31 protein-coding genes, 3 tRNA genes and 3 pseudogenes are annotated in these 44,622 nt (G+C 74.0%); 22 read left to right on the top strand and 15 right to left on the bottom strand.

All coding sequences use genetic code 11. From position 1 onward, the window contains the following. Window positions 1-345: 345 nt before the first annotated feature. The 3 genes from ACIRYZ_RS39705 to trpS form a co-directional block, all read right to left on the bottom strand. Window positions 346-1,020 (bottom strand): nucleoside/nucleotide kinase family protein, encoded by a 675-nt coding sequence (locus ACIRYZ_RS39705; RefSeq protein WP_402953514.1) that lies wholly within the window; start codon window positions 1,018-1,020, stop codon window positions 346-348. Window positions 1,021-1,090: 70 nt separating this feature from the next. Continuing rightward, window positions 1,091-2,041, bottom strand: a complete 951-nt coding sequence (locus ACIRYZ_RS39700) for an LD-carboxypeptidase (RefSeq protein ID WP_402953513.1) — start codon at window positions 2,039-2,041, stop codon at window positions 1,091-1,093. A 209-nt stretch (window positions 2,042-2,250) separates the two neighbouring features. Further along, complete coding sequence (gene trpS, locus ACIRYZ_RS39695; RefSeq protein WP_402953512.1) at window positions 2,251-3,297, bottom strand: tryptophan--tRNA ligase; 1,047 nt, start codon at window positions 3,295-3,297, stop codon at window positions 2,251-2,253. 362 nt (window positions 3,298-3,659) lie between these two features. Between trpS and ACIRYZ_RS39690 the strand changes: the two genes are divergently transcribed. Beyond that, window positions 3,660-4,769, top strand: coding sequence for an ABC transporter substrate-binding protein (locus tag ACIRYZ_RS39690; protein WP_402953511.1), 1,110 nt, complete (start codon window positions 3,660-3,662; stop codon window positions 4,767-4,769). 127 nt (window positions 4,770-4,896) lie between these two features. Beyond that, window positions 4,897-6,150 carry a hypothetical protein gene (locus ACIRYZ_RS39685; protein WP_402953515.1) on the top strand — a complete coding sequence of 418 codons (1,254 nt, stop codon included), beginning with the start codon at window positions 4,897-4,899 and terminating at the stop codon, window positions 6,148-6,150. Between the two features lie 164 nt (window positions 6,151-6,314). Here the strand turns inward: ACIRYZ_RS39685 and ACIRYZ_RS39680 are convergent. Further along, window positions 6,315-6,707, bottom strand: a pseudogene (locus tag ACIRYZ_RS39680) (NUDIX hydrolase); the annotation flags it as partial. Between the two features lie 153 nt (window positions 6,708-6,860). On the opposite strand from ACIRYZ_RS39680, the gene ACIRYZ_RS39675 reads away from it, so the two are divergent. After that, a complete protein-coding gene (locus ACIRYZ_RS39675; RefSeq protein ID WP_402953510.1) occupies window positions 6,861-7,817 on the top strand; it encodes an ATP-grasp domain-containing protein in 957 nt (318 codons plus the stop codon). 121 nt (window positions 7,818-7,938) lie between these two features. On the opposite strand, the gene ACIRYZ_RS39670 is transcribed toward ACIRYZ_RS39675, so the two are convergent. Both ACIRYZ_RS39670 and ACIRYZ_RS39665 read right to left on the bottom strand, forming a co-directional pair. Then, on the bottom strand, window positions 7,939-11,958 hold the full coding sequence (locus ACIRYZ_RS39670; RefSeq protein ID WP_402953509.1) for an ABC transporter ATP-binding protein: 4,020 nt from the start codon (window positions 11,956-11,958) through the stop codon (window positions 7,939-7,941). A 322-nt stretch (window positions 11,959-12,280) separates the two neighbouring features. Beyond that, window positions 12,281-12,934, bottom strand: a complete 654-nt coding sequence (locus ACIRYZ_RS39665) for a TetR/AcrR family transcriptional regulator (RefSeq protein ID WP_402953508.1) — start codon at window positions 12,932-12,934, stop codon at window positions 12,281-12,283. A 134-nt stretch (window positions 12,935-13,068) separates the two neighbouring features. Here ACIRYZ_RS39665 and ACIRYZ_RS39660 point away from each other — a divergent pair, with 134 nt between their 5' ends. From ACIRYZ_RS39660 to ACIRYZ_RS39645, 4 genes are all read left to right on the top strand, one after another. Beyond that, the gene (locus ACIRYZ_RS39660) at window positions 13,069-14,781 is read left to right on the top strand and encodes a carboxyl transferase domain-containing protein (RefSeq protein WP_387627113.1); all 1,713 of its coding nucleotides are present in this window, start codon (window positions 13,069-13,071) and stop codon (window positions 14,779-14,781) included. 171 nt (window positions 14,782-14,952) lie between these two features. Then, on the top strand, window positions 14,953-17,223 hold the full coding sequence (locus tag ACIRYZ_RS39655; protein ID WP_402953507.1) for an acetyl/propionyl/methylcrotonyl-CoA carboxylase subunit alpha: 2,271 nt from the start codon (window positions 14,953-14,955) through the stop codon (window positions 17,221-17,223). Then, the gene (locus tag ACIRYZ_RS39650; RefSeq protein WP_402953506.1) at window positions 17,220-18,212 is read left to right on the top strand and encodes a hydroxymethylglutaryl-CoA lyase; all 993 of its coding nucleotides are present in this window, start codon (window positions 17,220-17,222) and stop codon (window positions 18,210-18,212) included. The genes ACIRYZ_RS39655 and ACIRYZ_RS39650 overlap by 4 nt, the downstream gene beginning before the upstream one ends. Before the next feature lie 168 nt (window positions 18,213-18,380). Next, window positions 18,381-19,571, top strand: a complete 1,191-nt coding sequence (locus tag ACIRYZ_RS39645) for an acyl-CoA dehydrogenase family protein (RefSeq protein WP_393036843.1) — start codon at window positions 18,381-18,383, stop codon at window positions 19,569-19,571. Window positions 19,572-19,782: 211 nt separating this feature from the next. On the opposite strand, the pseudogene ACIRYZ_RS39640 reads toward ACIRYZ_RS39645, so the two are convergent. Beyond that, window positions 19,783-20,235, bottom strand: a pseudogene (locus ACIRYZ_RS39640) (universal stress protein); the annotation flags it as partial. 1,102 nt (window positions 20,236-21,337) lie between these two features. Here ACIRYZ_RS39640 and ACIRYZ_RS39635 point away from each other — a divergent pair. Then, window positions 21,338-22,579 carry an HAD family hydrolase gene (locus ACIRYZ_RS39635; RefSeq protein ID WP_402953505.1) on the top strand — a complete coding sequence of 414 codons (1,242 nt, stop codon included), beginning with the start codon at window positions 21,338-21,340 and terminating at the stop codon, window positions 22,577-22,579. Between the two features lie 155 nt (window positions 22,580-22,734). Here the strand turns inward: ACIRYZ_RS39635 and ACIRYZ_RS39630 are convergent, their stop codons facing one another. Next, a complete protein-coding gene (locus ACIRYZ_RS39630; RefSeq protein ID WP_402953504.1) occupies window positions 22,735-23,535 on the bottom strand; it encodes a GNAT family N-acetyltransferase in 801 nt (266 codons plus the stop codon). A 968-nt stretch (window positions 23,536-24,503) separates the two neighbouring features. On the opposite strand from ACIRYZ_RS39630, the pseudogene ACIRYZ_RS39625 reads away from it, so the two are divergent. From ACIRYZ_RS39625 to ACIRYZ_RS39605, 5 genes and pseudogenes are all read left to right on the top strand, one after another. Further along, window positions 24,504-25,515, top strand: a pseudogene (locus ACIRYZ_RS39625) (helix-turn-helix domain-containing protein); the annotation flags it as partial. An 856-nt stretch (window positions 25,516-26,371) separates the two neighbouring features. Continuing rightward, window positions 26,372-26,974 (top strand): oligoribonuclease, encoded by a 603-nt coding sequence (gene orn / locus ACIRYZ_RS39620; protein ID WP_393036854.1) that lies wholly within the window; start codon window positions 26,372-26,374, stop codon window positions 26,972-26,974. Between the two features lie 191 nt (window positions 26,975-27,165). Continuing rightward, window positions 27,166-27,241 (top strand) — tRNA-His (locus ACIRYZ_RS39615). Between the two features lie 145 nt (window positions 27,242-27,386). Continuing rightward, window positions 27,387-27,833 (top strand): DUF4442 domain-containing protein, encoded by a 447-nt coding sequence (locus ACIRYZ_RS39610; protein WP_402953503.1) that lies wholly within the window; start codon window positions 27,387-27,389, stop codon window positions 27,831-27,833. Between the two features lie 110 nt (window positions 27,834-27,943). Next, a complete protein-coding gene (locus tag ACIRYZ_RS39605; protein WP_402953502.1) occupies window positions 27,944-28,804 on the top strand; it encodes a hypothetical protein in 861 nt (286 codons plus the stop codon). A gap of 89 nt (window positions 28,805-28,893) precedes the next feature. Here the strand turns inward: ACIRYZ_RS39605 and ACIRYZ_RS39600 are convergent, their stop codons facing one another. The 3 genes from ACIRYZ_RS39600 to ACIRYZ_RS39590 all read right to left on the bottom strand — a co-directional run bounded on the left by ACIRYZ_RS39600 (window position 28,894) and on the right by ACIRYZ_RS39590 (window position 31,027). Further along, complete coding sequence (locus tag ACIRYZ_RS39600) at window positions 28,894-29,361, bottom strand: GNAT family N-acetyltransferase (protein ID WP_402953501.1); 468 nt, start codon at window positions 29,359-29,361, stop codon at window positions 28,894-28,896. A gap of 139 nt (window positions 29,362-29,500) precedes the next feature. Continuing rightward, on the bottom strand, window positions 29,501-30,406 hold the full coding sequence (locus ACIRYZ_RS39595) for a spermidine synthase (RefSeq protein WP_402953500.1): 906 nt from the start codon (window positions 30,404-30,406) through the stop codon (window positions 29,501-29,503). Window positions 30,407-30,511: 105 nt separating this feature from the next. Further along, complete coding sequence (locus ACIRYZ_RS39590) at window positions 30,512-31,027, bottom strand: hypothetical protein (RefSeq protein ID WP_402953499.1); 516 nt, start codon at window positions 31,025-31,027, stop codon at window positions 30,512-30,514. A gap of 262 nt (window positions 31,028-31,289) precedes the next feature. Between ACIRYZ_RS39590 and ACIRYZ_RS39585 the strand changes: the two genes are divergently transcribed. Next, window positions 31,290-32,912 (top strand): tetratricopeptide repeat protein, encoded by a 1,623-nt coding sequence (locus tag ACIRYZ_RS39585; protein WP_402953498.1) that lies wholly within the window; start codon window positions 31,290-31,292, stop codon window positions 32,910-32,912. A gap of 28 nt (window positions 32,913-32,940) precedes the next feature. Here the strand turns inward: ACIRYZ_RS39585 and ACIRYZ_RS39580 are convergent, their stop codons facing one another. Then, complete coding sequence (locus ACIRYZ_RS39580) at window positions 32,941-33,597, bottom strand: histidine phosphatase family protein (RefSeq protein ID WP_402953497.1); 657 nt, start codon at window positions 33,595-33,597, stop codon at window positions 32,941-32,943. 175 nt (window positions 33,598-33,772) lie between these two features. On the opposite strand from ACIRYZ_RS39580, the gene ACIRYZ_RS39575 reads away from it, so the two are divergent. From ACIRYZ_RS39575 to ACIRYZ_RS39565, 3 genes are all read left to right on the top strand, one after another. After that, window positions 33,773-35,002, top strand: coding sequence for a hypothetical protein (locus tag ACIRYZ_RS39575; RefSeq protein WP_402953496.1), 1,230 nt, complete (start codon window positions 33,773-33,775; stop codon window positions 35,000-35,002). Window positions 35,003-35,069: 67 nt separating this feature from the next. Then, complete coding sequence (locus ACIRYZ_RS39570) at window positions 35,070-36,668, top strand: hypothetical protein (protein ID WP_402953495.1); 1,599 nt, start codon at window positions 35,070-35,072, stop codon at window positions 36,666-36,668. Continuing rightward, on the top strand, window positions 36,668-38,077 hold the full coding sequence (locus ACIRYZ_RS39565; protein ID WP_402953494.1) for an AAA family ATPase: 1,410 nt from the start codon (window positions 36,668-36,670) through the stop codon (window positions 38,075-38,077). Before ACIRYZ_RS39570 ends, ACIRYZ_RS39565 begins: the two co-directional genes overlap by 1 nt. A 4-nt stretch (window positions 38,078-38,081) precedes the next feature. Here ACIRYZ_RS39565 and ACIRYZ_RS39560 read toward each other — a convergent pair whose 3' ends face one another. After that, window positions 38,082-38,402, bottom strand: a complete 321-nt coding sequence (locus ACIRYZ_RS39560) for a hypothetical protein (protein ID WP_402953493.1) — start codon at window positions 38,400-38,402, stop codon at window positions 38,082-38,084. A gap of 246 nt (window positions 38,403-38,648) precedes the next feature. Here ACIRYZ_RS39560 and ACIRYZ_RS39555 point away from each other — a divergent pair, with 246 nt between their 5' ends. The 3 genes from ACIRYZ_RS39555 to ACIRYZ_RS39545 all read left to right on the top strand — a co-directional run bounded on the left by ACIRYZ_RS39555 (window position 38,649) and on the right by ACIRYZ_RS39545 (window position 39,820). Then, window positions 38,649-39,005, top strand: coding sequence for a hypothetical protein (locus ACIRYZ_RS39555; RefSeq protein WP_402953492.1), 357 nt, complete (start codon window positions 38,649-38,651; stop codon window positions 39,003-39,005). Window positions 39,006-39,120: 115 nt separating this feature from the next. Further along, window positions 39,121-39,678: a bifunctional DNA primase/polymerase gene (locus ACIRYZ_RS39550; RefSeq protein ID WP_393036890.1), complete on the top strand. Its 558-nt coding sequence runs from the start codon at window positions 39,121-39,123 to the stop codon at window positions 39,676-39,678. Window positions 39,679-39,746: 68 nt separating this feature from the next. Then, window positions 39,747-39,820, top strand: a tRNA-Lys gene (locus ACIRYZ_RS39545). Window positions 39,821-39,977: 157 nt separating this feature from the next. On the opposite strand, the gene pgi is transcribed toward ACIRYZ_RS39545, so the two are convergent. Next, complete coding sequence (gene pgi / locus ACIRYZ_RS39540) at window positions 39,978-41,639, bottom strand: glucose-6-phosphate isomerase (RefSeq protein ID WP_402953491.1); 1,662 nt, start codon at window positions 41,637-41,639, stop codon at window positions 39,978-39,980. Window positions 41,640-41,815: 176 nt separating this feature from the next. Next, window positions 41,816-43,399, bottom strand: coding sequence for a Na+/H+ antiporter (locus ACIRYZ_RS39535; RefSeq protein ID WP_402953490.1), 1,584 nt, complete (start codon window positions 43,397-43,399; stop codon window positions 41,816-41,818). A gap of 162 nt (window positions 43,400-43,561) precedes the next feature. Here ACIRYZ_RS39535 and ACIRYZ_RS39530 point away from each other — a divergent pair, with 162 nt between their 5' ends. Continuing rightward, on the top strand, window positions 43,562-44,470 hold the full coding sequence (locus tag ACIRYZ_RS39530) for an NADP-dependent oxidoreductase (RefSeq protein ID WP_402953489.1): 909 nt from the start codon (window positions 43,562-43,564) through the stop codon (window positions 44,468-44,470). 70 nt (window positions 44,471-44,540) lie between these two features. Beyond that, a tRNA-Lys gene (locus tag ACIRYZ_RS39525) sits at window positions 44,541-44,614 on the top strand. Window positions 44,615-44,622 lie beyond the last annotated feature (8 nt).

Below are 44,622 nucleotides of genomic sequence, written 5' to 3'. Positions count from 1 at the left end.
AACGGACGCTTCCTTCGGACCGCCTTCCAGCGGGCCCTCCGGGCGCTTCGTTCTTTCGTGTTTCCAGCTTATCAGATGTTTTCCGCTCCGTTTCCAGGGCTTCCTTCATCCAACTCGCCGGTGTCTTCCGGGGCTTGACGCCCCGTCCGACGTTTCAAACTCTAGCCGATCCCCGCTCCGAAAAGCGAATCGACCGCAATCCAATAAAACGCGCACGCCGAATGAGCACCGAGCCGCACCACGAGAACGCGAAAACGACCGGCACGAACCGGAAAGGTGTTTCAGAGGATTGGCCGCCCCGGGACCGTCCGCGCCGATGCGTGTCCGGTGCTCCCTGCCGAGCGACTAGAGAACACTACCCCTCCCTGGCGCCTCAGGCAAACCGGTCCCGGGGACGGTCCGGGTGCAGAGCACACGGCCCGGCTTCACGTACTCGCCATTGGGATGGTCGTTGCCCGCGACCCACTGGCGGGCGGTGGCCTCGTCCCGGCCGCCGTCGCGGTGGCGGCGCAGCAGTCGCTCCTCGCGGACGGCATCGTCGGTGTGGACGTACCAGAGCTCCCGCAGCAGTCGGCGGGCGTCCGGCCAGGGGGTGTCGGCGGACGCGAGGTAGTTGCCCTCGGTGATGACCAGGCGGGTGTGCGGACGCACGAGGTGGCGGGCGGCGACCGGCTCGTCCAGGGTGCGGTCGAAGTCGGGGACGTAGATGTCCTGGAAGCGGTCGGCGGCGATGCGGTGCAACAGGGCGAGGTAACCGTGGGCGTCGAAGGTGGCCGGGGCGCCCTTGCGGTGGGTCAGGCCGAGGCGGTCGAGCTGGGCGGCGGAGAGGTGGAAGCCGTCGAGCGGGACGTACGCCGCGGTGCCGGGGCCTTCTACGCGTTCGACCTCGGCGACCAGGTGGCGCGCCAAGGTGGACTTGCCGGCGCCGGGCGGGCCGGCAAGTCCGAGGATCGTGCGGGCGTTGCTGCCCGGGCCGCGGAGGAATCCGAGGGCAAGGGCGGTGAGGCGGTCCTCGTTCATGGCCGCACCCTACTCACCCGTCCGGGCCCGATGGACGGCTGAGGAGAGGGCGGCTTGTGGGAAGGACAGTTCAGGACAGGGCCGGCAGATCCAGCGTGAGGGTGCCGGCGTCGGCATCCAGCAGTGCGGGGACGCCGAGCGGGACGGTGAGGGTGGACGGGCAGTGGCCGAAGCCCAGTTCCCAGACCACCGGCACACCGAGGCCGCCAAGGCGGTCGAGCATCACGTCCCGGACGCGTTCGGGGCGTCCGCAGCCCTCCCAGGAGCCGAGGGCTATGCCGGCCACGCCGTCGAGGGCGCCGGAGCGGAGGAACTGGGTGAGCAGGCGGTCGAGCTGGTACTGGTGCTCGTTCACGTCTTCGAGGATCAGGATGCTGCCCGCATAGGAGGGGCGGGCGGCGGGCGTGCCGCGCTCGGCGGCGAGGACGTGGACGCATCCTCCGGCGGTGACGCCGCGGGCTCGGCCGGGAACGAGCGCGGTGGCGGTGGACGAGGTGAGGACGGTGGTGGAGGCGGGGTCGAAGAGGGTCCGGCGCAGGTGTTCGGCGGTGGGGCCGTCGTCCACGAAGGAGGCGCCGGCGGCCAACGGCCCGTACAGGGTGACGAGGCCGAGGCGCTGGGCGAAGGCCTCGTGCAGGGAGCTGACGTCGCTGAAGCCGATGAAGGGCTTGGGTCGCGCCGCGCGCATCGCGGTCCAGTCGATCAGGTCGACGATGCGGTGAACACCGTAGCCGCCACGGGCGCAGATGACGGCGTCGACGGTGGGGTCGAGCCAGGCGTCCTGGAGGTCGGCGGCGCGGTCGGCGTCCGTACCGGCGAGGTAGCCGAGGGTCGGGTGGGTGTCGAGGACGTGCGGGGCGACAGTGACGCGCAGGCCCCAGGAGCGGAGGATCTCGCAGCCGGCGGTGAGTCGCGCGGGGTCGATCGGGCCGCTGGGGGCGACGACGGCGATGTGGTCGCCGGGGCGCAGGTGCGGCGGGCGGGTCAGTCCCTGACCGGGGGGGGTCGGGTTCTGGTCCATGGGCCGGGCCTTTCGGGGAAGGAGTGGGGCTGCGGGCGGCCTCGGGTGAGGTCGAGGCCGCCCGGTGACGATATGCCCCCGCCTCGACCGGCCGATGTCCACCGGTCGACGGCCCGAGGACTCCGCAGGTCGGGGACCACCCGGGTCGGGGACCCTCGGGTCGGGCAGCCCCGGGTCGGGCAGCCCCGGACCGGTCGGCTGAGGACCCTTCAGATCGCCCCCATCACCTCCCGCACCTCGGCGAGGGTGGCGTCGGCGATGGCGTTGGCCCGCGCCGCGCCGTCGCGCAGGACCTGCCGCAGGCGGCCGCGGTCGGTGGCGAGTTCGGCGCGGCGGGCACGCAGCGGGCGGAAGTACTCGTTGACCGACTCGGTGACGGTGCGCTTGAGCGCGGCGGCTCCGCCGTCGCCGATCTCCTCGGCGATCGCCTCGGGGGTTCGTTCCTGGCAGAGTGCGGCGAGCAGGACCAGGCTGGACACCTCGGGGCGGTTCGCCGGGTCGTAGCTGATGCGGCGTTCGGCGTCGGTCTTGGCGCCGCGGATGATCCGGGCGGTCTCGTCCTCGGTGGCGCCGAGGGACACAGCGTTGCCGCGGCTCTTGCTCATCTTTCCGCCGTCGGTGCCGAGCAGCATCGGGGCGTCGGAGAGCAGCGCCTTGGGCCGGGGGAAGACGGCGCTGCCGTCGGCGTGCGGGTAGCGCTCGTTGAAGCGGCGGGCGATGGTGCGGGCGACTTCGAGGTGGGGCAGCTGGTCCTGGCCGACCGGGACGAGGTCGGCTTTGCAGAACAGGATGTCGGCGGCCTGGTGGACGGGGTAGGTGAACATCAGTCCGTTGACGGCTGCCTGGCTTGAGTGGGCGATCTCGTCCTTGACGGTGGGGTTGCGGCTCAGTTCGGCGACGCTGACCAGGCTGAGGAAGGGCAGCAGCAGCTGGTTGAGGGCGGGGACGGCGCTGTGCGCGAAGATCGTGGCGCGGTCGGGGTCGAGGCCGGCCGCGAGGTAGTCGAGGACGAGGTTCTCGGTGTGCTCGGCGAGCCGGTCGGCGAGGTCTCGGTCGGTGATGACCTGGTAGTCGGCGACCAGCACGAACATCTCGACGCCCCGGTCCTGGAGGCGGACGCGGTTCTGCAGGGTGCCGAAGTAGTGGCCGAGGTGGAGCGGGCCGGTGGGGCGGTCACCGGTGAGGACGCGGTGGGCGGCCGGGTCGGCGATCGGGTCCGAGGCGGTCAGGTCGGACACGGCGGTGGCGGTGGTCATCGGGGTTCTCCCTCGGTACGGCGATGGTGTCGGCCGTCCGGGGCGAGGGGCCCGTCCCGCAGGGGAAACGCAGCAGGGCCGTCCATCCCGGACGGCCCTGGTCAGGCGAATGAGGTGGCCGTCCTAGGACGGCCACCAGCACAGGCCTGTGAAGCGCTTCATGCGTCCAACGATAGCGGCACTTCCTCGGCGGCACCGGCTTTTGCCGGTATCAGCCCCCGCCCCGACGGCACCGGCCTCTGCCGGCACGATGACTTTTGACCCCCCGACAAGCTCCGCCTACCAGGGTCACGACGAGCGGCAGGATAGGTTTGCCTCACCTAACTATGACCGACCTGTCCCGACCCGTGAAGGAGCGTCGCGTGGCCCCCGACTCCGACGGCCCGACCCTCGTCCCCCGCACCCCCACCCGCCGCCGCTTCCTCACCGCCGGGGTCACCGGCGCCGTCGCGCTCGGCCTCGGCGGGCTGCTCACCGCCTGCGGCAGCTCCGGCGAATCCGGCGGGACCGGCGGCCGCGGCACGCGCCCGGGCGGCGGCTCGTCGCCGGACCAGAAGTCGGTCAAGCAGGGCGGCGACGACTACGCCACCGTGATCGAGAAGATGACGGGCTTCGGCACCGACACCGCCCCCGGCGTCTACCCGCGAACCGTCAAGCACGCGATGGGCGAGACCGTCATCCCGGCCAAGCCCACCCGGGTCGTGGTGCTGGACACCGGCGAGCTGGACAACGTCGTCTCGCTCGGCATCCAACCGGTCGGCGTCGTCCACACCGACGCCTCCAAGTCCCTGCCGCCCTACCTCAAGGACAAGGCCGGCAACCCCGCCGCCGTCGGCACCATCAACAGCCTCAACCTGGAGGCGATCGCCGCGCTCAAGCCCGACCTGATCCTCGGCAGCCAGCTACGTGCCCAGGACCAGTACGCGCAGCTGTCCAAGATCGCGCCGACCGTCTTCTCGCTGCGCCCCGGCTACCCCTGGAAGCAGAACTTCCTGCTCAACGCCAGCCCGTTCGGCCTGGAGGCCGAGGCCAAGGCGCAGCTCGACGCGTACCGGGCGGCCGCCGCCGCGATCGGCACCGAGCTCGGCGACAAGCGGCCCACCATCACTCCGCTGCGCTTCATGCCGGGCCGCACCAGGCTCTACGCCGAGCTGTCCTTCATCGGCACCATCCTGACCGACGTTCCGCTGCCGCAGCCGAAGATCGAGCAGGTCAAGGAACTCGCGGTGGAGGTCAGCCCGGAGCAGATCGACAAGGCCGACGCCGACTGGATCGTCTACGGCGTGTACGGCAGCCCCGGCTCGACCAGCCAGGACGCGGTGCTCGGCGGCGCGCTCTGGAAGACCCTCGGCGCGGTCAAGTCCGGTCAGGCCCGGCCGGTTTCGGACGAGACCTGGTTCCTCGGGCTCGGCGTCACGGCGGCGAACGCGGTACTCGCCGACCTCAAGGGCTTCGTCGCGCCCGGCAGTTGAGCCGATACGCCCGGTAGGGGGCGGCGATGATCTCTCGGTGGTCGCGCGCACACGCCCGGGATTGACGCTTGGAGCTGGTCGCGCGGTGCGGGAGGATCGTCGAGACCGTCCCCCGAAGGGCCCGCCGATGACCTCGCACCATCCCGCCGCCACCGACCCCGCCCTGCCCGGCCCGCCCGCGGACGGCGCCGGCTCCTCACCGCCGGCCGCCGTACCGACCGGCACGGCCGTCACGACGGCCCCGGCCGCCCCGGCCGCAGCGTCCGTGCCGGACGCGTATTCCACCCTGATCTGCTCGATCGCCACGGCGGCCGAGGGCGGCGCGGCCCCGGCCGGCGCGACCCGGCAGGGCTGCACCGCCCGCCACGACTCGGTTCCGCGGCCGCGCACCGCGGAGGACACCGAGGCGTACCTCGCCGCGACCGCCGCCCCAGCCGCGGCGGAAGGCGATCCGACGACGGCGCGGCTGCGGGCCGCCTTCGCCGACCGGCTGCGGGCCGCGCGCGCCGAGGGGCGCTCGCTGGCCGAGCTGGCGGCCGCCTGCCGGCGGCCCGTCGATGAGGTGCGGGCACTGCTCGGCGAGGAGGCCGGGGACGACCCCACCGGGCAGGACGCCCCCGCGGGCGACACCGGGCCGGGGTTCGTACGGCTCCAGCAGCCGGCGACGCCTGCGGAGGCCAACCGGCCCGCGCCCGCCCCGCGTTCGGCCCGCGAGGAGGTACGGAGCTTCGGCTCCCGCCGGCCGTCGCCCTCGCGCCGACTGCGCCGGATGCACCCGCAGGCCGACCGGACCGGGCAGGAGGCGGCCGCACGGGAGACGGCCGTGACCGACCCGGCGGGCACTGAGCCGCGCGGTTCGGGGTGGGTAGGTGAACCCACCGGTGCAACGGGGGCGGTTGCCGATCACGCGCCCCCGGCGGCTGCGGTGGAGGGCGCGTTCAGAGCTCCGTCCGGGGCTTCGTCCGACGCTTCCTTCGGGACTTCCTTCGGGGATTCGTCCGGAGCCCGGACCGGTACCGGAGCGGGGGCCGGGGCCTCCCGGACCGAACCCCCGCTCGGCATCCTGATCGGCGGCAGCCCGGGCCAGCCCGACGCCGTCGGCCGCTCGGAGGAACGGACGCCGGTCCGGGCGGCGGCGGAGCCGATCCGGGTCGGACGCGGCACCAGCCTGATCGTGCTGCCCTCCTGGCGCCCCGCCATCGCCGTCTCGGTGTCGACCGAGCAGCTGCTCTCCGAGACCGGGCTCACCGTCGAACAACTGGCCGATGCCCAGCTGACGGTGATGATGAACCCCTGGGCCCTGCACGACCGGGAGCTGGACCTGCACGGCTGGGAGTCCGGCCCGGCCGCCGGGAGGGGTCGGCGCGCCGGGCGCGGGTAGCGGCGCCGGTCAGCCCGGTCGGGCCAACGGGCGACCGGGGCGTTCGGGACGTAGCCGAGGTCGACGGGTACCGGAGGGAGTCCGTCGACCGCCCAGCCCGCGCGGACCGTCTCCAGCAGCTCCGGGAGCCGGGGCGGCCAGAGCGCGTCGGCGTTCTCGTCGGCGAGGTCGGCCGGGGTCCACCAGCGCCAGCCGAGGATCCGGTCCTCGGCGTGCACCGCGCTGACGTCGCCGACCGGGCCGCGGTGCGGTCCGCTGGTGAGGTAGATGTGCTCGTGCTGGCGGACCGGGGTGCCGTGCCAGGTGAAGTCGTGCTCCCAGGTGCAGAGCAACGGGCCGGGTTCGAGGTCGGTCCAGCCGGTCTCCTCCCACAGCTCGCGCCGGGCACCGGCCAACGGGCTCTCGCCCCGCTCCAGTCCACCGCCCGGCATGGTCCAGTGGACGCCGACCTCGTCGTTGTCCGAACGGAGCAGGAACACCGAGCCGGTCTCGTCCAGCACCACCGTCCGGGCGGCCTGCCGGGGAACGCGTTTACGGGGTCGCAGCAGATTTCGCATCGGGACACTCTGACAGCGCTCGACCAGGGCGTCGAGCGGATTCATCGGCCTGGCCCCGCACTTGAACCGCTGGACCACGCCCTGCGCCGATTGGGAGCCGATCGGCGCCGAGGCGTGCTCCTGGGCGGGCCCGTCGGCCGTACTCTGGCCGCCATGTCCGTACCCGCGATCCTCTTCCCCGCCGATCCGCTCAACCCGCGCCGGCCCGACCCGCACTTCACCTGGGAGGCCAGGATGCTGCGGGAGTTGGGCGGCGAGCACCACCTGGTCGACCACGACGCGCTGCTCGCCGGGCACGCCGAGGAGGCGGTCCGGCGGGTGCCCCACGACAGCGGCCCGCTCTGGTACCGGGGTTGGATGCTCCCCTCCGCCCGGTACGCCGAGTTCGCCAGCGCACTCACCGACCGCGGCGGCAACCCGCTGACCAGCGCGCCCGGTTACGCGGCGGCACACGAACTGCCCGGCTGGTACGGCGCGTTCGAGGGGGCGACCCCGCCCAGCGTCTGGATCCCGACCGCCGGGGCGGCGGCGCCCGGACCGGCGGAACTGGCCGCGGCCGCGGCCCGGCTCGGCGGGAGCGGGCCGGCGATCGTCAAGGACTATGTGAAGTCGCGCAAGCACGAATGGCACGAGGCCTGCTACGTGCCGGAGCTGGCCGACCTGGCGGCCGTCGGCCGGGTGGTCGGGCGGTTCGTCGAACTCCAGGGCGAGTTCCTGACCGGCGGGGTGGTGCTGCGGCGGTACGAGGAGTTCGAGCGCGCGGGCGGCGGGGCGGGCCAGGCGGACGGCGGGTCGGACCGCGCGAACGGTGGACCTGACCACGCGGACGGTGCGGACCGGCGGGCCGTGGAGGCCCGGGTGTGGTGGTTGGACGGCCGGCCGATCCTGGTCGGGCCGCACCCGGACGCCCCGCACCAGGAGATCGAGCCCGACCTGACCGACGTTCCCGCGCTGGTGCGCAGACTCGGCTGCCGCTTCGTCACCACCGACCTCGCCAGCCGGGCCGACGGCTCCGGCTGGCGAGTCGTCGAGGTCGGGGACGGGCAGGTCAGCGACCTGCCGCGCGGGATCGACGCCTCGGGGCTGCTGGCCTCGCTGATCGCCGCCTGACGGCTTCGCCGTCAGGCGGCTTTCGCTTCGAACCACTTTCGCTTCGAACCACTTTCGGTTCGAACTGCTTTCGGTTCGAACCGCTTCGGGGCCGGGCGGCTTTCGGCCGGGGCCCGACGGCCTACCCGGCGGCGACCGCCTCGGCCGCCGGGTGGCCGTCCGCGATGAACGCCTGCCAGAGCCGGGCGTACGCGCCGCCCCGGGCGAGCAGTTCGGTGTGGGTGCCGTCCTCGACCACCCGGCCGTGGTCCAGCACGACCACCCGGTCGGCACGCTCGGCGGTGGTCAGGCGGTGCGCGATGACCAGGGTGGTGCGACCGCCGCTGAGCCGGTCGGCGGCCTGGTTGACCACCGCCTCGGTGGCCAGGTCGAGCGCCGCGGTGGCCTCGTCCAGCAGCAGGATGTCCGGGTCGACCAGTTCGGCCCGGGCCAGGGCGATCAGCTGGCGCTGGCCCGCCGAAAGGTTCCGCCCACGGCCCGCGACCTCATGGTCGTAACCGCCCGACAGCCGGACGATCATGTCGTGCGCGCCGACCGCCCGAGCCGCCGCCTCCACCTCGGCTGCCGAGGCGTCCGGCCGACCGTACGCGATCGCCTCGCGGACCGTGCCCGCGAACAGGTACGCCTCCTGCGGCACCACGCCCAGCCGATGGCGGTACTGCGCCAGGTCGTAGCGGGTGAGGTCGACACCGTCCACCCGGACCGTGCCGGCCGTCGCGTCGTAGAACCGGGCGACCAGCTTGACCAGCGTCGACTTGCCGGCACCGGTCTCACCGACCAGCGCCACCGTCTGACCGGCGGGCACGTGCAGGTCCACCCCGCTCAGCACCTCCGGGGCACCGTCCGCACCGCCGTTGTAGGCGAATCCGACGCCCTCGAAGGTGATCTCGCCGCGCAGCCCCTTGGGTACCGGGACCGGGTCGGCGGCCTCGGCGGTGGTGGTCGGGGTGCGCAGCAGCTCGCGGATCCGACCGAGGCCCACCGAGGCCTGCTGGTAGCCGTCGAACACCTGGGACAACTGGTTGACCGGGGCGAAGAACAGGTCGATGTAGAGCAGGTACGCGACCAGCGCGCCGACCGTCAGCGTCCCGGCGTCGACCCGGGCGGCGCCGACGATCAGCACCAGGGCGGCGGCCACGCTGGAGAGGAACTGGACGAACGGGAAGTACAGCGAGATGTAGAACTGCGCGCGGACCCTGGCCTCGCGGTAGGCGATGCCCCGGGCCACGAAACGGTCGGTGTTGGTGTCCAGCCGACGGAAGGCCTGGACGATCCGCATGCCGGCCACGTTCTCCTGCAGGTCGGCGTTGACCGTACTGATCAGGTCGCGGGAGCGCTCGTACTGGTCCTTGGACTTCTTGCGGAACACCAGGGTGGCGATCACCAGCAGCGGCAGCACGGCGAAGACCACCAGGGCGAGGCCGGCGTCGATGATCAGCAGGGCGACGAAGATCCCGGCGAAGGTCAGCAGGCTGACCACGGCGGTGACCATGCCGGTCTGCAGGAAGGACATCAGCGAGTCCAGGTCGGTGGTCATCCGGGTCATGATCCGGCCGGTCAGCTCACGCTCGTAGTAGTCCAGGCCGAGCCGGTTGAGGTGGGCGAAGATCTTGAGCCGAAGGGTGTAGAGCACGCGCTCGCCGGTGCGGCCGCTGACCCGGTTCTCGGCGCTCTGCACCACCCAGTCCAGCAGGACCACGACCAGCGCGGTGATCGAGGCCACCGCGACGCCGGCCATCAGGCCCTTGCGGACGCCCTCGTCGATACCGTGCCGGATCAGCACCGGCAGCACCAGACCGGCGGCCGCGTCCAGGGCGACCAGCAGGAAGGCCAGGGCCAGCGGGGTGCGGAAGGGGCGCAGCATGCGGCCGAGGGTGAAGTCGGGGTCGCCGGCCTCTGCCTCGGCGCGGGGGACGGCGGGGGTGTCGGCGGCCGGCGGGAGGGCGGCGACCTTGGCCATCAGGTCGGGGTCGGCAGTGCGGGCCGCCTTGGCCAGGGCGGGGGTGGCGGCCACAGGAGCGGGGCTCTGCTCGGCCGGGCCGCTCTGGCCGTCCTGCGCGTTCCGGCCGTCCTGTTCGGCATGGTCGGCATGGTCGGCGTGGTCAGGCTGGTCGGGCCGGGGCGCGGGCTGGGGGGTGCGGCCGGCCTCGGGGTCGGTGATCAGGGCCCGGTACCGGGGACATCGGGCTTCGAGTTCCTCGTGGGTGCCGATGTCCAGCAGCCGGCCGCGGTCCAGAACGGCGATCCGGTCGGCGAGCTGGAGGGTCGAGCGGCGGTGGGCGATCAGCAGGGTGGTGCGGCCGGTCATCACCGAGCGCAGCGCATCGTGGATCTCGGCCTCGACCTGCGGGTCCACCGCCGAGGTGGCGTCGTCCAGCAGCAGGATCCGGGGGTCGGTGAGGATCGCCCGGGCCAGGGCGATGCGCTGGCGCTGGCCGCCGGAGAGGGTCAGGCCCTGCTCGCCGACCTTGGTCTCGTAGCCGTCCGGCAGCGCGCGCACGAACTCGTCGGCCTGGGCGGCGCGGGCGGCGGCGACGATCTGCTCGTCGGTGGCGTCCGGGCGGCCGTACGCGATGTTGGTGCGGACCGACTCCGAGAAGAGGAAGCTCTCCTCGGGGACGATGCCGACCGCCGCGCGGACCGAGTCCAGGGTGAGGTCGCGCAGGTCGTGGCCGTAGAGGCGGACGGCGCCCGCGGCCGGGTCGTAGAAGCGGGGCACCAGCTGGGCCACCGTCGACTTGCCGGAGCCGGAGGCGCCGACCAGGGCGAGGGTCTCGCCGGGGGCCAGCTGCAGGCTGAGGCCGTGCAGCACGGGGGCGGGGTGTTCGGGGTCGTAACGGAATTCGACCTGGTCGAACTCCAGGGCGACCTCGGGGGTGCGCGGGCCGACGGTGGTGCCGGTCGGGGTTCCGGCCTCCCGGCCTCCGGTCTCCTGATTGCCGGCCTTCCGCGTCCCGGCCTTTCGCATCCCGGCCTTCCGAGCCCCGTCCTTCCAGGTCCGGTCGGGGCTGCTGTCCGGAGTGCTGTCGCGGGTGAGGTCCAGGGTGAGAGCGTCCGGGCGCTCCTGGACCAGCGGGCGCTCGTCGATCAGCTGCAGGACGCGCTCGACGCCCGCCCGGGCCTGCTGGCCGACCGTGATGACCATGGTCAGCATCCGCACCGGGCCGGTCATCTGCGCGACGTAGGTGGAGAAGGCGACGAAGGTTCCGAGCGAGACCTGTCCGTCGACGGCCAGCCAACCGCCGAAGGCCAGCACCGCGACCTGGGCGAGGGCCGGGATCGCCTGCATCGCCGGGTTGTAGCGGGCGTTGAGGCGTATCGACCGGAGCCGGGCGGCGAACAGGTTGTGGGAGGCCTGCTCCAGCTTGTCCCGCTCCTGCGCCTCCTGACCGAAGCCCTTGACCACCCGGACGCCGCCTATCGCGCCGTCCACCACGCCCGCTACGGCGGCCGCCTCCTGCTGGGCGGCCCAGGTGGCGGGGAACAGGCGCTTGCGGCCGAGCACACTGACCCACCACAGCGCGGGAGCCATGACCAGGGCGATCAGGGTGAGCGGCGCTGACAGCCAGAGCATCACGGCCAGCGACATGACGAACATCACCAGGTAGCCGGTCATCATCGGCAGCATCGAGAGCAGGCCGTTGATCAGCTGGAGGTCGGAGGTCGCGCGCCCGACCACCTGGCCGGTGTCCAGGCGGTCCTGGCGGTGGCCGTCGAGCCGACCGAGTGAGCGGAACAGGTCGCTGCGCATGTCGTGCTGGACATCGAGGGCGAGCTGACCGCCGTAGTAGCGACGGACCTGGGTGCAGCCGAAGACCACGACGGCGGCGAGCAGCAGCACCACCGCCCACGGGGTCAGTGATCGGGTGTGGGCGACGATCACGTCATCGATGATCAGCTTGGTGACCAGCGGCACCAGCGCGGTGACGGCCATGCCGACGAGCGAGGCGCCGAAGGCGAGCAGCAGGCTGCGCCGGGACCGCCAGCTGTAGCCGATCAGTCGGCGCAGCCAGCCGCTCGTCTCGGCGGGCGCGTCGGGGTGCGGCTCGGGCTGCTGCTCGACGAGCGTGTCCGCGGGCGGCTCGGGGGCCGCCGGGCCGCTCGGGGATTGCTCCACCGTGGATCCGTGAGTCTCGGGCATATTTAGGGATGCTAACCATTTCGTCGGGTGGCCGCCATGGCATTTCCGGCCGCGCGGGGCGGCCGGAGTGGGCGCCGGGGCGGCCCGGATCGTCCGGTCCGGCGGACTGGGCAACAGCCTGCAGCCTGCGCTGATTCCCGATCGAACACAGTTGCTGTTCGTAAGTCCGTCGCCCCTCCAGGGTCGCCGACGGCCCGACGGGCGCCCAGCGACCAGGGGGCGGGCGGGCGCCGTCCTTTGGACCTAGGGCTGGGGGCGGGCGGTGCGCTTCGGCCTCTGGGCCCCGGAGTCCGGAGCGCTTGGACGCCGAAGCACTCGGGCGTCAGGCCCGCCCGGACGCGCCGGCAGTCGCCGAGTCGGCGGCGGCCGCGAAGGCTCCATGGGCGAGGGTGTGCAGCAGCGCGGCCATGCCGTCGCGCTGCAGGCCGGCGCGCTCACCCTGGGCCGGGTTCGGGCCGAGGCTGTGCGGGGTCGAGTTGATCAGGCCGAAGACCGCGTGCACGGCGGCCCGCGCCACCGGCTCGGCGCTGGGGCCGGCGAGCGGCGGGTAGGCCTGTCGGACCACGTCCACCCACAGCTCGACGTAGCCGCGCTGCAGCCGCCGAACGGTGCGGCGGTCCTCCTCCTTGAGGTTCAGCAGCTCGCGGTCGTGCAGGGTGATCAGGTCGCGGTCGTTCAGGGCGAAGTCGACGTGGCCGCTGATCAGCGCGTCCAGCGCGGCGGACGGGCCGTCGCCGCCGCCCGCCCGTCGCCGCCCCTCCTCCAGCAGGCGCTCACTGATGCCGATCAGCAGATCGGCGAGCATCGCGTCCTTGCCGGCGAAGTGGCGGTAGAGCCCGGGGCCGCTGATGCCGACGGCCTTGCCGATCTCGTCCACGCCCACGCCGAGGAAGCCACGGGCGGCGAACAGTCGCGCGGCCTCCCGGCGGATCTGATCGCGGCGTGGGAGCGCGGAGGTTGCGGGGACGTTCGGCATGCTGCCCATCGTAGACAGTCGGGTTATCGACCGTTAACCTGGGCGCGTAAGTTAACGTTAATTAACGTGGGAACCACGGGCGCACCGGCATCCGGCCCGCCCACCTGCTGCCGAGGGCAAGGGAGCTCTTGGGAATGGTCATCTCAACCACCGGCGCCCCCTCCGGCGTCCGGCTCAGCGCGGCGAACGGCACGTCGGCGGCACCGGGTGCCGTATCGCCGGGAGCCGCCGCTCCGGCTCCCCGGCTCGGCACCTCCGTCGACCCGGGCTCCGCGGCCTACCGAGCCAACACCGAGGCGCACCAGGCACTGGTCGCCGAACTGCGCGCCAAGCTCGACGCGGCGGCCCTGGGCGGCGGCGCCAAGGCCCGCGCCCGGCACACGGCACGCGGCAAGCTCCTCCCGCGCGACCGGGTGGACACCCTGCTCGACCCGGCCTCGCCCTTCCTGGAGCTGGCCCCGCTGGCCGCCGACGGGATGTACGACGGGGCCGCGCCCGCGGCCGGGGTCATCGCCGGCATCGGCCGGGTCGCCGGACGCGAGGTGGTGGTGGTCGCCAACGACGCCACCGTCAAGGGCGGCACCTACTACCCGATGACGGTGAAGAAGCACCTGCGCGCCCAGGAGGTCGCGCTGGAGAACCGGCTCCCCTGCGTCTACCTGGTGGACTCCGGCGGCGCCTTCCTCCCGATGCAGGACGAGGTCTTCCCGGACCGCGACCACTTCGGCCGGATCTTCTACAACCAGGCCCGGCTCTCCGCCGCGGGAATCCCGCAGATCGCCGCCGTGCTCGGCTCCTGCACGGCCGGCGGCGCGTACGTCCCGGCGATGAGCGACCAGGCCGTGATCGTCCGCAACCAGGGCACGATCTTCCTGGGCGGGCCGCCGCTGGTGAAGGCCGCCACCGGCGAGGTGGTCACCGCCGAGGAACTGGGCGGCGGCGACCTCCACTCCCGCACCTCGGGTGTGACGGACCACCTGGCCGAGGACGACGCCCACGCCCTCTCCATCGTCCGCACCATCGTGTCCGGGCTCGGCCCGCGCGCGGCCAAGCCGTGGCCGCTCACTCCGGTCGAGCCGCCGGCCGTCGACCCGGCGGGCCTGTACGGGGCCGTCCCGGTCGACCCGCGCACGCCCTACGACGTGCGCGAGGTGATCGCCCGGCTGGTCGACGGCAGCCGCTTCGCCGAGTTCAAGGCCGAGTACGGCGCGACCCTGGTCACCGGCTTCGCCCGGATCCACGGCCACCCCGTCGGCATCGTCGCCAACAACGGCGTGCTGTTCTCCGAGTCGGCACTCAAGGGCGCCCACTTCATCGAGTTGTGCGACCAGCGCGGCATCCCCCTCCTCTTCCTGCAGAACATCACCGGCTTCATGGTCGGCCGGCAGTACGAGGCAGGCGGCATCGCCAAGCACGGCGCCAAGATGGTCAACGCCGTCGCCTGCACCCGCGTCCCGAAGCTGACCGTGGTGATCGGCGGCTCGTACGGAGCCGGCAACTACTCGATGTGCGGCCGGGCGTACTCACCTCGCTTCCTGTGGATGTGGCCGGGCGCCAAGATCTCCGTGATGGGCGGCGAGCAGGCGGCCTCCGTCCTCGCCACCGTCCGCCGCGACCAGTTGGAGGCGCACGGCGAGGAGTGGCCGGCCGAGGCGGAGGAGGAGTTCAAGCGCCCCGTCCGCGAGCAGTACGAGCGCCAGGGCAACGCCTACTACGCCACTGCCCGGCTCTGGGACGACGGTGTGATCGACCCGATGGACACCCGCACCGCCGTCGGCCTCGCCCTCACCGCCTGCGCCAACGCCCCGCTGGCACCGCCCGCGCCGTACGGCGTCTTCCGCATGTGACACCTCGCACCACGCGCCTTCGTGGTGTGACCCTCGTGATGCGCCTCCCGATGTGACCCCGCTCTTCCGGGTGTGACTCCCACGGCGCCGGCCCACCCTCCGGGCCGGCGCCCCGACCGCCCACCGCCACCTCCTTCGTACGGCTCCCCTCGACCCGGAGGATCGCCTCCCATGTTCGACACAGTTCTGGTCGCCAACCGCGGCGAGATCGCCCTGCGGGTGATCCGCACCCTGCGGCGGCTCGGTGTCCGTTCGGTCGCCGTGTTCAGCGACGCGGACGCCGATGCCCCGCACGTCCGCGAGGCCGACGTCGCGGTCCGCCTCGGCCCGGTCGACCGCAGCGACAGCTCGGCCGCCGAGACCTACCTGCGGACCGACCAGATCCTCGCCGCCGCCCGCCGCACCGGCGCCCAGGCCGTCCACCCCGGCTACGGCTTCCTCGCCGAGAACCCCGCCTTCGCCCGCGCCTGCGCCGACGCGGGCCTCGTCTTCATCGGACCGCCTCCCGGTGCGGTCGAGCTGATGGGTGACAAGATCAACGCCAAGGAGGCCGTGCGGGCCGCCGGTGTCCCGGTGGTCCCCGGCAGCCAGGCCAGCGCGCCCACCGACGAGGAGCTCGTCGCCGCTGCCGACGAGATCGGCTACCCCGTGCTGCTCAAGCCCTCCGCCGGCGGCGGCGGCAAGGGCATGCGCCTGGTGCGGGACCGCGCCGACCTGCCCACCGAGATCGCCGCTGCCCGCCGCGTCGCCCGCACCGCCTTCGGTGACGACACCCTGCTGCTGGAGCGCTGGATCGACCGGCCGCGCCACATCGAGGTGCAGGTGCTGGCCGATGCCCGCGGCACCGCCGTCCACCTCGGTGAGCGCGAGTGCAGCCTGCAGCGCCGCCACCAGAAGCTGATCGAAGAGGCTCCCTCCGTTCTCCTCAATGCCGAGACCCGCGCCGCGATGGGCGCCGCGGCCGTCCGCGCCGCGGAGTCCTGCGGCTACACCGGGGCCGGCACCGTGGAGTTCATCGTCCCCGGCATCGACCCTGACGCCCCCGCCTCCGCCGCCGAGGGGGTGCGGGACTTCTTCTTCATGGAGATGAACACCCGCCTCCAGGTGGAACACCCCGTCACCGAACTCGCCGTCGCCGTCGGCCCGGACTCAGCCCGACTCGACCTGGTCGAGTGGCAGCTGCGCGTCGCAGCCGGCGAACCGCTCGCTTTCACCCAGTCCGACATCTCCTTCCTGGGCCACGCCATCGAGGCCCGGATCTGCGCCGAGGACCCGGAGCGCGACTTCCTGCCCACCGGCGGCCGCATCCTCACCCTGGACGAGCCCCGGGGCGAGGGCATCCGCGTCGACTCCGGGGTCGCCCCCGGAACCGTCGTCACCAGCGCCTACGACCCCATGCTCGCCAAGGTCATCGCGTACGGGCCCGACCGCCCGACCGCGCTGCGCCGGCTCCGCGCCGCGCTGGCCGACACCCGCATCCTGGGTGTCACCACCAACACCGGCTTCCTGCGCCGACTGCTCGCCCATCCCGACGTCGTCGCCGGCCGACTGGACACCGGCCTGGTGGAACAGACGGCCCAGCAGCAGCCGGCCCTGCTGGCCGCGCCGCACTCCCCGTCGAACGCGGTCCCGTCGAACGCGACCGCCACGGCCGGGGCCACGGACGCCGCCCGCCCCGTAGACGGAACCGACGCCCCAACGACCGAACCGCCGACACCGGCCCACCTCCTCTACTACGCGGCCGCGCTGGCACGGCACCTGGAACTCACCCCGGCCGCCGACCCCGTCGGCTGGACCGACCCGTTCTCCCTTCCCTCCGGCTGGCGCCTGGGCGGCGCCCCCGCCTGGACCACCCACCGACTCCGCGCCCCCGGCCAGGACCCGGTGTCGGTGCGCATCCGTTCGATCACTGCGGGCAACGTATCCGACGCCACTGACAATTCCGCCGGGCTCACCCGCGAGGTGGAGCTCCGGCTCGACGCCGGGCCGGTCCACCGCGCCCGCGCCGCCCTGGCCGGCGAGCGGCTGCACCTGACCGTCGACGGCCTGCGGACCGCCTTCGCACTGGCCACCGACACCACCCCCGGCCTGGCGGCCGGACCGGTGACCTGGCTCGGCATCGAGGGCGACGCCTGGCCGCTGCACGCCTACGACCCGGCCGTCGAGAGCGCCGCCGGGGCCGGCGCGCACCACGGCGCCCTGACCGCCCCGATGCCCGGCACCGTCACCGTCATGAAGACCACGGCGGGCGAGACCGTCCGCAAGGGCCAGCCCCTGCTCGTGCTGGAGGCCATGAAGATGGAACACGTGATCGCCGCCCCGCACGACGGCGTGGTGGCCGAGCTGCGGGTCGCCGCCGGCGCCACCGTCGCGATGGAGGACCTGCTGGTCGTGGTCACCCCGGCCGAGGAGGCCGCCGAGCCCGCGGAGGTGCTGTCGTGACCACCCAGCCCGTCGCCCACGACCCCGACGCCCTCGACCTGGGCCTGCCCGACCCGGTCCGAGCCCCCGGCCTGCCCGAGGAGGTCCGGATCCACGAGGTCGGCCCGCGCGACGGCCTGCAGAACGAGAGCTCGCTGGTGCCCGTCGAGGTCAAGGCGGAGTTCATCGCCCGGCTCGCGGCCGCGGGGCTGCGGACCGTCGAGGCCACCAGCTTCGTTCACCCGAAATGGGTACCCCAGCTCGCCGACGCCGAGGAGCTGATGCCCCGGCTCGCCGACCTGCCGGAGCGTCACCCCGGCCTGCGGCTACCGGTGCTGGTGCCCAACGAGCGCGGTCTCGACCGGGCGCTCGCCCACCGCGCCGCCGACATCGCGGTCTTCGCCAGCGCCACCGAGACCTTCGCCCGGCGCAACCTCAACCGCTCGGCGGACGAGGCCATGGCGATGTTCCGCCCGGTCGTGACCGGGGCCGCCGAGGCCGGGGTCGCGGTCCGCGGCTACCTCTCGATGTGCTTCGGCGACCCCTGGGAGGGGCCCGTCCCGGTCGAGCAGGTGGTCCGGTACGGCGTGCAGCTGCTGGAGATGGGCTGCGCGGAGCTGAGCCTCGGCGACACCATCGGCGTGGCCACCCCCGGGCAGGTCAGCGCCCTGCTGACCGGCTTCGCGAAGGCCGGCGTGACGGCCGACCGGCTCGCCGTGCACTTCCACGACACCTACGGCCAGGCGCTCAGCAACACCCTGGCGGCGCTGCGCGAGGGCGTCACCACGGTGGACGCCTCGGCCGGCGGCCTGGGCGGCTGCCCGTACGCGAAGAGCGCCACCGGCAACCTGGCCACCGAGGACCTGGTGTGGATGCTGCACGGGCTCGGCATCCGGACCGGCGTCGACCTGCGCGCGCTGGTCGCGACCAGCGGCTGGATGGCCGAGCGCCTCGGCCGCCCGAGCCCGTCCCGCACCGTCCAGGCGCTGCTCGGCGCCGCCCGGGGCTGACTCGCCCGGCCCGATCGACGGGCGCCGGCCGCCCCTTCGGCCCGGCCGGCGCCCCCCACGCACCACGTTCATCCCTCAACCACACCGTGCGACCGTCACACCATCAGACGGGCGGCGGTCATCCCGTTCACGCCCGCGGCCACCCCGGCCGGGCACCAGGAGGATCAGATGCTCGACCACCGGCTCAGCAGCGAGTACGAGGAACTGCGGCGCACCGTCGCCGAGTTCGCCCAGGACGTGGTGGCGCCGAAGATCGGCGAGTTCTACGAGCGGGAGGAGTTCCCCTACGAGATCGTCCGGGAGATGGGGCGGATGGGCCTGTTCGGCCTGCCCTTCCCGGAGGAGTACGGCGGCATGGGCGGCGACTACTTCGCGCTCGGCCTCGCGCTGGAGGAACTCGCCCGCGTCGACTCCTCGGTCGCGATCACCCTGGAGGCCGCCGTCTCGCTCGGCGCGATGCCGATCTACCGGTTCGGCACCGAGGAGCAGAAGCGCGAGTGGCTGCCCCGGCTGACCTCCGGCGAGCTCCTCGGCGCCTTCGGCCTCACCGAGCCGGAGGGCGGGTCGGACGCCGGCGCCACCCGCACGACCGCGCGGTACGACGAGACCACCGACGAGTGGGTCATCAACGGGACCAAGTGCTTCATCACCAACTCCGGCACCGACATCACCGGACTGGTCACCGTCACCGCGCTCACCGAACCGCTCGCTCGTTCGAGTGAAGAGGGCGAATTCCGCTCGCCTGTACGGGAGATCTCCTCCATCATCGTGCCCACCGGGACCCCGGGGTTCCAGGTCTCGAAGAAGTACTCGAAGGTCGGGTGGAACGCATCCGACACCCGCGAATTGTCCTTTACCGACTGCCGCGTCCCCGCGGCCAACCTGCTGGGCGAGCGTGGCCGAGGCTACGCCCAGTTCCTGCGGATCCTCGACGAGGGCCGCATCGCGATCGCGGCCCTGGCCACCGGCCTGGCCCAGGGGTGCGTGGACGAGTCCGTCAAGTACGCCGGCGAGCGCCGGGCCTTCGGCCGGCCGATCGGCGCCAACCAGGCCATCCAGTTCAAGCTTGCCGACATGGAGCTGCGCGCCCACACCTCCCGCCTGGCCTGGCGGGACGCCGCCTCCCGGCTGCTGCACGGCGAACCGTTCAAGAAGGAGGCCGCGATCGCGAAGCTGTACTCGTCCGAGGCCGCCGTCGACAACGCCCGCGAGGCGACCCAGATCCACGGCGGGTACGGCTTCATGAACGAATTCCCGGTCGCCCGCTTCTGGCGCGACTGCAAGATTCTCGAGATCGGGGAGGGCACGTCTGAGGTTCAGCGCATGCTCATCGCCCGGGAGCTCGGCGTCACGTCGTGACGATCACTTCCTGATGGTCACCTCCTGAGCCGAGTCCACCGGGCCAACACACCGCTCCGCAACTGGTGTTGAGGAGTCGCCGACGGCGGAGGAGGCATCAGGGGGTATCAGGCGACGACCCGCAAAGGCGAGACGGGGAGAACGTCCGCGAGAGCCCGCGAAAGTCCGCGCGGGGGTCTGTAGCGGCTCCGCAGGGCTCCTCGGGAAGTCCTCAAGGGATCACGATCACCGGGCGGTTGGCCCGCCGCGCCAGCCGTCCGGAGACCGAGCCGAAGAGCTTGCCGAGCAGGCCGTGCGTCGTGCCGACGACGATCGCGTCGGCGGCGTACTCGCGGCCGACCTCCTCGATCTCGTGGCAGATGTCGCCGCCCCGCTCGATCAGGATCCACGGCACCCCAGTGAGGAAGTCCGCGCAGGCGAGCTCCAGGCCGAGGACCTCGGTCCGGTGGTCGGGGAGATCAACGAAGACGGGCGGCTCGCAGCCTGCCCAGACCGTGGCCGGCAGGCGGTTGGCGACATGCACGATCACCAGGCCGCATTGCGATCGGCGGGCCATGCCGACCGCGTAGGCGAGGGCCCGCTCGCTCGACAGCGAGCCGTCGAAACCGACCACGACACCGTGCTGGAACACCGGGTCCAGGGAGCGTCCGGGCGCTTCCTGCGCCGACGGCTCGGTGTGCCCGCCGGTGGCGCCGGGAACCGTCTCCGGACGCTCGGCGCCCGGGCCGGGGCGGCCCGTCACCGGGGGCTCCACAGGACCGCGCGGGGGCTCGCCACGGCGCTGGCGGGGCCCCGGGCGGTCGCGCCGGGCAAGGCTGCCACGGCGGGTGAGACTGCGCAGAGCGCGCGCGAGGCCTCGGGGTTCACCCCGCTCAGCGCTCGCGACTGCGGGCCGGACTTCGTCGCCGGGTGCATCGGCCGGAACGTGGTCCGGGGCGTCCGAAGCCTCCCGGGCATCGCTCGGCAGGTGGCCGGCGGACTCAGCCGACTCAGCGCGCTCGGCGTGCTCGGCATGCGGGCCGGCAGACCCCTCGGCACGGCCACCGGCACCGTCGTCGCCATGGTTTTCGGCACCCTCGCCCAGGCCCCCTTCGAGGCGCCCTTCGGCGCGCCCGTCCGAGCCTCCGTCGGCGCGCTCGTCTCGGCGCCCGTCGACCGGGTCGAGGTTCGTGCGGGCGCCGTCTCCCCCGGGCCCTGCGCCCGCACTGCGGGGCGCATCGGGTTCGACCGGTCGGGAAGGCTCAGAAACAGCCATGGCTCACGGCTCTTCAAGGGAGAGGGGCCGACAGGAGAGGACAACGCTGCCCGGGCGGCAGGCCCGCCAACGGGATGACGTCGGTCTACGCCGAGCAGCACCGTATGTGACCTGTTCCTTTCAGAGTACGACGGGCATGGGGCCCAGCCCAGCGGCGAAGCCCTGGAACGATGTTGTTCCCGCGAAAGGGGGATGCGCACGCCGAAACAGTGCGCCCTGCCCGCAGGCGATCGCGCCCCTCCGGAAAGGAGGTTCCCTGGAGCTTGACTGAGCGGACCGGAAGGCGCAACAGGCCCACCGGACACCGTGACCGGACTGTCATGGATTGGCGACGATCCGTTGCGGGATGTCGCGAACCGTTACGCCCAGGGAGCCCAAACCGGCCCCGTCGACCCGTCGGACGCCCTCCGTCCATCACGTGCCAGGCCCGTTTCGGCCACTTCGTACGGCTTCGCGACGCGGTCTGGCATTTGCCAGGTGCATAGGCACCGGCGCTGGCACCATGCTCGACATGGCCCTGCTCCTGTTCGACCTCGACAACACGCTGCTACCCCGGGACGCCGCCTTCCGGGCCTGGGCGCAGGACTTCCTGTCCGAACACCACCTGCCGCCCGGCGACCTCGACTGGTTCGTCACCCTCGACGGGGGCGGCTACGTGCCGCGCAGCACCGTACTGTCCGCCGTCCGGCGCCGCTACGGCTTGGACGCCTCCGTCGAGTTCCTGCTCGCGCACTTCCGACGCGGCATCAACTCGCACATCCACTGCCCGCCCCGGAACATCGAGGCACTGCGGGCGGCACGGGCGGCGGGGTGGACACTCGGGATCGTCTCCAACGGTGGCACCCGGCCGCAGTTGGAGAAGATCCGGCGGACCGGGCTGGGGCCTCTGGTCGACGGCTGGGTGATCTCGGAGGAGGCCGACTGCGTCAAGCCGGATCCGCTGATCTTCGAGATAGCCGCCCAGCGGTGCGGCGTCCGGCCGACCGGGGACTGGACCGCGCACACCTGGATGGTCGGGGACCACGCGCCCGCCGACATCGCCGGCGCCGAACTGGCCGGGCTGCGCAGCGTCTGGCTGCACCACGACCGGCCGTGGGCGGAGAGCGGCTACCGGCCGACGCTGAAGGCGGCCGGTCTGCCGGAGGCCGTCGGCCTCGTGCTGGCGGCGCGCAACGCGCCCTCGGCCCGCCCGGACGCCCGCCCGGACGCCCACTCGGACACCCGGCCGAACGTCCGCTCGGAGGTCCGAGCGGACGCCCGCTCGGAAGCTCGGTCGGGCGTCCAGGTCGGCGGGCCGGTGCGCCGGCAGGCCGTCGGGGCCGCTGCGCGGGGCCCGGCGCGCGCGACGGCGCTGCTCGGCGCGCGGTCCGGCGCACACCCGACGGGGACCGCCCCGGAGGGTCCCAGTGCGCCCGTTGCCGTGAACGCCGGGACGGTCAGCACCTCGGGCTCGGGAACAGGGGCCGGTGTCCGAAACCGATCAGGTGAGTTTGCCGTGATCGCCGACGGCCGCCCGGGCGCGGAAGTGCAGGCGGAGTCCAGGATCGGGGCGGGCGCAGGACCGGGCGCGGGGCCGGGCGCCGGGGTGGGACCGGGCGCGGAGGGCGGTCGGGCCGTTCCGATGGTGCGCCCAACGCCCCTTCGCACGGCGGTCGATGACACTCGCGCGGCGGTCGACCGCGCCGCACCCGCCCAGACCGTCTTCGCCTCGGCGCCGGTCACGGCCACGGTCGCGGCGGCGGCCGCCCAGTAGCACCGAGGCCGGATTCCGCTCGCACAAAGGGCCCCGTTCGAAACCGGACACCGCACCGCACCGCCGCACTGCCGCACTGCCGCACCGCACCGCCGCACTGCCGCACCGCCGCACCGCCGCACCGCCGCACCGCACCGCCGCGTCGAAGGCCCTGGTCAGCCGCCCAGCGAGGTGCGGGTCCACCAGCAGGTCGGAGCCAGTTCGGTGAACCCGAGGGTGCGGTAGAGCGGTTCGCCGACCGAGGTGGCGACCAGGGTGGCCGGACGGTCCGGGTGCGCGTGGGCCAGGGCGGTCCGCAGCACGGCGCGGGCCACCCCCTGGCCGCGCTGGTCAGGCAGGGTGGCGACCCAGTACACCCCGGTGGCCCGGCCGTCGTCGTAGCTGAGGCAGGCACCCGCCGGAGCTCCGTCGACCCGACCCAGCCAGGCCCGACAGCCGGGCTGGCGCAGCAACTGCTCCGGGAGCGCTTCACTGCGGGTCCAGGGCTGACGGGCGGGCAGCGGGAAGCCGTCCACGATGACCCGCTCGACCTGCGCGAAGGTGTCGCCGCCCAACACCTCATCCACCGTCAGGGAGCCGCCGCCGCGCGCCGGAGAGACGGCGGGCAGCTCGGTCGGCACGCCCTCCACCGGGCCGGGCTCACGCGCCATCACCGGCATGATCGGCATCCGGGTGGCCCCGAAGCGGGACAGGTCGAGCCCGCCGTACGGGTCCTCCAGGGTGAAGCGGATGGTCTCCCACTCGTCCAGGAGCTCCGCCAACTCCTTTTCCACAACGCCGGGTTCGGCGTACGGACGGGTAACCACGAAACGCTGCGAATCGTCCGGGGTGCGCGCACAGCGGACCGCCGTCAGCCCCGGTTGGACGCGGGACTGCCAGCCGTGCGCGCCGGCTTGGGCGAGCCAGAAAGCGGCTGCATTGTCGTTGGCCTGTTCGAGCCGGCTGTTGGTGTTCATTGCAGGACCGTAGCCCGGCCACCCCGGCCCCGGTTCGACCGCCCCGACACTGGCCGGATGAAGCCTGGGAGGCGCACGGCCCGCGCATGTGCGCCCTCACGTGCACCGCCGATTTTCAGTCAATTTCGCGCCGCTCTCTCCCCCTTGGGCAAATCCCCAGCCCAGGCCCGCCAGCCGAGTGCCCGGAAGCCGGACGCCCCAGGAACCGCCCCGCGACAACCAGCCACCGTTGCCCCGGCCCTCTTCCCAGAAGGGTCGACGGGTGCCACGCTTCGTGATCGAATGCATCACGCCAAATTGCCATGTCGACATAGCGTCGGATGGTGAACTTGTCACAACGGCAATGGTCCACCCGATAGATTTCGATCTTGGCTAGCAGTGCCGCACCACCCACACCACACCACCGAGGGGGCTTGAGCGCCTTGAGCAGGGTGAGCAGGAGCGACGCGGGTCCTGACAGCGGCCAGGCGCCGACCGGCACCGCGGGTCGGCCCGCGAGAAGCACCGGCACCTCCGCGACCGCCGCCACCACCCGTACCTCCGGCACCCCGAGCATCTCGGGCCCCGCCTCGCACTACCCCTATCCCCCGGCGCCGTCCGCCGCCGTCCCCGCCCCGGCCGAGCACGGCGGTCCGGCGTACGGCGGCCAAGCCCACGGTGGCCACGGCGGCCAGTCCCACGGCGGAGCGGTCCCCTACGGACTCCAGTCGCCCCAGGGCGGTAACCCGACCTACGGCGGACAACCCGTCAGCCGGGGCACCGTCACCCCGCCCCAGCCCTACGGCATCCCCGCCCAGCCCTTCACCGGCGAGTACTCCGGCTACAACGGCCACCCGGCCTACCCCGCCGGCGGCTCGACCCCGGGCGCGAACGGCGCCGGCGGCCCGCTCGGCGGCCTGGCTCTGGGCACCGCCCCCGGCCACGGCCCGCTGGGCCACGGCGGCGGAGCGGGCGCCAACGGCTCCCCGGTGGGCCCGCTGACGGCCGGCGCCCCGCGCAAGCTGTCCGGCCGGCGCCGCCGGGAGACCGTCGCGGTGCTGATCTTCGGCGGCGCCCCGATCTTCGAGAGCTCCATCCCACTCTCCGTCTTCGGCGTGGACCGCCAGGACGCCGGGGTCCCCCGCTACCGGCTGCTGGTCTGCGCCGGGGAGGAGGGCCCGCTCGCGACCACCGGCGGCCTGACCCTCTCCGCGCCGTACGGCCTGGAGGCCCTCGCCCGGGCCGGCACGATCGTCGTACCGGCCTGGCGCTCGATCTCCCAGCCCCCGCCGGTCGAGGCGATCACCGCCCTGCGCAAGGCCCACCACGAGGGCGCGCGGATCATCGGCCTGTGCACCGGCGCCTTCGTGCTCGCCGCCGCCGGCCTGCTGGACGGCCGCCCGGCGACCACCCACTGGATGTACGCGCCGACCCTGGCCAAGCGCTACCCCCGGGTGCACGTCGACCCGCGCGAGCTCTTCGTGGACGACGGCGACGTGCTCACCTCGGCCGGCACCGCCGCCGGGATCGACCTGTGCCTGCACGTGGTGCGCAGCGACCACGGCGCCGAGGCCGCCAACGCGCTGGCCCGCCGACTGGTGGTGCCCAGCCGCCGCAGTGGCGGAGGACAGGCCCAGTACATCGATCAGTCTTTACCGGAGGAGATCGGCAACGACCCGCTGGCCGAGGTGGTCACCTGGGCGCTGGAGAACCTCAACCAGCAGTTCGACGTCGAGGTGCTGGCCGCCCGCGCGTACATGAGCCGCCGCACCTTCGACCGCCGTTTCCGCACGCTCACCGGCAGCGCGCCGCTGCAGTGGCTGATCACCCAACGGGTGCTCCAGGCCCAGCGGCTGCTGGAGACCTCGGAGCTGTCGGTGGACGACGTCGCGCGCCGGTGCGGGTTCCGTTCGCCGGTGGCACTGCGCGGGCACTTCCGCCGTCAGCTCGGGGTCTCGCCGGCCGCGTACCGGACCAGCTACCGGGCCCGTCGGCCCGGGCAGCAGTCACCCGCCACGGCCGGGGCGCTCGGCGGCGACCTGCGGCTGCCCGGCGCACTGCCGCACCCGGCGGCCACCGCGGCCGCCTCGGCGGGCGGGGCGCTGTTCGGCGGGGCGGCGCCCGGGGCGCAGCCGGCCCATCCGTTCCCGGCGGGGCCCGGGGCGCAGGTGCCGGTCGGCCAGGCGGGGGCACACGGCCAGCCGGTGCCGCACGGCCATGCCGGTCCGTACGGTCCGGGGCAGGCCGGGACGCCGGCCGCCCAGGGCTTCCACGCCCGTGCGGGCCAGCCGTACCCGCACCAGCAGGCCGCGCAGCAGCCGCACCCCGGGCAGCAGGGTGCGGCGCGCGGTCCGGTGCGGCCGCCGCTGGTGCCGCCGCAGGCCGGGCCGGCTGCGGGGCGTCCGTCGCGCACCGCCGAGCACGCGGCGGCCGAGGACGGCCACCCCCAGCCGGGGGCGCGCGGCCAGGGCCAGGGACACCGAAGCGCGGTCGAGCGGCCCGGCGACGAGCCGGGTGCGGGCGGTCGCGCGCACGGTGTGCCGGGCAGCCGGGTGCCGGCCACCGCCGCCGGGCAGCCGGCGGCCGGGGCGGGCGAGCTCCGGGGCCGGCAGGCCCGGGCGCCACAGGTCCGCACCCAGGCGGGCCGGGCCGCGGCGGCGGACGGCGGACGGGCAGCGCGCGAGGCCCGTCCCGGACGGGACGGGCATGCGGTCCGCACCGGCCGGGAGGGCGAGCACCCGGAGGGCCGCGGGCCGCACGGCGGGGCGGAGGAGCACCAGGCCGAGGGCGTCGCTCCGGCACCCCTCTCGGCTCCACCGGTGCCCGCGGCGCGTGATCGCGCCGTAGGGTGAGTTGTGTGAATGACCGTTTGGTATGGATCGACTGTGAAATGACCGGCCTCGACCTCGACCGGGACGCCCTGGTCGAGGTCGCGGTGTTGGTGACGGACTCCGAGCTGAACATCCTCGGCGAGGGCGTGGACGTCATCATCCGCCCGCCGGCGGAGGCGCTGGCGAACATGCCCGAGGTGGTGCGCGAGATGCACACCTCCTCCGGCCTGCTGGAGGAGCTGGAGCAGGGCGTGACCCTGGCCGAGGCCGAGGAGCTCGTCCTCGCGTACGTGCGCCAGCACGTGCCGGAGGCCGGGAAGACGCCGCTGTGCGGCAACTCGGTGGCCACCGACCGCGGCTTCCTGGCCCGGGACATGCCGGCCCTGGAGAAGCACCTGCACTACCGGATCGTGGACGTCTCCTCGATCAAGGAGCTGGCCCGCCGCTGGTACCCCAAGGCGTACTACAACAGCCCGCAGAAGGGTGGGAACCACCGGGCGCTCGCCGACATCCGCGAGAGCATCGACGAACTGCGGTACTACCGCGAGGCGGTGTTCGTGCCGCAGCCCGGTCCGGACGCCGAGACCGCCCGCGCCATCGCCGAGAAGTACCAGGCCCCGGCAGGCTGACCCGGCGAGCCCCCGGCGCGACCGGGCGACCGGGCGACCGGCACGGCGGGGGCGCCCTGGCGGCCCTCGGAAGGGCGGAGGGGGCGCCCGCGTCCGCCGGAACGAAACCCTGGCGCGAGCACCCTCTCGGATCCTGTAGAGTTCTTCCTGTCGGAACGGGAACGCGAGAGCGGGAACGAGCCGGACAGATGGTGGGTGTAGCTCAGTTGGTAGAGCACCTGGTTGTGGTCCAGGTGGCCGCGGGTTCGAGTCCCGTCACTCACCCCAGAGCCCGAGGGGCCGATCTCTTCAAGAGGTCGGCCCCTCGGGCGTTTTCGCGTTGCCTCAGTTGTGCACGCCGGTCCGGCTTTTCCGGTCGGCTTTTCCGACCGGCCTCTGCCGCGAGAAGCTACCGGCTAGTAACATCGTCGTCATGACCACTCCTTCGATCGGCCAGATGCTCGACGCCACCGTGCCGATGGCGCACACCCTGAAGCTCGAGTACCTGGAGACCACCCCGGAGCGCGCCGTGCTCCGGCTGCCCGACCAGCCCGCGTACCACAACCACGTCGGCGGCCCGCACGCCGGCGCGATGTTCACGCTCGCCGAGTCCGCCAGCGGCTGCATCGTGCTCGCCGCCTTCGGGGACCAGCTGTCCCGGGCCGTGCCGCTCGCCGTGAACGCCGAGATCGCGTACAAGAAGCTCGCCATGGGCGAGGTCACCGCCACCGCCGTGCTCGGCCGCCCGGCCACCGAGGTCGTCGCCGAGCTGGATGCCGGCGGCCGCCCCGAGTTCCCCGTCGCCGTCGAGATCACCCGCGCCGACGGGGCCGTCACCGGTGTGATGACGGTCACCTGGACCCTGCGTCCCAACTCCTGACCGCCGCGCGGTCGGTGGCCCCCGGGCGGACCGCCCCGGGGCCACGTGCGCGATGACTGTCCGTGACGGCGGGCGTGACCTCACCGGCCGTCCGCTCGTTCTCAACTCACGTGCGAGCCAATCACGCGACCAAGCCCCAGGAACCCGCCCGGCGCGGCGTCGCCGGAGTGCGGCGGGCGCTCGCCCGGTGGCTGCCCCACCCGCGCACCGTCGCCGTCGGAGGGGCCCTGCTCGCACAGCTCTGGGGCGTCGGCGCACCCGGCGTGTACGCGGCCTCCGCCGAGCCGCTGCCCGGGCAGGCCCAGCCCGCCGCCCGCCGAGCCGTACACGGCGTCCCCGCACTCGACGGGCAGTCAGCCGCCCGCCCCCCGGAACCGGGGCGGCCGGCGGCCCCGGAACCCGCCCACTCCCCCGGGCTCGTCGGGGAACTGACCGGCGACGCGCCGCTGTACGCGACCACCAGCGGGGTCGGCGGCGTACTCCAGGAGCGCATCCGGGCCGGCGGGCTCCCCCTGCCCGGGCAGCGCGCCGCCGTCCCCGACGCCTTCGCGCTCGCCTCCGGACTGCTCGACGCCGCCCCCGCCCAGGCCCGCCCGGCAGAGACCCGCACCTCCCGCGAGGACGAGCCCGCCGAACCGCCCACCGTGCCCCGGCCGCGCGCTCCCCGGCAGGCGCCCCGGCCACGGCCCGAGACGGCGGAGACTCCCGCGGTGCGGGAGGCCACGGTCCTTGAAGGGCTGAGCACGATGGAACCCGTCGGTGCGGCAGGCGTCGCGGCCCCCTCCTCGCCGCCCGCCGCACCGACGGACAGCGAGACGCCCGAGGCACTCGCCCTCGCCGACACGGCGGCCGTAACGGCCGTGGCCGACGGCTCCGCGACGGCCACTGCGGTGCTCGCCCCCATCGCCGCCGGACTGCTGCTCACCGGCGCGGCCATGTGCAAGCACCGCGGACTACCGCGCGGCCACTGAACGGCTCACGACGCGACCCGCGACACGGTCCAGGGCACAGCCCAGGACGCGACCCGGAACACAGTGCAAGACACGGCCCAAGGCGCGGCCTAACCCCCGGGGGTCAGCTCCAGTTCCATCAGCGGGAGTTCACGCCCGGGAATCGAGAGGGACGGCGTGCTGCCGATGCGGGTGGCGCCCATCGCCAGGTAGAACGGCTCGGCGTGCGGGTCGGAGTCGATGATGAGGCGGCGCAGGCCGCGCGCCCGGGCAACGTCCCGGACGTGCCGGAACAGCGCCCGGCCGATACCGCGGCCGATCCGGTCGGGCTCGACGAAGAGCATGGCCAGCTCCCCGGACGGCGGGGCGGCGGCCAGTACGGCGAACCCCCGCACCCGGCCGTCGTCCTCGGCCACCACCGTGAACGTCGACGCCCGCTCGATCACGGCGGCGTCCACGGTCAGCTCCTCCCGGCAGGCGGCCATGAACGCCCCGTCGTAGCCCCAGTACGCCTTGGCTCGCAGGGCGATGCCGGTGAGCAGCTCGGCCTCGTCCTGGCGGGCGGGTCGTATGAGCATGGCGCCCCCTCGGGTCGGCGGCAGGACAACAGGGCGGCAGGACAACAGGGCGGTCGGGCGGCAGGGCCATTGTCCGGCGCAACTCGGTCGTCCTCAAACGGATTTACCGCGCCGAGGCGGGCCGCGGCGAGCGCGGCCGTCAGCGGAAGACGCCCGGCGGCGGGGCCGGGGACGGCGCGGCGGTGGCGTCGGTGGCGGGAACGGCCCCCGCGGTGAAGTCGCTGAGGGTGCGGCCGTGTTCGACGCGGCCGTGGGAGGAGTCGGAGGCGACGCGGCGGGTGAGGTCGGGGACGGGCAGGGGGGTGTGGGCGGCGGCGAGGATGAGGTTGCCGAAGCGCTTGCCACGCAGGACGGCGGGGTCGGCGACCAGGCAGAGTTCGGGGAAGACCGCGGCGAGGGTGGCGACCTGGGAGCGGGCGAAGGGCAGGGCGGCGCCGTCGGCGATGTTGGCGGCGTACCAGCCGCCGGGGGCGAGAGCGCGGGCGGCGAGCGTGGTGAACTCGACGGTGGTGCAGTGGGCCGGGGTCCGGGCGCCGGAGAAGACGTCGGTGATGACCAGGTCGACGCTGGCCTCGGGGGTGCGCTCCAGCACGCTGCGGGCGTCCGCGCCGCGCACCTTGATCTGCCAGCCGCGCTCCAACGGGAGTTCGGCGCGGACGAGTTCGGTGAGCTCGGTGTCGATCTCGGCGACCTGCTGGCGGGAGCGCGGCCGGGTGGCCGCCACGTAGCGGGCCAGGGTGAGGGCGCCGCCGCCCAGGTGCAGGACGGTCAGCGGACGGCCGGGCGGGGCGACCAGGTCGATCAGGTGGCCGAGCCGGCGCTGGTACTCGAAGCCGAGGTGGGTCGGGTCGGCGAGGTCGACCAGGGACTGCGGGGCACCGTCGATCAGCAGGGTCCAGGCGGCGGGACGGTCGCGGTCGGGACGCAGTTCGGCCAGGCCGGAGCCGACGGGACGGCTGAGCGGGCCCTGGGCGTGGGTGCGCCCGCCCGGCCCGGTGGTGGCTTCCGGCTCCGGGGTGCGCGCGGCTCTGCTGCTTCGTCCCATGCCGGCCATTATCGCCGCCGAGAGGGGACACCCACAGGTCAGGGGCGTGCTGTGGGGATCCGGCCGGAGGGTTTCGGGCCCGGCGGAATCCTCGCGGCACGCCCGCTAGAACGGGCCGAGGCCGCCCGCGGTGAGCGTGCAGGCGGCCTCGCAGAGGGCGGAGCGGAGCACCCAGGCGTCGGTGGGGCGGGCCGAGCGGCCGGCGCCGGAGGGCGGGATCACCCAGCGCGGGTCGGTGGCGCCGGGCACCAGGGCGCCGGCCGTACAGGAGCTGCCGGGCAGGTGCCAGGTCTCCCAGGTGCCGGCCGGAACGAGGAAGGAGACGGTGCTGCCGTTGCGGCTCTGGAGGACGGCTCCGCAGGCGCGGCGCAGCCGCAGGATGTCGACGGCCTCCAGGCCGTGCCGCAAGGCGACCGTCACGGTGTCGCAACCGGCGACCAGGGTGCCCTCCTCAGGGACGGCGGCGTCCCGGCGCAGGCCGCCGCAGGAGCCGCGGCCGCCGTCGACCGGGCCCCGGCCGGGGAACCGCTCGTCGGCGGGGTCGGGGAGCAGGGCGGGGGCGGCGCCGGCGAGCACACCCCCGACGACGGGTCGGTACTGCGGCAGTCCGGTGGCCATCATGGGCCCTCCTGTACCTCGTCGGGTCGGAAGCGCAGTCGCCCGTGGGTGGGGCGCCGGGGCGGGGACGGGCCGGGGGGACGGCCTGGGCTTCCACGTATCAGGACAACGCCGCGGTGGCACCCGAGGCCACGGGGCGCATTACAGCAAGGCATGGCATTTCATGGCGGATACCCCGCAAGAACGCCTGATTTGCCCCATATTGACGGCAGATGTCCCGCAAACCGACTGTGGCCGGCCGGTGACTCCGAGTACTCTCGGCGCCATGGCAGCCACCCCACCGGCCGAGCCGAACCGACCGTCCCCCAACACCGCGATGCGCGCACTGCGCGGCGACCGCTCACCCGGCGAGTTCGCCATGGCCGTCCGCCGGGCCGCCCGCGAGATCGGCGAGCACGTGTCCTGCGACGCCCGCTACGTCGGACGGGTCGAGTCCGGTGAGATCCGCTGCCCCAACTACGCCTACGAGCGGGTCTTCCGGCACATGTGGCCGGACCGCACGCTCACCGACCTCGGCTTCGCCCCCCGTACCACCGTCCGCCGCCGCCAGGCGGGGAGCGGCGGTGCGGCCGGGGCGCCCCCGCTCCACCCGCCGTTCCCGCCCCCGCCCGCCCCGCGCTCACCACTCTCCACCCAACTCCCGTACGCTGCCTCGCCGTACGCGGATCCAGCCGCGCCGGACGGGCCCCCGTGGCCGAGGGCCGGCGCGGTGCCCAGGGGGCCCGATGGATCGCCCTATCTCGACGAGGAGAACGACGACGTGCGTCGCCGTACGTTCCTGGCCGGCGGCTCGACCGCGCTGGTCACCGTGATCGGCATCGACCGACCGGCCACTGCCGCTCCCGCAGCCGGTGCCGGCTTCGGCCCGGCGGCCGGCCAAGGCGCCGTCCCCGGCGCCGCCCCCGGCGCGGAGTTCACCGCACCATCACTGCTCGGCCTGGACCCGGTGGTGCCCGGCCGCCCCGGGCCGGTACCGCCGCCGCGCAAGGTCGGCGCCGCCGAGGTGCTCGGCGTCGAACAGGCCGTCCGGGAGATCAGACTGGCCGACGACGCGCACGGCGCGGACGCCCTGTACGACCTCGCCGGACAGTCGCTGCGCACCGCCTACGTGCTGCTCAACGAGGGCGAGTACACCCCCGAGACGGAGCGCAGGCTCCAGGCCGGAGCGGGCGAACTCGCCATCTCCGTAGGATGGTTGGCACACGACTCAAACCGTCTCGCGGACGCCCGCTCGTTCTACGCCGAGGCGCTAGCCACCGCCCGGATGGCCGGGGACCCCGCCCTGGAGGCGCACGTCTTCTGCAACAGCGCCTTCCTCGCCCGGGACACCGGACGCCCCCGCGAGGCACTGCGTGCCGCGCAGGCCGGGCAGTCCGCCGCCCGGCAGTTGGACTCCGACCGGCTGCTCGCCCTGCTGGTCATGCGCGAGGCCGGCGCCTGGGCCGTGCTGCGGGACCGATCCTCCTGCGAACGCGCGATCAGCCGGGCGTACGCGCTGTTCGACCGGGGGCCGTCCGAGGGCGACCCGGAGTGGATGTCCTTCTTCGGTGAGGCGGAGTTCGTCGGCCTGCAGTCGCAGTGCTGGTCCGCGCTCGGCGACTGGGACCGCGCCAGCGAGCAGGCCGCGCTGGCCATAGCGCTGCAGGAGCCGCACTTCGTCCGCAACCGGGTGCTGTACACCGCCGAGCTGGCCCACGACCGGCTCGGCCGGGGGGACTTGGCGGGGGCGGCGCACCACGGCTCGGCCGCCGTCGCGCTGTTCGGCGAGGTCCGCTCGGCCCGGATCCGCAGCATGCTGGCGGACACCGCCGGCAGGCTGCGCCGGCACGCCTCGGTGCCCGAGGTCCGCTGCTTCCTGGCCGGGTACGACCAGGCCGCGGCGGCCTGAGCAGCCGCGGCCGGGCCGCCGACCGGAGTCAGTAGCCGGAGTTCAGCCCTTCCAGGTGGGACAGGTCGTTCCACACCTCCACCGCCGGGGCGCCGTACTCCCAGGACAGCACGCACAGCGCCGCCGTACCGAGCTTGAACCGCTGGGCGAACTCGGGCGGCAGGCCCAGCCAGCGGGCGGCCAGGATGCGTAGCACGTGGCCGTGCGCGAACAGGACGACGTCCCGATCGGCGCAGTGCATGACCGTGGTGTCCGAATCCGGGACGCCGTGCTCCTCGTGGAGGCCGGCGAGGAAGGCGTCCACCCGGGCGGCCACCTCGGAGAGCTTCTCGCCGCCGGGCACCCCGTCGCGCCAGATCAGCCAGCCGGGGTGGTCGGTGGCCCGGATGTCCGCGCCGGTGCGGCCCTCGTACTGGCCGTAGTCCCACTCCATGAGCTCCGGGCGCTCCACCGCGCGGTCGCCGAAGCCGGCCAGTTCGCAGGTCTCCTTGGCGCGGCCGAGCGGGCTGGTGTAGACGAGCGCGTCCGGCAGTCCGTTCCAGGGGGCCTTGGCGAGCCGGGCGCCGAGCGCCCGGGCCATCGCGCGGCCCTCCTCGGTCAGCGGGATGTCGGTGCGACCGGTGTGTTGGCCGGTGGCCGACCACTCGGTCTCACCGTGGCGGACCAGCACGATTCGGGCGGGCATGGGGGGCTCCTCGCAGCGGGGCGGTCAACGGTCGGTCTCACCCTTGAGCACCGGGCTCCATGATCCCCCACCCGGACGGCGACCACGATCGCGGGCCGTGGTGCCCGCCGGTTCCGGCCGGAACCGGCCGGTCCGCACCGCAGTGTCGGACCCGGATGCGACACTGAACGGCACCATGAACGTCTCGACGAACGTCCCGCTCAGCGGGCCCGCTGAGCCGCTCGCCCTGCGGCTCGCCGAGCTGCGCGGACCGGCCCCGCAGCGCAGTCTGAACGCCCGCGCCCTCGCCGCGCTCGCCACCAATCCGGGCTGTCATCGCCGCGCCGTGCTGGACGCGGCCGGGGTCGACAAGTCCGCGCTGGCCGCCCGGCTCGGCCGCCCCGCCCCCTTCGGCCAGTCCCCGTTCGCGATCGCCCGCGGCGTGATCTTCGAGTCCCGGCTCAAGGCGGACGACTACTCCGCGCTGCTGGAGCCGCTGCGCGCCCACCTCGGCGTCCCCGCGGACGATCGCGCCCCGCTGCTGGTGCCCGACCTGCTCCACCGCTCCGGCCCGGCCGTCCGCGCCGACCGGACGGCCGAGGCGCTGGCCCTGGCCGCCGCCGAGCCGGAGGCCTGGACGCTGCTGGACCACCCGATGCTGCGCCTGGAGGTGGCGGGCAGCACCGCCTATCTGGAGCCGGACGCGCTGGTGGTGCACGGCGGGCGGTGCACGGTGGTCGAGATCAAGTCCTTCCCGGTGCTGGACGGCAGCGCGGACCCGGCGAAGGTCGGCGCCGCCGCCCGCCAGGCCGCCGTGTACGTGCTGGCGCTCCAGCGGACCGCCGCCGCAGCCGCCGGGCAGGCGCCGACCGACGACCCGTACACCGAGCAGCGGCTGCCGGGCAGCCCCCGCACCAGCGTGCTGCTGGTCTGCCCGAAGGACTTCGGCAACCGGCCGACCGCGGTCGCCGTCGACGTCCGCCGTGAGCTGGCCGTCACCCGCCGCCAGCTGAGCCGGATGACCGGCATCGACCGGCTGCTGGACACCCTGCCACCGGGCACCGACTTCGACCTGGCCGCCGACCGGGACGGCGCCCCGGCCCGGACCTCCGAGCAGCTGACCGCCGCGGTCGAGTCGGTGCCCGCCGCGTACAGCCCGGACTGCCTCTCCTCCTGCGAACTCGGCTTCCACTGCCGTGCCCAGGCCCGCTGCGGCGACCAGGTCGAGCAGCTCGGCCGGGGCGTGCGCGGCGAGCTGGGCAGCATCCGCACGGTCACCGAGGCACTGGCCGCCGCCTCCGGCTCGAACGACGGCGGCACGGACAGCGGCGGCACGGACGACGACGGCGACGCCGTGGACGACGCGGCCGAGCGCCTGGCCTACGCGGCCGCCCTGCGCGCGGAAGCACTGGGTGTGGGCGCATGAGCGGGCGATGGGGGTGCCCCCGCCCGAAGGCTGGGGGAGGGCGAATCGTCGAGAGGTGCACGGACGCATGAGCTTGTTGACCACCCTCGCCCGGCTGGAGGCCGTCCGCAGTGGGCGGGCCGAACCGCTGGCCACCGTCCGGCACCGGCACCTGTCCGAGCGCCCGATGGTGCTGATCCCGCTGACCGCCGCCGGTGAGTCCGGCGCGCCGCTGGCCGTGATGCTGGGCACCGACCGGGACGCGCCCCGGCTGCACCTGGTGCCGCAGCCACTCAACCGCACCCTGCGCTTCGACTTCCTGGCCGAGCTGGCCGCCGACCTGCTGCCGTACCTGGAGTCCTTCGCCGACGACGTCGAGCAGATCGAGGGCTCCGAGAAGGACCCGGAGACCGGCGAGAAGACCCAGGTCTTCCGCGAGCTGTGCTCCGACGCGCCGCAGCTGATCGTGCCCAACGGCGCCGGCGTGCACCACCTCGCCCTGATCGGCCGCTCCACCCGGTTCCGCCGCACCGTCGAGGACGCCGAGCCCGGCCCCTACCCGGCGCCGCTGCGGGTGCCGCTGCTCGGCCGCTGGCTGACCCATCTGACCGACCGCGCCCAGGTGCCCGGCTCCAGCCTGCTGCTGCCGATGACCGGCCTGCTCGCCCGGCACTGGGCCACCGGACAGAGCCACCTGGAGGACCAGCACCTGGCCGCCCGGCTGGCCTGGCACGACCCGCCGCCGGGCCTGACCGGCGCGCGGGCGGCCGAGCTGGCCGAGAGCGGCCGGGACGAGCACGGCCAGCTGCTGCACCCGCCGGCCGGTCCGGCCACCGACCCGCGCTTCGACGAGTTCGTGCTCGCCCCGGCGATCGCCCGCTACGACACCGCCACCACTGCCCTACGACACAGCGCCGAGCAGCGGGACGAGGCCGCCGCTGAGCGCGCCCGGGCGGCCGTCCGCTCGGCGGTCGACCAGCTGACGGAGGTGCTGACCGCCGTCCTGCTGCCCACCTGGCGGGACGTCTGGCGGGGCCTGGACCTGCTGCGCGCCCTGCCGCCGGCCGGCCACCTGGAGGAGCGCTGGACCGGCGACCGCTGGTCCTACACCGGCCACCGGGACCGCCTCGCGGCCGGCGAGCCCCCGCAGCCCCGGCAGGACGACGCCGTCACCGCCGCCCGCAAGCTCGCCCAGCGCGAGCGCGAGCAGGCCCGCCTCGACGTCCAGGAGTCGCTGGACGACCCGCTGGCGATGGCCGAACACCGGCTGTCCGGCGAGGCGTTCAGCGGGATGGTGACCGAGGTGGTACCGGACTGGGACACCACCGGCCGCTCCCCCAAGCCCCGCCCGCTGCTCACCCTGCGCACCGCCGACCGCCCGCACGCGGACCTCGGCCGGGAGGTGCACCGGGTGCACGGCCCGTCGGCGCAGAAGGCCGAGATCGTCGCGGTCGAGCCCGCCGAGGGCACCATCACCCTGCGGGTGCTGTCCGGCATGGGCCGCAAGAAGGAACCGGAGCCGGGCAGCCTGCCCGAGCCCGGCGAGCCGGTCACCTTCACCCTGTTCGAGTTGACGGTCCGCCAGTCCGCGCCACTGCCCGAGCCGGACGACACCCCGTGGACCCACGGCGGCCCGCCCGGCGCCGCGCCCGTAGCCGCCCCGTCCGCCTCCGAGGAGTGGGAGTGATGGCCGAACCGGCCCCCGAGCCGACCCCCGGAGCCGCGGTGAGCCCCGGAGCCGAGTCGAACCCCGAGCAGTCCCCGGGCGCGGCCGCCGACGCCGCCGTGGCCCGCATCCTGACGGCCACCGTCCACCCGCCCGCCGGCGCCCCGCGCGGTGTGGTGGTGGACTCCCCGCCCGGCGCCGGGAAGTCCACCCTGGTGGTGCGGGCCGCCCGGGAGCTGGTGGCGGCCGGCGAACGGTTGATGATCGTCGCCCAGACCAACGGGCAGGTGGACGACCTGGTCGGCCGACTGGCCGAGAAGGCCCCGGAGTTGACGATCGGCCGGTTGCACGCGGCGGACTCCAGGCCCGGCCCGGAGGTGCTCAGGCACGCCAACGTCACGCCCTCCGACAAGGTCGCCGACCTGGTCGAGCAGGACGTGGTGATCTCCACGTCCGCCAAGTGGCAGTGGGTCCGGGCCGAGGCGCCGTGGCGGCACGCGATCGTCGACGAGGCGTACCAGATGCGCTCGGACGCCCTGCTCGCGGTGGCCCGGCTGTTCGAGCGGGCGCTGTTCGTCGGCGATCCGGGCCAGCTGGACCCGTTCACCGTGGTCGGCACCGAGCAGTGGGCGGGCCTGTCCTACGACCCGTCCAGCAGCGCCGTGGTCACCATGCTGGCGCACAACCCGCAGATCGAGCCGCACCGGCTGCCGGTCTCCTGGCGGCTGCCCGCCAGCGCGGCGCCGCTGATCTCGCGGGCGTTCTACCCGTACACGCCGTTCCGTTCCGGCACCGGCCCGGACGACCGCCGGCTGACCGCCACGGTCCGCCCCGACGGCTCGGCGCTGGACGCCGTGATCGACCGGGCGGCCGAGCACGGCTGGGCACTGCTGGAACTGCCCGCCCGGCACACCGTACGGACCGACCCGCAGGCGGTGGCGGCCGTGGCGGCCACCGTCCGGCGGCTGCTGGAGCGCGGCCTGACCGCCCACTCCGAGCAGGGCGAGGCCCCGCTCACCGCGGACCGGATCGCCGTCGGCACCGCCCACCGGGACCAGGCGGCGGCAGTGCGGGCGGCCCTGCTCAGGGCGGGCGTGCCGGTGGACGGCGCGGCCGGTCCGGCCGTCACCGTGGACACCGCCAACCGGCTCCAGGGCCGGGAGTACGACGTCACGGTGGTGCTGCACCCGCTCTCCGGACGCCCGGACGCGACCGCCTTCCACCTGGAGACCGGCCGGCTCTGCGTGCTCGCCTCCCGGCACCGGCACGCCTGCATCGTGGTGGCCCGGGCCGGGATCGCCGAGCTGTTGGACGAACACCCGTCCACCGAGCCGGTCCAGTTGGGCGTCCCGGTGGCCTTCCCGGACGGCTGGGAGGCCAACCACCAGGTCCTCCAGCACCTCAGCGGCCACCGGGTCCACCTGCGGTAGCTCGTCAGTCCTCGGTCTCGCACACCGCGAAGGCCACCACCGAGCCGCGCTCCGCCTGGGCGCTCCAGCCGGCCGCGTCGGCGGTCGGCCCGTTGGTGCGCACCGGGCCGGCCGCATCGGGCTGGAGCCGGTAGCCGCCGCCGGTCAGATGGGTGCCGGCCGGGCAGGTCGCGGTCGAGACGCCGCCGGGGGCGCTGGGCGGGCCGGTGACCACTTTCGCCGTCTCGGCGGCGAAGGCGGGCGCCACCGGGGTCCCCGGTAGGGCCGGGGCGAGGACGGCGGCGGCGAACAGGACGGAGGCGGACAGGGCTTTCGGTGCGCGCATGGGGTACTCCCGATTCGGTGGGCGACTCCTGTGCCGGGAACAACCGGTTCGCATGCGATCCGGATACGCGGCGGATGCGCGGCGCCCGAGGTACGCCCCCGGCGCGCGCGGGGGAATAGCGCCCGCACGCGCACCGTTCCGTTACCGGCCGCCGCCGCGAGACAATGGACGACGGCCACAACCGAGCGGTGCGGCCCGCAGCAGACCGCCCGCCCCCTCCCCCCGAGACCCCGGAGGTGTCCGTCCATGCCCGACTCCCCCGCCGAGGCGCCCGAGCCCACCCGGCGCAAGCGCCCCGCGCAGCTGCTGTTCGAGCCGCAGTCCGCCGAACCGGAGCCGGAACGTTTCTTCGACCTGGAGTCCATCGACGACCCCGCGGAGCTGCTGCGCCGCTCCACCGAACTGGCCCTGGCCTTCCGGGCGGCCGCCGAGCGGGCCACCGACTTCCAGGCGGTCGCCGCCGCGCAGCTGGCCGACCCGCGCCGGTTCGACGCGCTGTCGAACACCGAGATCGCCGAGCGGGCGGACTGGACCCCCGACTACGCCGACAAGATGATCGAGTACGGCCGCGACCTGCTCCAGCCGCGACGCCACGAGGACTGACCGGCTGACCCCTGGCATATGCCAGAAGCGGAAGGGTACGCGGCGCCCCGCGACCCTGTCCGGCAAACGGCGCTTTCCGCCACACCGGGGCCGCGCACGGCACAGGCTGCTGGGCGTGGACATCTGGACGTATCAGTCGGTGGAGTACCTCACCGTGGCCGGAGAGGCCTGGCTCGCCTCCGCCAGCGAGTACCCGCGCAGCATGCGCGCCCTCTGGGAGTCCCGTCCGTGGGCGCCCTCGGTACTGCCCTGCGGACGGGCCTTCGACGTGATCAGCATGCCGTCGCTGTTCGGCCGCCGGGTGCTGGACGAGCTGCGGGCCTCCGGCCCGGGCTGCGGACCGGTCGCGAGCTACCGGGGGCGCATCCTGCTGTTCGTCCGGCCCGGCGCGGCACCCCGGCTGCGTCGACTGCTGGCCTGGGAGGAGTGGGCCCGGGACGTGCCGCCACTGCTGTGCCACGGCAGGGGCGACGCGGTGACCGTGCCGCCGCTCCAGCGGATGGTGCACGGCCCGGAGTCCTCCGGCCGGGGCTCCGGTCGCTGGATCGTCGCCCCGGAGGAGCGGGAGCCCTGGCTGCCCGGCGCCTCGGTGGTCCTCTGGGCCTGCGTACGGGCGGCGCGCGAGCCAGGCGCGCCCGCCCCGGCGGAGCCCGCCGTCGTGACCGGAGGGTGAACGGAGAGCGACCGGTATTCGATTTTGGCTCGGCCGCCGGCCGCTGCTAGAGTCTTCTCTGTCAGCAGGCGCCGCTAGCTCAGTTGGTTAGAGCAGCTGACTCTTAATCAGCGGGTCCGGGGTTCGAGTCCCTGGCGGCGCACAGACAGCCGGAGGGCCCCTTGCGAAAGCAAGGGGCCCTCCGGCGTTTCCCGTCGCAAGACGTTTCCGGTGCATCCGACGCGTCCGGTGCGTCCGTGCGTCCGGCGCGAGAGCCGGCGGGCCGGGCCGCCCGCCGGAGCGGACGGCCCGGCCGGGGCTCAGCGGCCGCGCAGCGCGCGGTAGCGGGCGACCAGCGCCGCGGTGGAGCTGTCCAGCTGCTCGCCGCCCTCGCCGGTGAGCAGCACCGGCTCGATCCGCTTGGCGAGCACCTTGCCCAGCTCGACGCCCCACTGGTCGAAGGAGTCGATGTTCCAGATCGCGCCCTGGACGAACACCTTGTGCTCGTACAGCGCGACCAGCTGGCCGAGCACGGACGGGGTCAGCTCACCGGCCAGGATGGTGGTGGTCGGGTGGTTGCCCCGGAAGGTCTTGTGCGGGACCAGCTCGGCCGGCACGCCCTCGGCGGCGACCTCCTCCGGGGTCTTGCCGAAGGCCAGCGCCTGGGTCTGGGCGAAGAAGTTGGCCAGCAGCAGGTCGTGCTGGGCGACCAGGCCCGGCAGCAGGTCGGCGACCGGCCGGGCGAAGCCGATGAAGTCGGCCGGGATCACCTTGGTGCCCTGGTGGAGCAGCTGGTAGTAGGCGTGCTGACCGTTGGTGCCGGGGGTGCCCCAGACCACCGGGCCGGTCTGCCAGTTGACCTCGGTGCCGTCGCGGGTCACCGACTTGCCGTTGGACTCCATGTCCAGCTGCTGCAGGTAGGCGGTGAACTTGGACAGGTAGTGCGAGTACGGCAGCACCGCGTGCGCCTGGGCGTCGAAGAACGCGCCGTACCAGACCCCGAGCAGACCGAGCAGCAGCGGGACGTTCTGTTCCGCCGGGGCGGTGCGGAAGTGCTCGTCGACCAGGTGGAAGCCGTCCAGCATCTCGCGGAAGGCGTCCGGGCCGATGGCGATCATCAGCGAGAGGCCGATCGCCGAGTCGTAGGAGTAGCGGCCGCCGACCCAGTCCCAGAACTCGAACATGTTGGCGGTGTCGATGCCGAAGTCCTGCACGCCCTGGGCGTTGGTGGACAGCGCCACGAAGTGCTTGGCCACCGCCTCGGTGCCGGCGCCCAGGCCGGTGAGCAGCCAGTCGCGGGCGGAGATCGCGTTGGTGATGGTCTCGATGGTGGTGAAGGTCTTCGAGGCCACGATGAACAGCGTCTCGGCCGGGTCGAGGTCGCGGACCGCCTCGTGCAGGTCGGCGCCGTCCACGTTGGAGACGAAGCGGACGTCCAGGTCGCGCTTGGCGTACGAGCGGAGCACCTCGTAGGCCATCGCGGGGCCGAGGTCGGAGCCGCCGATGCCGATGTTGACGACGGCGCGGATCGGCTTGCCGGTGTGGCCCTTCCACTCGCCGCTGCGGACCCGGTCGGCGAAGGCGGCCATCTTGTCCAGGACGGCGTGCACGCCGGGGACGACGTTGACGCCGTCGACCTCGACGACGGCGTCCCGCGGGGCGCGCAGCGCGGTGTGCAGGACGGCGCGCTGCTCGGTGTTGTTGATCTTCTCGCCGCGGAACATGGCGTCCCGCAGCTCGGCGACGCCGGTGGCGGCGGCGAGCTCGCGCAGCAGCTCCAGCGTCTCGTCGGTGACCAGCTGCTTGGCGTAGTCCACGTGCAGGTCGCCGACCTGCAGGGTGTAGCGGCTGCCGCGCTCCGGGTCGGCGGCGAACAGCTCGCGCAGGTGGGTCTCGCCGAGCTCGTCCCGGTGCTTGGCCAGGGCGGCCCACTGCGGGGTGCGGTCGAGCGGGGTGCGGGCGTCGGCGCGGGTCTCCGACATCGGTGGGTCCTCGATTCATCTGGGTGCAGAAACCGGCAGGGCCAGGCGTGAGGGTTCCTCGCGAGGTCGTGCGGGTACTGGTGGTGCGCCGACTCCGTTGACGGCCTGCCCGGGATCAGCCTATGCAACCCCGGGGGCCGTCGCGCACATTCCGCCCGGCGCGCGCGGACTGCCCGTCACTTCCGTTCCGTCCTCAGGTCCAGCCCGCGCAGCACCTGGTCGACCAGCTCCGGGTCGGCCCCGAGTTCGCTGCGGGCGACGAGCATCTCGCGCCGGGAGGCGGCGATCATCTCCTGTTCGACGTCCCGGGCGGCCCGCCACTGGGCGAGGCGCAGCTTGGCCTCGGCGGCGTCCTCCTCGGCGTACTCCTCCGGACAGAGCCGGGCCAGCCGGTCGTGCTGACGGTCCCGCAGCCGGTCGGCGACCTCGGCGGGCAGCTTGTCCTGGTCCTCCAGTTCGCCGAGCCGGCTGAGCCCGGCCTTGGCGGCCCGCCACCAGAGCTGACGCACGGCCTGCTCGTGCTTGTCCTGGTCGATGTCCAGCTCCAGCCGCTTGGCCAGCCAGGGCAGGCTCAGGCCCTGGACCAGCAGGGTGAACAGCACCACGCTGAAGGCGATGAAGACCAGCCGGCCGCGCTCGGGGAAGTCCGCGCCGGAGTGCAGGGTGAGCGGGATGGCGAGGGCCAGGGCGACGGTGGCCACGCCGCGCATGCCGGACCACCAGAGGATCACGCTCTCCTTCCAGCTGAACGGGGTGTCCTCGTCGTCGCCGCGGCGCAGCTTCCGGGACACCCAGCCGGCCGGCAGCAGCCAGAGCAGCCGCACCACCACGACCACCGCGATGACCACGGCGGCGTCGCCGATGAAGCCGGTCCAGCCCTTGCCGGCCTCCTTGAGCACCGTGGCCAGCTCCAGGCCGATCAGGCCGAAGGCGACGCCGGTGATCAGGATCTCGACGACCTCCCAGAAGGCGTTGCCGACCAGCCGGTAGGACACGGCGTCGGCGTCGGAGGCCCGTTCGGCGAGGTAGAGCGCGCAGACCACGACGGCGAGCACGCCGGAGCCGTGGATCTCCTCGGCGAGGGCGTAGGCGGCGAAGGGCACCAGCAGGTTGAGCGCGACCTGCTGGGTCGGGTCGTCCAGGCGTTCGGCGAGCTTGGCGTTCATCCAGCCGAGGGCGGCGCCGACGACCACGGCGAGCACGGCGGACAGGACGAAGCGCAGCGCCGCGTTGCCGACCGAGAAGTCGCCGCTGACCATGGCCTCGATGGCCAGTGAGTAGATGACGATCGCGGTGACGTCGTTGAACAGGCCCTCGCTCTCCAGGATCGCCACCAGGCGCCGGGGCAGGCCGACACTGCCGGCCACCGCGACGGCGGCGACCGGGTCGGGCGGGGAGACCAGCGCACCCACCGCGATGGCGGCGGCCAGCGGCAGCGTCGGCAGCAGCCAGTGCACCGTGCCGGCGACCGCGATCGTGGTGACCACGACGAGGGCGACGGCCAGCAGCAGGATCGAGCGGATGTTGGCCTTGAAGTAGCGGACCGAGGAGCGCCGGGCGACGGCGAAGATCAGCGGCGGCAGGACCAGCGGGAGGATCAGCTCGGGTTCGAGCGAGACGTCCGGGATCTGCGGGACGAGCGCCATCGCGATGCCGAGCAGGGTCATCAGGACCGGTTGCGGCACCCCCGTCCTGCGGGCGAGTGGCATGGTCACCACGGAAGCGAGCAGCACCAGGAAGAACAGGGGCAGCTGGCCCACGGGGCGGTTCCTCTCGACGGCGGACGGCTGAGCGCCGACCAGGATAAATCTGACAATGCGCCCATACGTGAAGGCGCGCCGAACGGTGGCTTGACCTCAAGCGGACTTCATGTTCGAAGATCGGGGACGTTCGAACGGCGAGCTGACGAGAGGAGTGTCCCCATGAAGGCGGTCACCGTGGTGCGGTCCGGCGGTCCCGAGGTCCTGCGGGTCACCCGGGTGCCCGACCCGGAGCCCGGACCGGGCGAGGTCCGGGTGCGGGTCCACGCCGCCGGGGTGCAACCGGTGGACCTCGCGATCCGGGAGGGGTTCCGGCCGCCGGGGCTGGCGGTCGAGCCGCCGTTCACGCTCGGCAACGAGTTCGCCGGGGTGGTGGACCGGCTGGGCCCGGGCACCGGGGGCTGGCGGGTCGGCGACGAGGTGCTGGGCTTCCGGGTGCTGGACTGCCAGGCCGAGCTGGTCACGGTGGACGCCGCCCAGCTGGTGGCCAAGCCCGCCGCGATGCCCTGGGAGCAGGCCGGCTCGCTCTCCGCCTCCGGCCAGACCGCGCACATGGCGCTCGCCCAGCTCGGGGTCGGCCCCGGCGACACCCTGCTGGTGCACGGCGCCTCCGGCGGGGTCGGCACCGTCGCCGTCCAGCTCGCCCGGGCCTGGGGCGCCACCGTCATCGGCACCGCGAGCGAGCGCAACCACGAGTACCTGCGCGAGCTGGGCGCGATCCCGGTCGTGTACGGCGAGGGGCTGGTCGAGCGGGTCCGGGCGGCGGCGCCGCAGGGGGTGACCGCGGCCTTCGACGCGGCCGGACGGGGCGCGCTGGCGGCCTCGGTCGAACTGGTCGCCGACAAGGACCGGATCGGCACCGTGGTCGATCACCCGGAGGCCGAGCGGCTGGGCGTGCGGGGGCTGCGGGCGCCGCGGACGGCCGAGCGGCTGGCCGAACTGGTGCGGCTGTGGGAGGCGGGCGGGCTGCGGCTGGAGGTCGCCGAGGCACTGCCGCTGGAGAAGGCCGCGCAGGCCCACCGGCTGGTCGCCACCGGGCACGTCCGGGGCAAGGTGGTACTGACCGCCTGAGCGGGCGGGGGCCGTCCGGGCCGATTGTGTGTTTCGGCCGCTGACCAGGTAATGTTCTCCACGTCAGCAAGCGCCGCTAGCTCAGTTGGTTAGAGCAGCTGACTCTTAATCAGCGGGTCCGGGGTTCGAGTCCCTGGCGGCGCACAGACAGC

It is taken from the genome of Kitasatospora sp. NPDC101155 (assembly GCF_044768305.1).
Taxonomy (GTDB): domain Bacteria; phylum Actinomycetota; class Actinomycetes; order Streptomycetales; family Streptomycetaceae; genus Kitasatospora.
This window is presented reverse-complemented; position numbering and strand designations above follow the sequence as displayed.

What these genes read in the sequence shown, in the direction of transcription:
- ACIRYZ_RS39705 (WP_402953514.1), bottom strand. Translation starts at nt 1,020, where the DNA reads ATGAACGAGGACCGCCTCACCGCCCTTGCCCTCGGATTCCTCCGCGGC.
- ACIRYZ_RS39700 (WP_402953513.1), bottom strand. Translation starts at nt 2,041, where the DNA reads ATGGACCAGAACCCGACCCCCCCCGGTCAGGGACTGACCCGCCCGCCG.
- trpS (WP_402953512.1), bottom strand. Translation starts at nt 3,297, where the DNA reads ATGACCACCGCCACCGCCGTGTCCGACCTGACCGCCTCGGACCCGATC.
- ACIRYZ_RS39685 (WP_402953515.1), top strand. Translation starts at nt 4,897, where the DNA reads ATGACCTCGCACCATCCCGCCGCCACCGACCCCGCCCTGCCCGGCCCG.
- ACIRYZ_RS39675 (WP_402953510.1), top strand. Translation starts at nt 6,861, where the DNA reads ATGTCCGTACCCGCGATCCTCTTCCCCGCCGATCCGCTCAACCCGCGC.
- ACIRYZ_RS39670 (WP_402953509.1), bottom strand. Translation starts at nt 11,958, where the DNA reads ATGCCCGAGACTCACGGATCCACGGTGGAGCAATCCCCGAGCGGCCCG.
- ACIRYZ_RS39665 (WP_402953508.1), bottom strand. Translation starts at nt 12,934, where the DNA reads ATGCCGAACGTCCCCGCAACCTCCGCGCTCCCACGCCGCGATCAGATC.
- ACIRYZ_RS39660 (WP_387627113.1), top strand. Translation starts at nt 13,069, where the DNA reads ATGGTCATCTCAACCACCGGCGCCCCCTCCGGCGTCCGGCTCAGCGCG.
- ACIRYZ_RS39655 (WP_402953507.1), top strand. Translation starts at nt 14,953, where the DNA reads ATGTTCGACACAGTTCTGGTCGCCAACCGCGGCGAGATCGCCCTGCGG.
- ACIRYZ_RS39645 (WP_393036843.1), top strand. Translation starts at nt 18,381, where the DNA reads ATGCTCGACCACCGGCTCAGCAGCGAGTACGAGGAACTGCGGCGCACC.
- ACIRYZ_RS39635 (WP_402953505.1), top strand. Translation starts at nt 21,338, where the DNA reads ATGGCCCTGCTCCTGTTCGACCTCGACAACACGCTGCTACCCCGGGAC.
- ACIRYZ_RS39630 (WP_402953504.1), bottom strand. Translation starts at nt 23,535, where the DNA reads ATGAACACCAACAGCCGGCTCGAACAGGCCAACGACAATGCAGCCGCT.
- ACIRYZ_RS39610 (WP_402953503.1), top strand. Translation starts at nt 27,387, where the DNA reads ATGACCACTCCTTCGATCGGCCAGATGCTCGACGCCACCGTGCCGATG.
- ACIRYZ_RS39600 (WP_402953501.1), bottom strand. Translation starts at nt 29,361, where the DNA reads ATGCTCATACGACCCGCCCGCCAGGACGAGGCCGAGCTGCTCACCGGC.
- ACIRYZ_RS39595 (WP_402953500.1), bottom strand. Translation starts at nt 30,406, where the DNA reads ATGGGACGAAGCAGCAGAGCCGCGCGCACCCCGGAGCCGGAAGCCACC.
- ACIRYZ_RS39590 (WP_402953499.1), bottom strand. Translation starts at nt 31,027, where the DNA reads ATGATGGCCACCGGACTGCCGCAGTACCGACCCGTCGTCGGGGGTGTG.
- ACIRYZ_RS39585 (WP_402953498.1), top strand. Translation starts at nt 31,290, where the DNA reads ATGGCAGCCACCCCACCGGCCGAGCCGAACCGACCGTCCCCCAACACC.
- ACIRYZ_RS39580 (WP_402953497.1), bottom strand. Translation starts at nt 33,597, where the DNA reads ATGCCCGCCCGAATCGTGCTGGTCCGCCACGGTGAGACCGAGTGGTCG.
- ACIRYZ_RS39575 (WP_402953496.1), top strand. Translation starts at nt 33,773, where the DNA reads ATGAACGTCTCGACGAACGTCCCGCTCAGCGGGCCCGCTGAGCCGCTC.
- ACIRYZ_RS39570 (WP_402953495.1), top strand. Translation starts at nt 35,070, where the DNA reads ATGAGCTTGTTGACCACCCTCGCCCGGCTGGAGGCCGTCCGCAGTGGG.
- ACIRYZ_RS39565 (WP_402953494.1), top strand. Translation starts at nt 36,668, where the DNA reads ATGGCCGAACCGGCCCCCGAGCCGACCCCCGGAGCCGCGGTGAGCCCC.
- ACIRYZ_RS39560 (WP_402953493.1), bottom strand. Translation starts at nt 38,402, where the DNA reads ATGCGCGCACCGAAAGCCCTGTCCGCCTCCGTCCTGTTCGCCGCCGCC.
- ACIRYZ_RS39555 (WP_402953492.1), top strand. Translation starts at nt 38,649, where the DNA reads ATGCCCGACTCCCCCGCCGAGGCGCCCGAGCCCACCCGGCGCAAGCGC.
- pgi (WP_402953491.1), bottom strand. Translation starts at nt 41,639, where the DNA reads ATGTCGGAGACCCGCGCCGACGCCCGCACCCCGCTCGACCGCACCCCG.
- ACIRYZ_RS39530 (WP_402953489.1), top strand. Translation starts at nt 43,562, where the DNA reads ATGAAGGCGGTCACCGTGGTGCGGTCCGGCGGTCCCGAGGTCCTGCGG.